The following is a 55,544-nucleotide window of genomic DNA, read 5'->3' as shown; positions in this document are numbered from 1 at the left end:
CTGGCGTACTCCTCGCTGCCCGCCCTGATCGTCGGCGCGGTCCCGGCGTCGGAGACGGGCGCGGCGAACGGGCTGAACACGCTGATGCGCTCCATCGGCACGTCGGTCTCCAGCGCGGTGATCGGCATGGTGCTGGCGAACACCGCGGACACGGTCGGCGGCGTGGAGGTCCCCACCCTGCACGGCTTCCGGGTGTCCTTCCTGATCGCCACCGCCGCGGTGGCCGTGGGCCTGGTCCTGGCGCTGTTCCTGCCGGGCACCCGCCCCTCGGGCAAGCCGCAGCTGCGGGCCGGCAGCGAGGAGGACGCCGGCCTGGAGCGCGCCGAGCAGGTGCTGCGCGGCTTCCGGGGCCGGGTGCTGGGCCCCGACGGCTCCCCCGTGGCGCGCGCCGAGGTGACGCTGATCGACCGCGGCGGCCGGCAGGCCGGCGCGACCCTGTCCGCCGAGGACGGCGGCTACGCGCTGAGCGTCCCGGCCCGCGGTTCCTACGTCGTCGCCGCCCGGGCCGCCGGCCACGGCCCGCACGCCTCGTCCGCGATCCACGCGGGCGACGACCGGCCCGTCGACCTCGACCTGTCCCTGCCGGGCGAGACCGTCTCCGCCTGACCGGCACCCGACCCGTACCCCCTGTCGTGCACGCGGCGGGGGGTACGGCACGATGGGCGCCCGGACCGTCGTACGACCGAGAGGAACCCCATGCCCGCGGCCCCGAAGCCCGAGATCCTGGCCGCGTTCGAGGCGGCGAAGGGGTTCATGCCCGCTCGCGAGGGTCTGGCCCTGTACGCGGCCGCCGTGGAGGCCGGGCGGCTGGGGCTGCCGCTGCTGGAGGTCGGCACGTACTGCGGGCGCTCCACGGTCCTGCTCGCCGACGCGGCCCGGCAGGCCGGGGTCGCCGCGCTCACCGTGGACCACCACCGCGGCAGCGAGGAGCAGCAGCCGGGCTGGGAGTACCACGACCCGGAGACGGTCGACCCCGAGATCGGCCTGATGGACACGCTGCCCACGTTCCGCCGGACGCTGCACCGGGCGGGCCTGGAGGAGCACGTGGTGGCACTGGTGGGCCGGTCCCCGCAGATCGCCGCGTTCTGGCGGACGCCGCTCGGGTTCGTCTTCATCGACGGCGGGCACACCGACGAGCACGCCACCGCCGACTACGAGGGCTGGGCCCCGCACGTCGCCGAGGGCGGACTGCTCCTCATCCACGACGTGTTCCCCGAGCCGGAGGACGAGTTCACCGGCCAGGCGCCCTACCGGGTGTACCTGCGGGCGCTGGCCTCCGGCGCGTTCACCGAGGTCTCGGCGACGGATTCGCTGCGGGTCCTGCGGCGCACCGGCCCCGGCGTCTGACCCACCGGCAGCCCGTCCCGCGGTGCGCGCCGAGGGCCCTGCCCACGCACCCGGGCCGCGGGTCCCGCGCCGCAGCAGGCCCGGGCGGGCGGGAGCGGTCCCGGCGGGTGAGGGCACGGCTGGGCGGGTGAACCGCCCCCGGCAGGCCCCCGCCCGGTCGGCCCACGGGCGGCGTGGCGCGTCGGCGCCGGGCCGCCGCTGGCCCGAGATTCGGGCGCGTGGCCCACACCTTCGAAGAGCTCGTGGAGAAGCAGCGCGCGGCGGACGAGGCGTACGCGCGCGTGCGTCATCTGCAGGACGCGTACGGCCCGCCCACCCAGACCAAGTGGAGCGAACAGCAGACCACCACCTGGGAGACGGCCTGGCGCGCCTGGCGCGACCTCGCCCGGGACGTGCAGGCGGCGGTCACCGCGTACGCCAAGCAGGAGGACACCCCGCGCACGGAGATCGAGGCACGGGTGAAGGAGGCGGTACGGCACGGGGAGGACGGCGGCGACTCCGGGTAGCGGCCACCCGCCGGGCCCCGCTCCGCCCGCCCGGCCCGCGCGCGGCCGCTAGGGTGGCAGCGTGTCGTACGCAGGCCCGGAATTCGAACCGTCCCCGCCCCGCCGCCCCCGCCGCGGCCCGCTGACCGTGGCGCTCGCCGCGCTGGTGCCGGGGGCGCTGCTCGGCTGGCTGGTGTACGAGACGGTCGGCGGCTCCGGCGGCGGTGACGACCCGGGCCGCGCGGACGTGCGCTCCTCCTCCCCCGCGGTGTCGCGGGCGCCCTCCGACGACGCCAAGGAGCCGGGCGCTTCGAAGGAGCCGGGCGCCTCGCCGTCGCCCACGAAGTCCGCCGCGGCGTCCGCCCCCGCCGCCTCCGGGCCGCTCAAGGGCAAGGTCGTCGTCATCGACCCGGGGCACAACCCGGGCAACTTCCGGCACGCCGCCGAGATCAACCGCCAGGTGGACATCGGCACCCACCGCAAGGAGTGCGACACCACCGGCACGTCCACCAACGCCGGTTACACCGAGGCCGAGTTCACCCTCGACGTGGCGCACCGGCTGCGCACGCTGCTCCAGGAGCAGGGCGCCACGGTGACGTTGACGCAGGACGGGGACCGGCCGTTCGGGCCGTGCGTGGACGAGCGGGCCCGGATCGGCAACGAGGCGAAGGCCGACGCGGTGGTCTCGATCCACGCGGACGGCTCGGGCGCCGGGAACCGCGGCTTCCACGTGATCCTGCCCGGCTCGGTCCGCGCGGGAGCGGCGGACACCCGGGCGATCGTGGGCCCTTCCCGCGATCTCGGCGAGCGCGTCGCGGGCCGCTTCGTGGCCGTCACCGGCACCGCCCCCTCCAACTACGTCGGTGACGGCGGGGGTCTCGTCACGCGCAAGGACCTCGGCGGTCTCAATCTGTCAACGGTTCCCAAGGTGTTCATCGAGTGCGGCAACATGCGCGATAGCAAGGACGCGGCGCTGCTCACCAGTGGCGCCTGGCGGCAGAAGGCCGCGCGGGGGATCTCCGAAGGAATCGTGGGTTTCCTGCGCGGGTAGGCGCGGACCGGAAGATCCCGGCGGACGCGCCGACCGGGCGGGCGATAGGGTCCCTCTTACGATGAGGGGTCACCCTTGCGCTGCACACCGGGGCCTGACGGCGGTCCGGTGAGAGCGACGCCTCTATTTGACGACGAGACGACCTACGAAGGACCTGAAGTGAATATCCGCTCCCTCACTCGGGGCGACGGCGTGGTGATCGGAGCAGCGGTGTTGCTGTTGATCGCGTCGTTCCTCGACCTGTTCTCCTTCGACAATGTCCCCGACAGCGTCGACCTTCCGAGCCTGTGGGGCAGCGGCCCGGTCGTGTTCGGCGTCGTGCTGGCCGGGATCATCGGTGCCGCGCTCGTCGTCGTCGCCCGGGGTCTGCCGCAGGCGCCGAAGGTCGCGGGGCTGGACCTCGGCCAGTTCGGCACCGCCTTCACGGTGTTCGCCGCGTGGTGCGCGCTCGGCAACGTCTTCGACGTGCCGGGCGGCTACGACAACATCGAGGGGTTCAGCAGCGCCAACGCCCCGAGTCCGGGCATCGGCATGATCCTCGCGCTCGTCGCGACGCTGCTGCTGGCCGCCGCCGCCGTCGCCACGCCGCTGGTTCCCGCCCTCAAGGGCCCGCTCGTGCCGGCCGCGCGTCCGGCCGCCCCGCAGCCCTACGGCGCGCAGCCGCCCGGTGGTTACGGCTACCCGGGCGCGCAGCAGCCGGGGGGCTACGGCCACCCGCAGCCGGGTCAGCCGCAGCCCGGGCAGCCGTTCGGCGGCCAGCCCCAGCAGGCGCAGGCCCAGCCGCAGCCCCCGGCCGGGGACTTCTCGCCGTTCTGGTTCGCCGTGCCGGTGCCGCGCCCGCTGTTCGCCGAGGACGGCTCCCCGACGCCGATCGCCGAACTCGCCCCCGGTACCTGGTACCTGGCGGTCGAGCAGCGCGGCCAGGCCCTCGTCGCGCAGACGCAGGACGGCCGCCGGGGGGTCCTGCAGGACACCTCGGGCATCCAGCGCGGCTGAGCCGCACGGACCGCACACGGCCCCTCGCCCTTCGGGCGGGGGGCCGTCGCCGTTGCCCGACCGCACCTGAACTGCTGAGCGAATGCCCGGGTTTCATCCATGGTTCGGCGGCAAGACGGGAGTCATGTCCCCTCGATATCGCAACGGTTCGAGCGCCGGCACGGCCATCGCGGTCGTCGCCGACATCATGGCCCTCATCCTGGGCCTGTGGATCCTGATGTATCTCCTGGACGCCAACCAGGGCAACAGTTTCGTCCAGTTCATCCACGACTGCGCCCGTGTCCTGGCGGGCTGGTCCCACGACCTCTTCACGTTCGACGAGGCCTGGGCCCGGGTCGTGGCGGGTTACGGACTGGCGGCGGTGGTCTACCTGTTCGTGGGCCACGCGATCGCCAACCGGGTGCAGCGGCACTGACGCCCCGGGGGCGCGGGGACCTGCGCGACCCGTCGCGCACGACCCGCGCCCTCAGGGCCGGCGGGGTGGTAGGGCTCTCAGGAGCAGCAGTCCGATTCGAGTCCGGCCGGCAGCTCCGTACCGCCGAACACCTGGCACGTCGCCTCGTGCCCGCCCAGCGCGGCCACGGCGAGCAGCAGTGATCCCGCCGTCCAGGTGGTGAGTTCGCGCGGCCAGACGGCGCCGTCGTCGAAGACGTACCCGGTCCAGTACAGGCCGCTGTCCTCGTCGCGCAGGTGCTGGATGGACTGCAGGATCTCCAGGGCCCGGTCGGACTCCCCCATCGCCCACAGCGCGAGCGCCAGTTCGGCGGACTCGCCGCCGGTCACCCACGGGTTGGGCACGACGCAGCGCACACCGAGACCCGGGACGACGAACCGCTCCCAGCCCTCCTCGATGCGGGCCTTGGCCTCCGGGCCGGTCAGCGCGCCGCCCAGCACCGGGTAGTACCAGTCCATCGAGTAGCGGTCCTTGTCCAGGAACCGCTCGGGGTGGTGCCGCAGGGCGTGCCGCAGCCGGCCGACGGCCAACTCCCAGTCCGGTTGGGCCTCCTCGCGCTGCTCGGCGATGGCCAGGGCGCAGCGCAGGGCGTGGTGGATCGAGGAGCAGCCCGTCAGCAGGGCGTCGGCCGTGGGCGTGCCGTCGTCGTCGCGCCGCCAGCCGATCTGCCCGCCCGGCTGCTGCAGGCGCAGCACGAACTCCACCGCCGCGTACACCGACGGCCACATCCGCTCCAGGAACGTGTCGTCCCCGGTGGACAGGTAGTGGTGCCAGACGCCGACGGCTATGTAGGCGACGAAGTTGGTCTCCCGGCCGCGGTCGGTGACGTCGGCGAAGTCGCCGTCGGCGTAGGCCGCGTACCAGGAGCCGTCGTCGTTCTGGTGCCGGGCGAGCCACAGGTAGGCGCGTTCGGCGGCCTCGTGCTCGCCGGCCGTGTCCAGGGCCATGGCGGCCTCGACGTGGTCCCAGGGGTCCAGGTGGTGGCCGCGGAACCACGGGATCGCGCCGTCCTCGCGCTGCACGGCGAGGACGCCGGCGACGGTCGCGGCGGCCTCCCCCGCGGTGAGGACCCCGGGCAGGACCAGGTGTTCCGTCCGGGGAGTGGTCACGTGGCGTCCGTCCCGGTCCCGGCCGTGCGCGGCAGGTGCGGCTTGGTGGCGTAGGCCACGAAGCTCTTGCCGATCAGCGGGTTCAGTGCCTGCTCGGCGACCCGGGTGGCCAGCGGCTTCTTCATGATGTCCCAGACCAGCAGCTTGTGGTACGCCCGTACCGGCAGCGCCTTGTCGTTGTCGACGCCGAACGCGCACTTCAGCCACCAGTAGGGCGAGTGCAGGGCGTGGGCGTGGTGGGTGCCGTAGGGCTTCAGGCCGGCCTCGCGGATCTTCTCCAGCAGCTCGTCCGCGCGGTAGATGCGGATGTGGCCGCCCTCGACCTCGTGGTAGGCGTCGGACAGGGCCCAGCAGACCTTCTCGGGGCCGTAGCGCGGGACGGTGACGGCGATGCGGCCGCCGGGCTTGAGCACGCGCACCATCTCGGCGAGGACGCCCTTGTCGTCCGGGATGTGCTCCATGACCTCGGAGATGATGACGACGTCGAAGGACTCGTCGGGGAAGGGCAGGGCGAGGGCGTCGCCCTCCATGGCCGTGGCGGTGGCGCCCTCGGGGGCCTCACCGGCCTCCTTCATCGCCGCGAACCACTTGGCGACCTCGCGGATCTCCTCGGCGTTCTGGTCGAGCGCCACGACCTGCGCGCCGCGCCGGTAGCACTCGAACGCGTGCCGGCCGGCCCCGCAGCCGAGGTCCAGGACGCGGTCGCCCGGCGCGAGCGGGAACCGGGAGAAGTCGACGGTCAGCACGTGGCCCTGCTTTCGGAGTTGACGCCTGCTACATCTGTCGCCGCCGCGGACACGGCTCCCGCGGCAGCGGTGGTCCCGGCACCGGAGGGGGAACCGGCACCCGAGGGGGAGCCCGCGCCGGCCGGGGTGCCCGCACCGGCCGTGAAGCCCGCGCCGGCCCGGGTTTCCGCGCCGGCCGGGACGGAAGAAGTGGGCCGGTGCGTGCGGGCGCCGGCGCCGCCGGTGCGGTCGATGGCCTCGCGGTAGCGGGCCACCGTGCCCTGCGCGGCCCTGGCCCAGGTGAAGTGGCGCAGCACGCGCGCGCGTCCGGCCGCGCCGAGGCGGGCCCGCAGGTCCGCGTCGCCCAGCAGGCGGCCGAGGCCCGCCGCCAGCGCGCCCGCGTCGCCCGGCGGCACCGCCAGGCACGTCTCGCCGTCGGGGCCGGCCACCTCGGGGATGGCCCCGCCGGTCGTGGCGAGCAGCGGGGTGCCGGTCGCCATGGCCTCGGCGGCCGGCAGGGAGAAGCCCTCGTACAGCGACGGGACGCAGGCGACCTGCGCCGAGCGCACGAGGTCGACCAGTTCCGCGTCGGAGATGCCCTTGACGAACTCGACGGCGCCGTCGAGGCCGTAGCGCTCCATGGCCTGGGCGACGGGGCCCTCGGCCGGGCGCTTGCCGACGACGACCAGGTGCGCCTGCGGGTGCTCGGTGCGCACCTTGGCCAGCGCCTCGACGAGGTGCACCAGGCCCTTCAGCGGCACGTCCGCGCTGGAGGTGGTGACGATCCGGCCGGGGACGACCGGCACGGAGGGGTCGGGTGAGAACAGGTCCGTGTCCGCGCCGATGTGCACGACGTGGATCCGGTCCTGGCGGACGCCGAGGTGGTCGACGATCTCCTGGCGGGAGGTGCCGGAGACGGTCAGCACGGACGGCAGGCGCCGCGCCACGCGCTTCTGCATGCGCGTGAAGGCGTACCAGCGCCGCACCGACAGGCGCCGCTGCCAGCCGTCGGCCGCGTCCAGCTCCAGCTGCCGGTCGACGGTGATGGGGTGGTGGATGGTGGTCACCAGGGGGGCGCCGACGTCGCCCAGCAGGCCGTAGCCGAGGGTCTGGTTGTCGTGGACGACGTCGAACTCGCCGCGGCGGGCGCGCAGATGGCGGCGGGCGCGCAGCGAGAACGTCAGGGGCTCGGGGAAGCCGCCGGTCCACATGGTCCCGACCTCGAGCGCGTCGATCCAGTCGCGGTACTCGCCGCGGCCCGGGGTGCGGAAGGGGTCGGGCTGGCGGTACAGGTCGAGGCTGGGCAGCTCGGTGAGGCTCAGCCCGTCGTGGCCCTCGTCCAGGACGGGATAGGGCTGGGAGCCGATGACCTCGACCCGGTGGCCGAGGCGGGCCAGTTCCCGCGAGAGGTGGCGGACGTAGACGCCCTGGCCGCCGCAGAACGGGTTCCCTTTGTAGGTGAGGAGCGCGATGCGGAGCGGTCGCAAGCCGTCGGCGGCCGATTCCTGCGGGGCCCCGGCCTGACTGGCCTCAGCGGTCACCCTGGGCCCCCTTCTCCCTGCACTGTCCCGCGAGATTACGCCGGGACGCTAATCTAGAACAAGTTTCAGACTTGATCGTTCGGAGGCTCCGAATCTACCGGCAGGTAGGGGCGCTGTGAGCAGTCGATCAGGTGATTCACGCCACGGCCGGCACCGTGCCATGCTGTGTGATCACCCGCCCTCACGGACGGTCACGGAACGGGACCGGCACATCCCGCAGGAGCCGAGGTGAGCGCCCAGGTGAACAAGGTGGCCAAGGCGGACCCCGCAGCCGCGACCCTCGCCGCCCCGCCCCTGACGGAGCGGCAGGAGGCCCGTCGCCGCCGCATCCTGCACGCGAGCGCCCAACTGGCCGTCCGGGGCGGCTTCGACGCCGTGCAGATGCGCGAGGTCGCGGAGTCCTCCCAGGTCGCGCTGGGCACGCTCTACCGGTACTTCCCCTCCAAGATCCATCTGCTGGTCGCCACGATGCAGGACCAGTTGGAGCGCATGCACGGCACGCTGCGCAGGAGGCCGCCGCAGGGCGCGACGGCGGCCGAGCGGGTCGCCGAGACGCTGATGCGCGCCTTCCGGGCGCTGCAGCGCGAGCCGCAGCTGGCCGACGCGATGGTCCGGGCGCTCACCTTCGCCGACCGCAGCGTGAGCCCCGAGGTCGACCAGGTCTCCCGGCAGACGACGGCGATCATCCTGGACGCGATGGGCCAGGAGGACCCGACGCCCGAGCAGCTCTCCGCGGTCCGGGTCATCGAGCACACCTGGCACTCGGCGCTGATCACCTGGCTGTCGGGGCGCGCCTCCATCGCCCAGGTCCGCATCGACATCGAGACGGCGTGCCGCCTGATCGACCTGACGGCCCCGGATCGCTCCTGACCCGCGCCCACGGGTCCCTCACCCGTCGGGGCGCCTTTTTGACGGGCGGGTACAGTAAGCGGGTCGTCATCACACCGTACGGGGGGAAGCCGGTGCAATTCCGGCGCTGACCCGCAACCGTGAACCGCCCCTCAGGCGGTGAGCCGGATCGCCGCGTACGGTTCGTGACCGGCTCGCGTGCCCGGCAGTCCGCCGGTGCACGGCACCGTCGAGGTATACGGAGCCGAGCCGCCGGGGTGTCCCGTGCTGCCCGGCTCCCCCACAGGGAGAGGCACCCGCCGATCATGAACGTCCGCCGCAGCGCCGCGGTCCTCGCCGCCGTCGCCGTGATCGGCGCCGCCACCCCGGCCGCCGCCGACCCGTCCCCCTCGCCGTCCCCGGCGCTCCCCTCCGCCCTCCACGGCGACAAGGACCCGAAGTACGACGGTGTGTGGCGCCAGTCGCTCGCGCTGCTCGCGCAGGACACCGTGGGGGTGAAGCCCGCGGCGAAGTCGGTGCAGTGGCTGGTGCGCCAGCAGTGCGCCGACGGCGCCTTCGCCGCCTACCGCGCCGACCCGGCCGCCGCGTGCGACGGCTCGACCATGGTCGACACCAACGCCACCTCCGCCGCCGTGCAGGCCCTCGCCGCGCTCGGCGGGCACGACGACGTCACCGGCAAGGCCGTCCGCTGGCTGAAGTCCGTCCAGAACGAGGACGGCGGCTGGGGCTACGCCCCCGGCGGCGCCAGCGACACCAACTCCACGTCGGTCGTCATCGGCGCCCTGGCCGCCGCCGGGGAGCAGCCGGGCGGCGTGGAGAAGGGCGGGAAGTCGCCCTACGACGCGCTGCTGAAGCTCGCCCTGCCGTGCGGTGGGGACGACGACGGCGCCTTCGCGTTCCAGCCGGACAAGAAGGGCAAGCTGTTCGCCAACGCCGACGCCACCGCCGCCGGGGTGCTCGGCGCGCTCGGCAAGGGCATGGTGACGGAGGCCGGCGAGAAGGCGTCCGGCACGGACTGCGCGAAGCCGGGCACGCCCGGGCAGGCGGCGGCCAACGGGGCCGGCTACCTCACGGCCGCGCTGGCCGCGGACGGCGACCACCTGATGTCCGCCCTGCCCGGCGCCGAACCCCAGCCCGACTTCGGCAACACCGCCGACGCCGTCGTCGCGCTCGCCGCGCACGGCGACACCGGCCAGGCGGAGAAGTCCGTGCGGTGGCTGAAGAAGAACGCCGCCGCCTGGGCCGCGCAGAACGGCCCCGCCGCCTACGCCCAGCTGATCTTCGCCGCCCACGCCACGGGCACGGACCCGCGCGACTTCGGCGGCGCCGACCTGGTGAAGCAGCTGAACGCCACCGGCCCGGCCCCGCAGGCCGCCGCCGCGAAGGCGGGCGGCCAGGACGGCGAGAACGCCAAGGACGCCAAGGACGCCGAGGAATCGGACTCGGTGTTCGGCGTCTGGTGGTACGTCGGCGTCTGCCTGGTCGCGGGCATCGGCATCGGCTTCCTGTTCAGCAGCGGCCGCCGGAAGAAGCAGCAGCCGTGATCCGCCGCGCCCTGCTGCTGCTCCTGGCCGTGCTCCCGCTGCTCGCGGGCGCCGGCCAGGCGCACGCCGCCGGCTACCGCTACTGGTCGTTCTGGGAGCGCGACGGCGACCGCTGGGTGTACGCGACCCAGGGGCCGTCCACGAGCCGCCCCTCGGACGGCGACGTGCAGGGCTTCCGCTTCGCGGTGAGCGAGGACTCGGCGGACGCGACCCGGCCGCGCGGCGCGGTGCGTTTCGACACCATCTGCGCGCGGACGCCGGCCGAGGAGGGCACCAAGCGCGTCGCCCTCGTCCTCGACTTCGGCACCGCCGCCGACGCCCCCGACGGCGAGCGTCCGCCGCCCGCCCGCACGGCCTGCGCCCGGGTCTCCCCCGACGCGACCACCGCCGAGGCCCTGGCCGCGGTGGCCGGGCCGCTGCGCTACGGCAGCGACGCCCTGCTGTGCGCGATCGCCGGCTACCCGGAGAAGGGCTGCGGCGAGCAGGTCGCACAGCGCCCGGACCCGTCGGCGGACAGCGCTGAAGGCAAGGACGGCCGGGAGACCGGGACGGAGGGCGGAACGTCCGGCGGCGGCCCGTCCCTGGGGCTGGCCGCCGGCATCGCGGTGGTGGCGATCCTGGGGGGAGCAGCCGTCTGGCAGGTACGCCGGCGTGGCTAGCACGACCCCGCCGCAGGGGCGCCCGGCCACCCTGCACCCCGGTGCCTGGTGGCTGTGGGCCCTCGCCCTGGGCACCGCGGCCACCCGCACCACCAACCCCCTGCTGCTCGCCCTGCTCGTCGCCGTCTCCGCCTACGTCGTCGCGGCCCGCCGCCCCGACACGCCCTGGTCCCGCTCCTACGGCGCCTTCGTCCGACTCGCCCTGCTCGTGCTGCTGGTCCGCCTGCTCTTCGCGACGCTCCTCGGCTCCCCCATTCCGGGCACGCACACCCTGTTCACGCTGCCGGAGGCCGGCCTGCCCGACTGGGCGCAGGGCATCCGCCTGGGCGGCAGGGTGACGGCGGAGGCCCTGGTCTTCGCGCTGTACGACGGGCTGAGGCTGGCCACCCTGCTGATCTGCGTCGGCGCCGCGAACGCCCTCGCGAACCCCGCCCGTCTCCTCAAGTCCGTGCCGGGCGCGCTGTACGAGATGGGCGTGGCGGTCGTCGTCGCGCTCACCTTCGCGCCGAGCCTGATCGCGGACGTGCAGCGGCTGCGCGCCGCCCGGCGGCTGCGCGGCCGTCCGGACAAGGGCGTCCGGGGTCTGCTGCAGGTGGGCCTGCCGGTGCTGGAGGGCGCCCTGGAGCGTTCCGTCGCCCTGGCCGCCGCGATGGACGCCCGCGGCTACGGCCGTACCGCGCGGGTCCCCGAGGGGATACGGCGGACCACCGCCGCGCTGACCCTGAGCGGGCTGCTCGGCGTGTGCGCCGGGACGTACGGGCTGCTCACCGCCGAGGGCGGCTCCTACGGCGTGCCCGTCCTGCTCCTCGGCTGCGCCGCCGCCCTGGCTGGGCTGCGGCTCGGCGGCCGCCGCTCCCTGCGCACCCGTTACCGCCCGGACCGCTGGGACGTGCGCGCCTGGCTGGTCGTGGCCTCCGGCGTGGCCGTCGCGGCTCTGCTCACCCTCGCCTCCGTCCGCGATCCGGCGGTGCTGCGGCCCGGCGTGGTCCCCCTCGTGGCGCCGACCATGCCCCTCTGGCCCGCCGCGGCGATCCTGCTCGGCCTGCTGCCCGCGTTCGTCGCCCCCGACCCGAAGGAGCCCGCGTGATCCGCTTCGAGGACGTCTCCGTGACCTACGACGGGGCCGCCGAACCCACCGTCCGCGGCGTCGACTTCGAGGTCCCCGAGGGCGAGCTGGTCCTGCTGGCGGGTCCGTCCGGCGTCGGCAAGTCGACCGTCCTGGGCGCCGTCAGCGGACTGGTCCCGCACTTCACCGGCGGCACGCTGCGCGGCCGGGTCACGGTCGCCGGGCGCGACACCCGCACCCACAAGCCCCGCGAACTGGCCGACGTGGTGGGCACGGTCGGCCAGGACCCGCTGTCCCACTTCGTCACGGACACCGTCGAGGAGGAACTCGCCTACGGCATGGAGTCGCTGGGGCTCGCCCCGGACGTGATGCGCCGCCGCGTCGAGGAGACCCTGGACGTGCTGGGGCTGGCCGGCCTGCGCGACCGCTCGATCGCCACGCTCTCCGGCGGCCAGCAGCAGCGGGTCGCGATCGGCTCGGTGCTCACCCCGCACCCGGACGTCCTCGTCCTGGACGAGCCGACCTCCGCGCTGGACCCGGCCGCGGCCGAGGAGGTCCTGGCCGTCCTCCAGCGGCTGGTGCACGACCTGGGCACGACGGTCCTGATGGCCGAGCACCGCCTGGAACGCGTCGTCCAGTACGCCGACCGGGTCGTGCTGCTGCCGGGCCCGGGCGCCGCGCCCGTGCTGGGCACCCCGGCCGAGGTGATGGCCGTGTCGCCGGTGTACCCGCCGGTGGTGGCCCTGGGCCGCCTCGCGGGCTGGTCCCCGCTGCCCCTGACGGTCCGCGACGCCCGCCGCCGGGCGGCCCCGCTCCGCGACCGGCTCGGCGACGCGCCCCCGGCGGGCAGGGATCCGGCGGACCGGCCCCGCCCAGCCGTCGCCCGCACCACCGAGCCCACCGCTTCCGGCCGCCGCTCCTGGTTCCGTCGCGACCGCCCGGCCCCGGCGGTCAAGGACGCCGCCCATGCCGCCGAGGTCCGGGCGCTGGCCGTCACCCGGGGCCGCGTCCCGGCCCTGCGCCACGTCGGCCTCACCGTCGACCCGGGCGAGACGATCGCCCTCATGGGCCGCAACGGCGCCGGGAAGTCCACCCTCCTGAACGCCCTGGTCGGCCTGGTCGCCCCCACCTCGGGCACGGTCCTCGTCGACGGCGCGACACCCCACCGGACAGCCCCGAGGGACCTCGTCCGCAAGGTGGGGCTGGTCCCGCAGGAGCCGCGCGACCTGCTGTACGCCGACACCGTCGCCGCCGAGTGCGCGGCGGCCGACGGGGACGCGGGCGCGGAGCCCGGCACCTGCCGCGCCCTGGTCGGCGACCTGCTCCCGGGCATCGCCGACGGCACCCACCCCCGGGACCTGTCCGAGGGGCAGCGGCTCGCGCTGGCCCTGGCCGTCGTGCTGACCGCCCGGCCCCCGCTGCTGCTGCTGGACGAGCCGACCCGCGGCCTGGACTACGCCGCGAAGGCCCGGCTGGCCACGGTGCTGCGGACCCTGGCCGCCGAGGGCCACGCCATCGTGCTGGCCACCCATGACGTGGAACTGGCCGCCGAGATCGCCCACCGGGTGGTGCTGCTCGCGGAGGGCGAGGTCATCGCCGACGGCCCGACGGCGGACGTGGTGGTCGCGTCGCCGTCCTACGCCCCGCAGGTGACGAAGATCCTCGCCCCGCAGCACTGGCTCACCGTCTCCCAGGTCCGCGCGGCCCTCACCGGGACCGGCCGATGACCGCCCGCACGAAAGCCGCCGCGCCCGCCCGGCCGACGCCCCGGCGCCCGGCCCGGGCCGTCCGCCTCGGCCCCCGCTCCCTCGCCGCGCTGCTCCTGGTCAGTGCCGTCGGGGTCGCCGCCGTCGGCTGGCCCTTCCTCGCCCCGCCCACCTCGGGGCTCAGCGCGCACGCGCAGGACGCGCCCTGGCTGTTCGCGGGGCTGCTGGTGCTGCTCGTGGCCGTGGTGGGCGCGTCGATCGCGGAGTCGGGTCTAGGCCCGAAGGCGGTCGCGATGCTCGGGGTGCTCGCCGCGACGGGGGCGGCCCTGCGGCCGATCGGCGCCGGCACGGCCGGTATCGAGCCGATGTTCTTCCTGATGGTGCTCAGCGGCCGGGTCCTCGGCCCGGGCTTCGGGTTCGTCCTGGGCTCGGTGACGATGTTCGCGTCCGCGCTGCTCACGGGCGGGGTCGGGCCGTGGCTGCCGTTCCAGATGCTGTCGATGGGCTGGTTCGCGATGGGCGCGGGACTGCTGCCCGGGCCGGACCGGCTGCGCGGCCGGGCCGAACTCGCGCTGCTCGCCGGGTACGGCTTCGTCGCCGCGTTCGCCTACGGCACGATCATGAACATGGCCGGGTGGCCCTTCATGGGGACGCTCGCCTCGAACGTGGCCTTCGACCCCGACGCGCCGGTCGCCACCAACCTGGCCCGCTTCTTCGCGTACTGCCTGGCCACCTCCCTCGGCTGGGACCTCGGCCGGGCCGTCGTCACGGTCGTCCTGACCCTGGCGCTCGGCCGGGCGGTCCTCAAGGCCCTGCGCCGGGCCACGCGCCGGGCGGCCTTCGAGACACCGGTCACCTTCGAAGCGCCCAGGGCAGGGGGCGGGCGTGAGACCCCCCACATGACCGGCGTCACGTACGAGGCGGGGCCGTAGCGCGAAGCCGTGGTGACGCGCAGGGCTCTCCGCCGGATATGCGGCCCGGCTTAGTAGAGGGGCTCTTTGCGCGCACCGGGCGGGCCTGTTTCGGTGGACGACCGCGCCGCGTCCGGCAGTGTGCGCGGCGCCCGGGACCGGTCACGAGCCGGTTCCCTCCGACCGGAGGCGGCGGTCCCCTGATCCCCGGGGCCGCCGCCTTCGCCGTATCCGCGGCACGGCTACTCGGCGGCGGTGGAGGCCCAGTCGACGAACGTGCTGAACGGGACGGGGTGCAGGGTCAGAACCGGCCCGTGCGGGTCCTTGGAGTCCCGCACGGCGACGGTGGCCTCCGGCGTTTCGGCGACTTCCAGGCACTGGCCGCCTTGGTCACTGCTGTAGGACGACTTACGCCACTGCATCTCCATAGCGTTCCTCCATCACGCGCCGGATGAGCCTTGCCGAGTCCCTGAGGGAGAGTGCGGCAGCTTGGAGATGATCGTATCGGAGCGAACAGTTCTTGACGGTGTCCGGATCGGCGGTCGGATGCCCGCTGCCATAGCTCTCCGTGTAGACGATGGTGGGGTCGCCGGCGAAGCGGTAGAGGTCGAATGAGCCCGTCAGTCCAGCGTGCGCCCCGACGGACAGCGGCAGCACCTGGATGTTGATGCGCGGGTCATCCTCGAACGACAACAGATGGGCGAGTTGCTCCCGCATCACCTCCGGTCCACCGATCTCCAGTTGGAGCGCGGCCTCGCTGAGGACCGCCCAGAAGATCGGCGGCTCCGGCTTTTCGAAGACGCGCTGCCGAGCGAGGCGCACCGCCGTCCGGTCCTGGAGGTCGGTCTTGTGCAGCGCGCCGAGCACGGCCTGCGCGTACCCCCGGCTCTGGAGCAGCCCGAGGACCATGTGGGTCTGGAAGGAACAGATCTCGGTGGCCCGTACCTCCAGCTCGGCGACCTGCTGGAACCAGGCCGGGAGCCTGCTGCGCAGCACCAGTTCGACGAGCCGGGAAAACAGGCCGTCCGTGCCCAGTGCCGCATCCGCCCGCTCGCTGAACTCCGGCGTCGGGACTTTGCGGGCCGTCTCGATCTGGCCCACCAAGGAGCCCGTGTAGTTGACGATGTCCCCCAACTGCCGTTGCGTCAGCCCGGCCGCCTCCCGGTGCCGGCGCAACTCGTAGCCGTAGTAGTCGAGCGGGGAGGCCCCCGGGTCGAGGGCGTTGACATGGCTCACGCGCGAAGCCCCTCTCACGCAACTCCGTCCACCACGGGACGCGTTGTATCCGTTCCGTAGCCGAGGGTAGTCACCGCACGTCAGGCTCGTCCTGTGAACGGATACATTCCCGCCCAGTACTCGATGCGCCTCACCGTCGGCGCGCACGCCCCCCGCCACGTCCGCCACATCGTCCGCTCGTTCCTCCAGGAGTGGGGCATGGCCGAGCTGTCGGACGCCGTGGAACTGGGCGTGACCGAGCTGCTGGCCAACGTCGTACGGCACGTCCCGGACCGGCGGTGCGCCCTGCTGCTGCTGCGGCAGCGGACCGGCGTACGGGTGGAGGTCACGGACGGGAGCGCCGAACTGCCGCGCACGCCGCCGTCCTTGGCCGAGGACTCGGAGGGCGGCCGGGGGCTGCTCCTGCTGGAGGCGATGGCCGACAAGTGGGGCGTGTCCCTGTGGGCGGACGGCGGGAAGACGGTGTGGTTCGAGTGCGGGGCCGGGACTCGCTGAGCCTCGCGGTGGGCCTCACCCGCGCACGGGGTGCAGGGTCGGTCGCCGGTCGGGCTCTTCGGTCGCCGCGCCGACCGGCGGCCTCGGTCCGGACAGCAGGTACGTCAGCCCGAACCCGGCCGCCACCACGACCGCTCCGCCCACCGCGTCCAGCACCCAGTGGTTGCCCGTCGCGACGATCGCGCAGAGCGTGCACAGGGGGTGCAGCAGTCCGAGGGCCTTCGTCCACCGGCGGCGGGCCAGGACGGCGATCACCACGCCGCACCACAGGGACCAGCCGAAGTGCAGGGACGGCATCGCCGCGTACTGGTTGGTGAGGTGGGTGAGCGTGCCGTAGTCCGGCTGGGAGAAGTCCTGGACGCCGTGGACGGTGTCGATGAAGCCCAGCGTCGGCATCAGGCGCGGCGGGGCCAGCGGGTAGAGCCAGAAGCCGGCCAGGGCGAGCAGGGTGGCAAGGCCCAGGGCGGAGCGGGCCCAGCGGTACTGCGCGGGGCGGCGCCAGTAGAGGAGGGCCAGGACCGTCAGCGGGACGGCGAAGTGGAAGGAGGTGTAGTAGAAGTCGAAGAACTCCCGCAGCGGGTCGATGCGGGCGACGGTGTGGTTGACCCAGCGCTCGACGTCGATGTGCAGGGCGCGTTCGAGGTCGTGGACCTGCGTGCCGTGCTCCTCGGCCTCGGCCCGCCCCGCCGCGTTGCTGCCGCCGGTCGCGGCGAGCCTGACCTCGGAGTACCCGGCGTAGGTGACGCGGATGAGGAGCAGTTCGAGCAGGAGGTTCGGGCGGGTGAGGGCCCGGCGCAGGAACGGCACGAGCGGTACGTGCCGGAAGCGGGTGGGGACGGCGGGCGCGTACTCGGCCGGTTTCGGCGCGCGGTAGTACGGCGAGGTCCGGGACAGGAACGGCAGGGCGACGGCGGCGGCGAGGGCGGCCAGCAGCACGCCGTTGGTGCGCAGCGGGTCCAGGGACGTCATGTCCGGGAACAGCGCCTTGGTCGGCAGGGTCATGACCAGCACGACGGCGGCCGGCCAGACGTACCGGTCGGAGCTGCGCGTGCCGACCCGGCCGACGGCCGCGAGCAGCACCCACAGCAGCTGGTGCTGCCAGGCCGTGGGCGAGACGGCGATCGCGGCGCAGCCGGTGACGGCGACCGCGAGCAGCAGCTGGCCGTCGCGGAAGTAGCGCACGGCCCGGCGCAGCGCGAGCACGGCGACGGCCGCGCCGAGGGCGAGGAAGAGGGCGATCTCCAGCGGGCCGCTGAGGCCGAGGCGCAGCAGGGCGCCGTGCAGGGACTGGTTGGCGAGGCCGTCGGCCGGGCCGCCGAGGCCGGCGCCCGCCAGGTGGTGGACCCAGTAGCGGTAGGAGTCGGCGGGCATGACCGCCCAGGCCAGGCCGGTGCAGGCGGCGAAGGTGGCCCCGGCGGACAGGGCCGCGCCGCGGCGGCCGGTGCACCACAGCAGGGGCGTGAACAGCAGCAGTGTCGGCTGGAGAGCGGCGGCGAGACCGATGAGCAGGCCGCTGGTGCGCTGGCCGTGCGTGGCGAAGCAGCCCAGCAGGACGAGCAGGACCGGGATGATGCTGGTCTGGCCGAGCCACAGGGCGTTGCGCACGGGCAGGGAGATCATCAGCAGGCTGATGGCGACGGGGGTGGCCAGCAGGGCGGTGCGGCGGCCGACGGGCTGGGGCAGGGCGCGGGCGGCGAGCACGCCCAGGGCCACGACCAGCAGCAGGGTGCCGAAGGTCCAGCCCCAGCCGAGGGCCTGCTCGGCGGAGCGGGTGAGGGGCTTGAGGACGAGGCCGTTGAAGGGCGTGCCGGTGAAGCGGGTCGAGTCGTAGAGCGAGCCGTTCACGTGCAGCACGCCGTTCGGTCCGACCCAGGTCTCCAGGTCGGTGAGGCGCTCGCCGCGCGGGGTGGCGAGGACGACGGCCACCTGCCGGGCGGCCAGCAGGGCGACGAGCAGCCAGAGGCCGAGGCGGGCGGCTCTCAGGCGCGGGTGGTCCCGGCCGACGGCCGTCGCCCTGATGGATTCCGCCGGTCGCCCGTCGCGATTCGCCTGAGACATGCCCTTGCGACCTCCCGCCCCAGTTCATCCCACATGCCCTGGATGTGGGAATTCCTCCGCGCACCCTATGAGGGCTCGCCTCGACACGGGATGGAAGACGCGGGATACCCCCGATTCACCTGACGTCCGTCCTCCTTTTGTCCGGTTGACGATAGTCCGCGCCCGTTTCGGGCGCCTCTCGTGAACGCGAGAAGGATCACAGGGAGATCGGGTGGGAACCGGAACCGGAGGGGCAGAAGCTCCTGCGCAGCCACGATTTACGTGCACTGTGCAACGAAAGGCGTACCGCCCGTAGGCGGGCCAAAGCCGCCTACCGTCGCTTTTCGTCCCGTACGACAGCGCCGCCGCGCGGGACCGCGTCCCTGTCCCCGTCGAAAGGTAGGCGAGCGAGTCTTGTCGACTGCCTCAGTCGTCACCTCCCCGTCCCTGGTGGAGCCCCGCAGCGCGCAGGCCCCCGACCCCACCGTCACCGACCCCGCACTGGTCAGGCGCGCCGTGAAGGCGGCCGCGCTGGGCAACGCCATGGAGTGGTTCGACTTCGGTGTCTACAGCTACATCGCGGTCACGCTGGGCAAGGTCTTCTTCCCCTCGGGCAACCCCACCGCCCAGCTGCTCTCCACGTTCGGCGCCTTCGCCGCGGCCTTCCTGGTGCGCCCCCTGGGCGGCCTGGTCTTCGGCCCGCTCGGCGACCGCGTCGGCCGCCAGAAGGTCCTCGCCCTCACCATGATCATGATGGCGGCGGGCACCTTCGCGATCGGTCTGATCCCGTCGTACGCGACGATCGGTGTCGGCGCGCCGGTCCTGCTGCTCGCGGCCCGGCTCGTGCAGGGCTTCTCCACCGGCGGCGAGTACGCCGGTGCCTCGACGTTCATCGCCGAGTACGCCCCCGACAAGCGGCGCGGCTTCCTCGGCAGCTGGCTGGAGTTCGGCACGCTCGCCGGCTACATCGGCGGCGCGGGCCTGGTCACGCTGATGACCGCCCTGCTCTCCGCCGACGACCTGACCTCCTGGGGCTGGCGCATCCCGTTCCTCATCGCGGGCCCGATGGGCATCATCGGCCTCTACCTGCGCATGCGCCTGGAGGAGACCCCGGCGTTCGCCGCCGAGGTCGACAAGGCCGAGAAGGACCGGCCGAAGGTGCCGCTGCGCGAGATGGTCACCGGCCAGTGGCGGGCGCTCCTGCTCTGCGTCGGCCTGGTGCTGGTCTTCAACGTCACCGACTACATGCTGCTGTCCTACATGCCCAGCTATCTGACCAGCGAGCTGCACTACGACGAGACCCACGGTCTGCTCGTCGTGCTCGGCGTGATGGCCGTGATGATGGTCGCCCAGCCGTTCGTCGGCGCGCTGACCGACCGCGTCGGCCGCCGCCCGGTGATCGCCACCGGCTGCGCGGGCTTCCTGCTGCTGTCCGTGCCCGCCCTGCTGCTGATCCGGGACGGCAGCCTGGTCGCGGTCGCGCTCGGCATGGGCGCCCTGGGCCTGCTGCTGGTGTGCTTCACGGCGGCCATGCCCGCGGCCCTGCCCGCGCTGTTCCCGACCCGGGTGCGCTACGGCTCGCTGTCCATCGGCTGCAACGTCTCGGTGTCCCTGTTCGGCGGCACGACCCCGCTGGTGGTCACGGCCCTGATCGGCGCGACCGGGAACATGATGATGCCCGCGTACTACATGATGGCCGCGGCCGTGATCGGCGGTTTCGCCGTGTGGCGCATGGCGGAGTCGGCCGGCCGCCCGCTGCCCGGCTCGGCCCCCTCGGTGGCGGCACCGGAGCGGTGAGCCCTCCGGGGCGGCCCGCCGCCGGGCCGCTCTTGGTCCGGCTGTGCGGAACCCTCGCGCGGTCGTGATCGTTCGCCTGCTGGTGAACCGTCGGTGAACCTCTCCGGCCGGGTACAGAAGGGCAGCCGTATGAGCGAGTCGCACGTCTGGGACGAGGTCGACGCCTACTTCAGCGAGCGTCTCGCCCCGGAGGACGAGGTCCTGGCCGCCGCGCTGCGCGACAGCGACGCCGCCGGGCTCCCCCGCATCGCCGTCTCCGCGAACCAGGGCAAGCTCCTGCAGCTCCTCGCGCAGATCCAGGGCGCCCGGCACATCCTGGAGATTGGCACGCTCGGCGGCTACAGCACCATCTGGCTGGGCCGCGCCCTGCCCGCCGACGGACGGCTGGTCTCGCTGGAGTACGACCCGCGCCACGCCGAGGTCGCCGCCGGCAACCTCGCCCGCGCCGGACTGGCCGAGCGCGTCGAGGTGCGGGTCGGCCCGGCCCTGGAGTCGCTGCCCGCGCTGGCCGCGGAGAATCCGCCCCCGTTCGACCTGGTCTTCATCGACGCCGACAAGGCCAACAACCCGCGCTATGTGGAGTGGGCGGTCGAGCTGGCCGGGCCGGGCACCCTGATCGTCCTCGACAACGTCGTCCGCGGCGGCCGGGTGACCGACGCGGACAGCACGGCCCCCGACGTGATCGGCACCCGCGCCGCCATCGACCTGATCGGCAGCCACGCCAGACTGTCCGGCACGGCGATCCAGACGGTCGGCACGAAGGGCTACGACGGCTTCGCCCTGGCACGCGTCCTGCCGTGAGGCGGCCGGACAGCGCCCCCGGCGCTCCCGCCCCGGGCGTCACACCTCGTGGTAGAAGCCGACGTTGACGCTGCGCGGGGCGGTGCGGTCCTGGACGACGATCTCACCACTGCCGCCCCGGGGCAGCGGGACCGTGCCGCCGTAGGCGAGGGGCTGGACGTACTCGCCGACCGCCAGCCGGACCTCGGAGGACGGGTCGGGCTGGGAGCCGCGCAGCCAGGTCACCTGCCAGGTGCCGTCGGGCCCGCACAGGAACTCCAGGTGGACGCGGGAGACGAACAGCCAGTCGTCCGGCGTCCCCAGCCGGCACACGGACTTGTCGCGGCCCACCCGCAGCACCGCACCCGGCTCGCTGGGCGCCTCGGCCATGAGCATGCCGGCCGTGGCACCCTCCTCCTCCGCGGAGACGGCGGCCATGGTGAGTTCGAGCACGTGCGCTCCTCCTGGGACGTCCGGAACGGGCCTGTAAGCCCGCCGTATGATAGAACGCCCGGCTGCGCGGTGTCCGGCACAATGGGTTCATGACCGAGCGAAAGCCACCCGGCGTCGGCTTCGAGTCCTGGGTCGACCGGCAGATCCGTGCCGCGGAGGCGCGCGGGGAGTTCGAGCGGCTGCCGGGCGCCGGCCGGCCCCTGCCGCCCGACGTGGAGAACACCTACGACGAACTGTGGTGGGTCAAGCGGAAGATGGCCCGTGAGGGCTTCTCCGTCCTGCCGCCCGCGCTGGCCCTGCGCAAGGAGGCCGAGGACGCCCTGGAGGCCGCGCTGGCGGCCCCCTCCGAGCGGATCGTCCGGAAGATCATCGGCGAGGTCAACGACAAGATCCGCGACATGATGTTCAAGCCGCCGCCCGGTCCCCCGCTCGGCAAGAAGCCGTACGACGTCGAGGACGTCGTACGGCAGTGGCGGGAGCGCCGGGCACAGCACTGACCCGGCCGGCCGGCCGGGTCAGTGGGACGGGTGCGGGAGCGGTCCGCTCAGACGTGCAGCAGCCGTTCCGCGAGCTCCCGGTAGTCCTTCAGGGCCAGGCGGAGCTGCTCGGTGTCGGCGGCCGACACGGACTTGTCCCGGCCGCTCTCGGCGGTCTGCCAGGACCGGCGCAGGGAGCGGCGGCGCTCGGTGACGACCTCGGTGAAGCGGGCCGTGATCTCCTCCAGCAGCTGGTCGGCCTCCTCGACGGAGGCGCGGGGGCCGTCGACGAACCCGGCGACCGCGTGCCGCAGCCGCTCGCCGAGCTTGTCGGAGGCGTCGTGCGGGAAGAGGTGCGCGCCGGTCGCGCCGCCCGCGCGGCCGCCGTCGTGGTCCGAGCCGTGGCCGGGGCCGTGGCCAGGGCCGTGGCCGGGGGTGCCGGTCGTGCCGGCGTGGTCCGCGCCGGTGCCGGGCGTGGCGGTGGCGTCCCCGCTCCGGGTGCCGGTGCCGCGGAGCGCGGTGTCGTGGACGCCGGTGCCGTGGGTGGCGGTGTCGTGGGTGGCGGTGCCGTGCCCGCCGATGGTTTCGTGGACGCCGGTGCCGTGGGTGGCGGCCGGGGGCGTTCCCGTGCCGTGCGGGTCGGTGCCCTGGGCGGCGACGCGGCCGGCCTCGGCGGCGCGGTCCGCGGCGGCGAGACGCGGGTCACCGGTGTGCGCGTCGGTGCCGTGCGACGTACCGCTGCCGGTGTGCGCCGCCGTGGCGTGTCCGGCGGCCGGAGCGGTCCCGCCACGGGCGTCCGGGGTGTCCGGCGTGGGGTCGCCGGGCCGTCGGGTCATGTCGGTCATCGGGCTCAGCTCTCCTTCGCCTGGCGTCGGTTGAGCGCCCACGGCATGCCGCCGCGGGCGGAAGCCTTGCGTCCGCCGTCCAGTGCGGCGCGGTCCCGGCCGTCGTGGCGCGCGGCCTCGTGCCGGCCGTCCGTGCGGCCGCCGTCGTGGCGGTCCGGCCGCACCAGTTCCTCGAACAGGGCGCGGGCGGCCACCATGGCCTCGCGCATGTCCTCGGTGCCCTGGCCGCCGTCCCGGGCGTCCTCCGGGCGCAGGTGCGCCGCGCGGTGGACGCGCCGGTAGCCGTCCACGTGGTGGGCGTGGTGCACGGACAGCGCGGCGAGCTGCTCCTCGTACTGCCCGCCGTCCGGGAAGCCGCGCACGCCGGCGAGTTCGGCGATCAGCCGGTCCGCCTCGGCGACGGCGTCGCGCGGCGAGTCGACGAACCGCTCCTGGGCGGCGGTCCAGCGCGCCTGGTACTGCTCGCGCTGCGCCGGCTCCAGCGGCCGCTCGCGCAGCTCGCCGTGGCGCTCCAGACGCTCCGTCAGCTCGCGTTCGGCGGCCTTGGTGTCACCGTCGTGCCGGGCGACGACCCGCTCGTACTCGGGTCCGAAGCGGCGCTTGAGGTTCGGGCCGCGCCCGGTGCCGCGGGCACGCAGGGTCAGGGCGGCCGCGATGATGACGACGACCGCCGCGATCACGATCAAAGCAATGATCAGGCCAGTGGACATGGATGCCTTCCGGGTTCGGGCCCAACCGGCTCTCCTCGCGGGCCGGTTCGCGCATCGGGTTGCCCGGAAGTCCAGCCGTAAACGGTGTGTGCACGGGGCGGGGGCGCGTACGACCCGGGAGTTATCCGGTTGCGGGGCCCGTGGGACGGCTGCGGAGAATGCGCTCCATGACCTGGACCGTGACCCCGGAACCGTACGACTCGCCCGTCGCCGCCGCGCTGTGGCGCGCGTACTACACGGAGGTCAGCGACCGCTGGTACCTGCTGTACGAGGGGCGGCGCACCGACCCGGACGAGCTGGAGCGCGAGATCGCCGCCCAGCCCGGTGCCGATCTCGCGCCGCCGCGCGGGGAGTTGCTCGTCGCCCGGTACGGCGGTGAGCCGGCCGGCACGGCGGGGGTGCGGCTGCTGGACGGCGCGACCGCCGAGCTGAAGCGGGTGTTCGTGCAGCCCTCGATGCGCGGCAGGGGCGGCGCCCCGCTCCTGGTGGGCGCGGCCGAGGACGCCGCACGCGCGCTCGGCGCCACCCGGATGATCCTGGACACCCGCAGCGACCTCGTCGAGGCCCGGGTCCTGTACGACCGGCTCGGCTACGCGGAGACCGAGCGGCACAACGACGACCCGTACGCCGAGCACTGGTTCACCAAACGGCTCGTCTGACGTACCCGGACCGGCGTTCGGGACCGGCCGCTGCGCGGGCTGCCCGGGTCGGCGGCTCAGACCGGCTGTTCGGACCGCCGCGCCTCGCGGGGACGGTCGCTGCGCGATCCGCACAGTTCGCCGTTCAGCTCCCGGACGAGCGCGACCAGGTCGGTGGGCCGGTCGGGGCCCCACCAGTCGCCGAGCAGTTCGGCGAGGGACTCCTCGCGGGCCTCGGCCAGCCGTTCGGCGAACGCGCGGCCCTGGTCGGTCAGCAGCAGGTCGACCCCCTCGCGCGCGGCCAGCCGCCGCTCCTCCACCTGCCGCACGGCCTCCATGACCACCGGCAGCGGCACGGACATGTGCTCGGCCAGGGCCGCGGGTTCCACCGAGCCGTACCTGCGGATGCGCAGCAGCAGCCAGCTCGACGCGGGCAGCAGGTCGTAGCCCGCCCGCTCGGTGATCCGGCGGTAGATCTCCCGCCGGCCCGCGCGGGTGCCGAGGACCGACAGCGCGCGGCACACCTCGTCGTACGAGGACCGCTCGACGGGGTTGCTGGCCAGGGTCTCGGAGATGTCCGGCGCGGTGACCGAGGCCCGCAGCCGGTCCTCCTTGAGGAACCAGGCCAGCACGAACCCGAGGAGCGCGACGGGCGCGGCGTAGAGGAAGACGTCCGTGATGGCGACGGCGTAGGCGTGCAGGGCGGCCGGGCGCAGGCCGGGGGGCAGGGCGGCGATGCCCCGCGGGTCGGCCTCCAGCGAGCCCGCGGAGACGCCGGACGGCAGTGGGGTGCCGCGGAAGGCGTCGGTGAGCAGGTCGCCGAGCCGGCCCGCGAAGATCGTGCCGAAGACGGCGACGCCGAACGAGGCGCCGATGGAGCGGAAGAAGGTCGCCCCGGAGGTGGCGACGCCCAGGTCCTCGTAGGGGACGGCGTTCTGCACGATGAGCACGAGCACCTGCATGACGAGGCCGAGACCGAGCCCGAAGACGAAGAAGAAGCCGCTCATCTCGGCCGTGGAGCTGTTCTCGTCGAGCTGGTGCAGCAGGAGCAGGCCCAGCGCGGTGATGCCGGTGCCGGCGATCGGGAACACCTTCCAGCGCCCGGTCCGGCTGACGATCTGCCCCGACGTCGTGGAGGCCAGCAGCAGCCCCACCACCATGGGCAGCATGTGCACACCGGACAGGGTGGGGCTGATGCCGTGCACGACCTGGAGGAACGTCGGCAGGTACGTCATCGCGCCGAACATCGCGAAGCCCACGACGAAACTGATCACGGCGGAGAGCGTGAAGGTCCGCACCCGGAACAGCTTCAGCGGCAGCACGGGTTCGGCGGCCCGCTTCTCCACGGCCACGAACGCGCAGGCCAGGACGGCACCGAGGACGGCGAGGCCGATGATCTGCGGGGAGTCCCAGCTCCAGGTCGTCCCGCCGAGCGAGGCCACCAGCACCAGGCAGGTGGCGACGGCGGCGATGAGGAAGGTGCCGAGGTAGTCGATGACGTGCCGCTGCCTGTTGCGCGGGATGTGCAGCACGGCGGCGATCACGGCGAGCGCGACGACGCCCACGGGCAGGTTGATGTAGAACACCCAGCGCCAGCTGGCGTGCTGGGTCAGCACGCCGCCGAGCAGCGGCCCGAGCACGCTGGTCGCGCCGAAGACGGCCCCGAACAGCCCCTGGTAGCGGCCGCGTTCGCGGGGCGGCACCAGGTCGCCGACGATCGCCATCGACAGCACGATCAGGCCGCCTCCGCCCAGTCCCTGCAAGGCCCGGAAGGCGATCAGCTGGCCCATGTCCTGCGCGGCCCCGCACAGCGCGGACCCGATCAGGAAGATGACGATCGCCGTCTGGAACAGCCGCTTGCGGCCGTACTGGTCGCCGAGTTTGCCCCACAGCGGTGTCGCGGCGGTCGCGGCCAGCAGATACGCGGTGACCACCCAGGACAGGTGGTCCAGGCCGCCGAGGTCGCTGACGATGGTGGGCAACGCGGTCGACACGATGGTCTGGTCGAGAGCGGCGAGCAGCATGCCGAGCAGCAACGCGCCGATGGACACGAGCACGTTGCCGGGCACCTGCTCCCGGTCGGCGGTGCCCGCACCTGAGGGCTTGACGGCGTTCACGTCCCCGGCCATACGACCTCCCACGGGCTCTGTGACATTTTCCATCGTGACCGCTGTGGACCGTTATGGCCCGCCGGGCCCCTTTGGAAGCTGAGGTTCCGGGGGCTCGCCCGCCGCGCTGTGGAGAAGATCTGGATAATCTCTGGAGTTCGCGAGGGGAGGGAGGAACGCGTGGAATCGCCGGCAGGCCACCCGTGCCCGGAGTGCGGGGTACCCAGACGGCAGGACAGCACGCCCTCCTGCTCGTGCACGGACCGCGTCGCGGAGGCCCTCCGCGACGCCCGCACGGCCGAGGCGGCAGCGGCGGAGGACTTCGACCCGCTGCGCATCCGCCCGTACGTGGAGCTCGACGGCGCGCGGCCCGGGGGTCACGGGCCCGGGGACCGAGCAAGCGGCGAAACGCTTCACCACGACGACGCGGCCGCTCCGCCCGCAGCCGTTCCGGGCACGGGGCAGGACGGGCACCCCGCCCCGGCCGGGACGCCCGCACCCGGCCCGGAAGCCGGGCAGAATTCCGGCCACGGGGCCCCCGGCACGTCGCCCTCCCCGGCCGCCGCACCAGCGCGCGAGGCCGGCCTCCCCCTCTCCCCGGCAGCCGCGGACCCGCCCGGCGGTGACCTCCCGCTCTCCCCGGCAGCCGCACGCAGGCGACGCCAGGAGGCGTCCCGCCCGACGGCACAGCCACCGGTCGCGGGCCGGCCGAGTGCGCAGCCGCCGACCGCGTCCCAGCCGACGGCACAGCCGCCGGTCGCGGGCCGGCCGACATCACAGCCACCGGTCGCGGGCCGGTCGACTGCACAGCCACCGATCGCGTCCCAGCCGACGGCACAGCCGCCGGTCGCGGGCCGGCCGACATCACAGCCACCGGTCGCGCCCGGGCCCGACGGCACGCCGTCCGCCTCGCACCCCGCGGACACGGCAGGCGAGGACCTCCTCCTCTCCCCCGCAGCAGGCCGCAAGCGCCGCCAGGACGCGTCCCGGCCAGTGGCGCAGCCACCGGTCGCGCCCGCGCCCGACGGCACTCCGTCCGCCCCGCACTCCGCGCACACGGCAGGCGACGACGTGCCCCTGTCCCCCGCAGCAGGCCGCAAGCGCCGCCAGGACGCGTCCCGGCCGGTGGCGCAGGACTCGGCCGTCGGGCCTGCGCACCAGCACGCGGCGGACCCGACCGACGGCGGCGCGTCCCCGCGCTCCGCGCACACGGCGGCGGCAGGACGCGCGCCGGCGCCCTCCCCGGCCGAGACCACCCTGCCCCTGGGCCCGGTCGGCCCGGCCGCCGTTCCGCCGGGGCCGGCGGCCGACCCGGACGCGACCACCGTCCTGCCGAGCACTGCCGCCCCGGCCCCCGCCGGGCCCGACGGCCCGGCGGACACCGACGCCACCACTGTCCTGCCGGCCACCGACGGCACCGCCGTCCTGCCGGCGGCCCAGGCCGCTTCGGTGGTTCCCGCGCCCCTCGTCTCCGGCGGCACCGAGCCCAGCGTGGCCGATCTGCGGCTCTTCGACTCGGCGGGCGCCCCCGGCCCCGGCGCGCCGGAGCCGGAAGGGACCGGTCCGCGCCGGGCCGGTCGGCGGCGCCGGGCCGTGATGGTCGCCGCCGCCGCGGCCGGTGTCGCCGTCGTCGCGGCGGCCGGCTACGCGAGCGGCCTGTTCTCCTACGAGAGCCCCAGCCGGGACACCGCCCTGCCGGACGACCTCCGCGCCAGCGTGCCGGACGTCCCGGCGAGCAGCGTGGACACGACCCCGTCCAAGGGCACCTCCGCGCCCGCCTCCTCCGCCCCGGCCACACCCTCGCCGTCCCGCACGGGCAGCCCCTCCGCCTCCCCGTCACCGTCCGCGTCGAGCGCCTCGCCGAGTCCGTCGCAGTCGCCCAGCCCGTCGGCGCCCCGCACCTCCGCGTCGGCGAGCGCCACCGGGCAGGCGCAGCCGGAGAGCGGCCGCCGGGGCGGCGCCACCGTCCTGCGCCTCGGCGACCGCGGCCCCGAGGTCACCGAACTGCAGCTCCGCCTGCGGCAGTTGTACCTCTACAGCGACAACGCGGACGGTTTCTACAGCAGCCGGCTGGAGGACGCGGTGCGCACCTACCAGTGGTCGCGCGGCATCCGGACCCAGAACCTCGGGATCTACGACGAGGCGACCAGGGCCGGGCTGGAGTCGGAAACCCGGGAGCCCTGAGCGGCCGGACCGCCCTACTGTGACGCCGTGACCACTCAAGTGATCGTGCTCAACGGCGGTTCCAGCTCGGGCAAGTCGGGGATCGTGCGCTGCCTCCAGGCGGTCCTGCCCGACCCCTGGGCGGCGTTCGGTATCGACTCGTTCGTGGAGGCGCTGCCCGCCGGCCTTCAGGGCGCACCGGAGGGCATCACGTTCGGCGCGGACGGCGCGGTGAGCGTGGGCGCCGGGTTCCGGGAACTGGAGGCGGCGTGGCGGGAGGGCATCGCCGCGATGGCCCGCGCCGGGGCGAGGATCGTCGTCGAGGACGTGTTCCTCGGCGGCGCGGCCTCCCAGGAGCCCTGGCGCAGGGCCCTGGCCGGGCTGGACGTGCTGTGGGTCGGCGTCCGCTGCGACGCCCGGGTCGCCGCCGGGCGGGAGATCGCCCGGGGGGACCGGACCGGCGGCATGGCCGAGGCGCAGGCGCGGCGCGTGCACGAGGGCGTGACGTACGACCTGGAGGTGGACACGTCCCGGACCGAGTCCCTGGAGTGCGCCCGCCTCATCGCCGCCCACATCGGCTGACGGCCCGGGGCATCGCCCCCGCACGACGACGCCGGACGGCGACCCACCCGGCCGGTGGGGCGCCCGGCCCGCAGGTCACCCCACGTGGAGCCGGATCGTCCCGTCCGCCGCGCGCTCCACCCGGACCCGGGTGAGGTCCTTGACGAGCACGTCCGGGTCGTGGAAGCCGGCCCGGGGCCCGATGCCGACGACCTTCATGCCCGCGGCGCGCCCCGCGGCGATACCGGCACCGGAGTCCTCGAAGACCACGCAGTCCGCGGGATCGACACCGAGTTCGGCGGCGCCCTTGAGGAAGCCCTCCGGGTCGGGCTTGCTCGCCCCGACGGACTCCGCGGTCACCCGCACCTCCGGCAGCGCGAGTCCGGCCGCGGCCATGCGCGCCGTCGACAGCGGCACGTCGGCGGAGGTCACCAGCGCGTGCGGCAGACCCGCCAGCGAGGCCAGGAACTCCGGCGCCCCGGGGATCGCCACGACGCCCTCGGTGTCGGCCGTCTCCTCCTGGAGCATCCGGGCGTTGTCGGCGTGGTTCTGCTCCATCGGCCGGCCGGGCAGCAGCAGCGCCATGGAGGCGTAGCCCTGCCGCCCGTGGACGACCTTCATGACCTCGTCGCCGTCCAGCCCGTGGCGCTCGGCCCAGCGCCGCCAGACGCGCTCCACGGAGGCGTCGGAGTTGACGAGGGTGCCGTCCATGTCCAGCAGGAGGGCGCGGGCGGTGAGCACGGCGGTGGCCGTCATCGGCAGCTCCAAGGCTCGGGGCGCGTTCCAGCGCGGGCGAGGGGCGGGCGGGACAGCAGGTCCGGCGCGCCCCCGGGAGGGACAAGGCGGCCCCGCCCGCCGGTCAGGGAAAACGGGCGGAGGCCACTTTGTTTCTCCACGGTACAAAACAAACCGGCCATCGCGCCACACGCCCCCGCGGGACGTTCACCCACTGTTCGCCTCACCCGGTCACGGCCTCCCACAGGCTCCACACGCCGAGCGCCAGCATCACCAGGGCGGCGATCTGCGTGATCAGCCGCAGCGGCACCTTCTTCATCAGGGCCTTTCCGCCCACGATGCCCAGGGCGGCCACGGCCCACAGTGCGAGCACCGCGCCCAGGCCGACGGAGAGCGGGTCGTCGTAGCGGGCGGCCAGGTTGGCCGTCATGATCTGGGTCAGGTCACCGAACTCGGCGACGAGGATGAGCATGAACCCGGCGCCCGAGACCTTCCAGAACGACTGGTTCTCCGGCTTGCGGACCTCCTCCTCGTCCTCGCCCTTCCTCAGCAGCAGCACGGCGGCACCACCGAGGAAGAGCACGCCCGTGAGGGCCTGCACGATCTGCTGCGGCAACAGCGTCAGCACACTGCCGGCCGCCACGGCGAGCGCGACGTGCAGGGCGAAGGCGGCGGCCACCCCGGCGAAGACGTAGGAGGCGCGGTAGCGGGTGCCGAGGACGAGGCCGGCCAGGGCGGTCTTGTCCGGCAGTTCGGCGAGGAAGACGACGCCGAAGACGACGGCCGTCACGGTCAGGCTGATCAAGGGTTCCTCAATCGGTCGGGGCTGCCCCACCGAGAGTGCTGGATCCTCACACGCGACACCTCGGCACGGCAGCGCACTCGGCGCCCGCGCCGGGAGGCACGGGCGTGCACTGCTTGCCGAAGGTCTCGCTGGCCGGTCCCTTGCGGGACCTGCCTCCGGGCGCCGGCTCAGGCGGGCTGAGCAGTGTGTCGACGGTCCGGCGAAGAGCTACTCCCCTTCTGCGCCGTCCATGGTACGCGACGGTCCGGGCGCGAGAAGTTTCCCCGTGAACCTTGTCATGTCATGGACCCGTCACTACCTTCTCACCGGGCGCACACCTGTGCGCAACACGGCTGCGCGAGCATTCCCTCGCTCGTCCGCCAACACCCCCTTCCCCTCAGGGAGTTCGCATGCCCAGGTTCTACGCGCGTCGACGGTTCGGATTCGCCGCCGCCGCCACCGCGCTCATATCGGCCGCCACCCTGTTCACCGCCCCCACGGCCTCCGCCGCCCTCCCCACCCCCGTGAGCGGCGCGACCGCCCGCTCCTACCTCGCCACGCTCACCGTGGCGACCGAGAACCGCACCGGGTACAACCGCGACCTCTTCCCGCACTGGATCACCCAGTCCGGCACCTGCAACACCCGCGAGGTCGTCCTCAAGCGTGACGGCACCAACGTGCAGCAGGACTCCTCCTGTGCCGCCACCAGCGGCAGCTGGTACTCCCCGTACGACGGCGCCACCTGGACGGCCGCCTCCGACGTCGACATCGACCACCTGGTGCCGCTGGCCGAGGCCTGGGACTCGGGCGCCGGCTCCTGGACGACCTCCCGCCGCCAGGCCTTCGCCAACGACCTGACCCGCCCGCAGCTCATCGCGGTCACCGACGACGTCAACCAGGCCAAGGGCGACCAGGACCCCGCCACCTGGATGCCCTCCCGGGCGACCTACCGCTGCACCTACGTCCGCGCCTGGGTCCAGGTGAAGTACTACTACGGCCTCTCGGTCGACACGGCCGAGAAGTCGGCCCTGCAGAACTACCTGGCGAGCTGCTGACACGCCGGATTTCGTGTCGGAACCTCCCCGCCCCTCTCCGTCGTTCCGTACCGTACGGGGCGACGGAGAGGGGAACGCCATGGCCGACCTGCGCCTCGGACCACTGCTGAGGTACACCGACGGGTCGTCCGCGACCGTCTGGATGGAGACGGACGGCCCGTGCGCGGCCGAGGTCCGCTGCGCCGACGGCGCGGGCGGGAGCGCGCACAGCTTCCTGATCGCGGGCCACCACTACGCCCTGGTCCCGGTCACCGGCCTCACCGCCGGCACGACCACGTCGTACGAGGTGCTCCTCGACGGCGCCCGGGTGTGGCCGCTGCCTGACTCGCCCTTCCCGCCCTCGGTGATCCACGCGCCGGGCCCCGACGGCGCCCTCCAGGTCGCCTTCGGCTCCTGCCGCTGGGCCGCCCCGCCCGCCGGCGGGGACGACCCGGCCGGCCCCGACGCCCTGGACGCGCTCGCCACCCGCATGGCCGCCGACCCCGACGGCGAGCGGCCCCACGTCCTGCTCCTGCTCGGCGACCAGGTGTACGCCGACGAGACCTCCGACGCCACGCAGCGCTGGCTCGCCGAACGCCGCGACCCGAAGGAGCCCCCGGGCAGCGGGGTCGCGGACTACGAGGAGTACACGCACCTCTACTACGAGTCCTGGCTCGACCCGAGGATCCGCTGGCTGCTGTCCACCGTGCCGAGTTTCATGATCTTCGACGACCACGACGTGATCGACGACTGGAACACCTCCGCCGCCTGGCTCGCGGACATGCGCGCCACCGGCTGGTGGCAGGAGCGGCTGCTGAGCGGCCTGATGTCGTACTGGGTCCACCAGCACCTGGGCAACCTCTCCCCCGCGGAACTGGCGGCCGACCCCGTCTACGAGGCGGTGCGCACGGCCCCGGACGGCACCGGGGCGCTGCGCGACTTCGCCACCCGGGCCGACGCCGACGCCGCCGCGGTCCGCTGGAGCTACCGGCGCGACTTCGGCCGCGTCCGCCTGGTGATGGTCGACAGCCGGGCCGCCCGCGTCCTGGAGGAGAAGGACCGCGCGATGCTCGACCCGGGCGAGGAGGCGTGGCTGCGCGAGCAGATCACGGACCGGGGCGAGGGGTACGACCACCTCCTGCTCGGCACCTCCCTGCCCTGGCTGCTGCCGCACCTGGTGCACGACGCCGAGGGGTGGAACGCGGCGCTGTGCCGGGGCGAGCGGGGCGAGCGCTGGGCACGCCTCGGGGAGAAGCTGCGGCGGGCCGCGGACCTGGAGCACTGGTCGGCGTTCCCGGAGTCCTTCGTGTCCCTGGCGGACCTGATCGCCGAGGCGGGCTCGGGGCCCGGAGCGCCGGCGACCGTGTGCGTGCTGTCGGGGGACGTCCACCACGCCTACATCGCCGAGCCGTCCTGGAGCGGCCGCGGTCCGCGGGCCCGGGTGGTGCAGCTGGTGTGCTCACCCGTGCACAACTCGGTCCCGCGGTCGATGCGGCTGGCCTTCCGCATCGGCTGGAGCCGCGCGGCCCGGGGCGTCGGCCGCCTCCTGGCCCGGCACGGCCGGCTCGCGCGGCTGCCGATCGACTGGCGCAAGACGGACGGCCCGTGGTTCGGCAACCAGCTCATGACCCTGACCCTGCGCGGCCGTTCGGCCCGGCTGCGGCTGGAGCACGCGAAGGCCCGGCAGGGCGGGGGACCGCGGCTGACGACCCTGCTGGACTCCGAGCTGAGCCGGTGATCCGTGCCCGAGTGGGCCGTTCCGGGTGTGGATTCGGTCACCTTCCGGAGCGCGGTCACCGGGGCCGGAGGGGCTTCACGTGCTGCTGGGACACCGGGCGCGCCCGTCACCGAGACCACAGCCATGGCCAAATGTTGAACTTGCAAGCATCAGTTAGGTCCCCCTAACGTGATGGCTCGTCGGTTCGTCCCCGACCGGCCTGCCCCGGGCCGGCCAACCGAAGGAGCCCCCCGCATGACCGCACGCCTGGACAGCGCCCAGCCGTACGCACTCGGACTGTTCCGGATCGTCGTGGGCCTGTTGTTCGCCTGCCACGGGGCCGTCGCGCTCTTCGGCGTCCTCGGCGGCGCGGACGGCAAGGGCGGCACCGTCGCGACCGGTGCCTGGCCCAACTGGTACGCCGCCGTCATCGAACTGGTCGGCGGCACCCTGGTGCTGCTCGGCCTCGGCACCCGCGTCGCGGCGTTCGTCTCGTCCGGCGCGATGGCGTACGCCTACTTCAAGGTCCACCAGCCGCAGGCCCTGTGGCCGGTGGAGAACAGCGGCGAGGGCGCGGCCCTGTACTGCTGGGCCATGTTCCTGCTGATCTTCACGGGCTCCGGCGCGTTCGGCGTCGACCGCCTGCTGTCCCGCCGCTCCTCCGCGCCGGGGCGGCCGTCCAGGGAGCAGACGCCCGTGGCCGCCTGAGCGGCTCCCACCCCGGCTTGTCGGCCGCGGCGCCTCCCCCGCCCACGGGGAGGCGCCGCGGCCTCTGCGCGGCGCCGGGGCGCCTCGTCATCCGGGGCCAAGCCGGGCGAGACGGCACGAGGTGAACAGTCGGTACCGAACGTACGAGCCCCCCGTGAACCGCCCGTCACCCCCGCGCGTACGCTGTGTGGCTGTCATGGCCACTCCTGCCGCTCCCCCCGCGTCGCCGCGGCACGGTCTGGCCCACGGGGGACCACGGGGAGTTGCGGTGCTGGAGCAGGTCGGGTCGCTGGTCGGCAGTCCATGGATCTACGCGGTGGTGGCCCTGTCGGTGCTGCTCGACGTGTTCCTGCCGGTGCTGCCCAGCGGTGTCCTGGTGATCACGGCCGCCACGGCGGCGGCCGCCGGCACGGCGACCGACGTGCCCGACATCCTCGCCCTGACCCTGTGCGCGGCCACGGCCTCCGTCCTCGGCGACCTGGTCGCCTACCGACTGGCCTGGCGCGGCGGCCCCCGGCTGGACCGGGCCATCTCCCGCTCCCGGCGGCTGACCGTCGCGCAGGAACGACTCGGCGCGGCCCTCGCGCGCGGCGGCGGCGCCCTCGTCGTCCTCGCCCGGTTCGCCCCCGCGGGGCGCTCCGTCGTCTCCCTCGGCGCGGGCGCCGCCCGCCGCCGGGCCCGCGACTTCCTCCCCTGGTCGGCGCTGGCCGGACTGACCTGGGCGGCGTACAGCGTCGCCCTCGGCTACTTCGGGGCGCAGCTGCTGGGCGCGACCTGGGTGGCGACGGCGGTGTCCGTGGGCGCGCTGTTCGGGGCCGGGGCCGGGGCGGCGTACCTGATGCGGCGCGAGCCGCGGCCCTCGTAGAGCCGCGGCCCTCGTAGAGCCGCGGCCCTCGCAGAACCGGCCGACGCGCCACCACGACCACGGACACGATCGGGAAGCGGCTGAGACAGTGACCACTCCGGCATCGCCCCAGGCGTCACGCACACGACGGATCGCGCAGGCCGCGCGACGCCACCCGCAGGCGGTGCTGTGGGGCACCGCGGGCGCGATCACGCTCGCCTTCCTCGTCACGCTTCAGCTCCTCGCGCAGCACCTCGGGATACCCGGGCCGATCACCACGCAGGCCCGCGAGGTCGTCCACGCCCCGAAGTCGGGGTTCCTGCTCTACGCCAGCCTGGCCCTGACGCTGGTGGTGCTGACCTGGCGGCAGCGCGGCATCGCCCTGGGCGCGGCCGTCGGCATCGACGTGGTCTTCCTGGCGGTGCGCTGGGCGACCGGCGCCGGCCTCGGCGAGGGCCACCCCTTCGGCAACGGCGCGCTGTGGGTGATGCTGGGCCTGGCCGTCGTCGCCGTCACGCGCCGCACCGGCCCGGAGCGCCTGCTGCTGCTCAAGGGCGTGGGCCTCGGGCTGCTGCTGGTGACCGGCCGCAAGACCGGGGACACCTGGCTGCTGATCACCTCGCAGACCCGGCCCGTCACACTCGACCCGTACGTCGCCATGGCCGACCACGCGCTGGGCAACCCCTCGTGGCTGGCGGGCCGGCTGCTGGAGGCGAGCGGCCCGGTCGGCGAGCACGCCCTCGACTACGTCTACGCCCAGCTCGCGGTGGCCGCGGTCGTGGTGGCGCTCCACCAGCTGCGCCACGTGGCCGCCGAGCGGCGCTTCCCGCGCCACCACCTGGTGCGGACGTTCCTGGTGATCGGCCTGGTCGGCCCGGCCGTCTACATGATCTACCCGGTGGTCGGGCCGGTCTTCGCCTACGGCCCCGACGGCGGGCCCTGGGCGGTGGCGAACCTGTGGCCCGACACGCTGCCGCCGGTCACCACGCCGTTCAAGCTGCCGTTCGACGAGATCACCCCGCGCAACTGCATGCCGAGCCTGCACACCGCGTGGGCCGTCACGATCTTCATCCACTCCCGGCAGGGACCGCGCTGGCTGCGGTCGGCCGGCACCTTCTGGCTGGTCGCCACGCTGGCGGCGACCCTCGGGTTCGGCTGGCACTACGGCGTGGACCTGGTCGCGGGCGTGGTGTTCGCCTACACGGTCGAGGCGGCCCTGCGCTCGTTCGACCGCGGCTGGGACCGGGCCGGGGTGCTCCTCGTCGTCCACGGCACGACGGTGTTCGCGATGCTGCTCGCGTCCTACCGCTTCCTGCCGCTGGAGATGGCCCGCCACCCGTGGCTGGCCGGCCCGCTGCTGCTGCTGGCGATGGCGTCGGTGGTGCACGGCTACTACCGGACCCAGCGGCTGTGGAACGCGGAGCCCCTCACGGCCCCGCGCCCCCAGCCGCAGCCGGAACCGGTCTAGGCCCGGGACGGCGGGCACCGGCCGGCGCCGGAACGAGCCCGGGACGACGGGCACCGGCCCGTCTCCCGAACGGCACCCGTCCGGGCCCGGGGCGGCGGCTCTAGCCCGCCCGGCGGGCCGCGGCTCCCCGGACCTCCAGGCCGTCGAGCAGCTCGGCCGTGGCCTGCGCGACGGCCTCGACCGCGCGGTCGAACACCTCCTGGTTGTGGGCGGCGGGAGCACGGAAGCCCGAGACCTTCCGCACGTACTGCAACGCTGCTGCGCGCATGTCCGCCTCCGTGGCCTCTTCGGGCAGGGCGGGCGGACGAAGCGTCTTGATACTCCGGCACATGCCCCCCAGTCTCGCCCTTCCGGCCCCCGGGGGACAGCGCCGGCTGCCATGATCCTCCCGAGGCGGCCACCACGTACGGGGCCGACCGACGAGAGGAACCCTCATGGCGAACGAACTCACCGTGGCCGTCCTGGGCCCCGGCGGCGTGGGCGGACTGCTCGCCGCCCTGCTCTCCCGCGCCGGCCACCGCGTGGTCTGCCTGTCCGGCGCGCGGACGGCCGAGGCCCTGCGCGCCGACGGGGTCCGGGTCCGCAGCGCCCGCTTCGGCGACTTCACGGCCCGGGTCGAGGCGGACACCGCCCTGCGCGAACCGGTCGACGCGTGCCTGGTCACCGTCAAGCACACCGCCCTCGACGCGGCCCTGGCCCGGGTCCCCGCACCCGTCCTGGCCGACGGGCTGCTCGTGCCGTTCCTCAACGGCGTCGAGCACCCGGCGGCCCTGCGTGCCCGCTACCGGCCCGACCGGGTCGCTCCGGCCGTCATCCGCGTCGAGTCCACCCGTCTCGCACCCGGCGTCGTCGACCACACCAGCCCCTTCACGGAGATCGACCTGACCGGGGCGCGGGTGCCCCGCCCGCGCCTGGACGCCCTCGCCGCGGCCCTCGGCGCCGCCGGCCCCGCCGTGCGGGTCCTGGAGGACGAGACGGCCGCCCTGTGGGCGAAGATGTCGTTCCTGGCGCCCCTCGCGCTGCTGACCACCCGCTACGGCCTTCCCCTGGGCGAGATCCGCGACCGTCACCGGGACGAGCTGACGGCCCTGGTCGCGGAGACGGCCGCGATCAGCCGCGCCTGCGGCGGCCCCGCGGACCCGGCGCAGGCCCTCGCCCGCTACGACGCCTTCCCCGCCGCGACCAGGTCGTCGATGCAGCGCGACGCCGAGGCGGGCCGGCCGCTGGAACTGGACGCGGTCGGCGGTGCGTTGCTGCGTGCGGCGGAGCGGCACGGGGTGGCGGCGCCGGTGGCCGCGCGGGTGGTGCGCGAGCTGAGCCTCGTCCACCCGTTCGCATGAACCACGGGAACGAACTCGCCCGCTCAATTCGAACAGGCGTATCATTGTGGCGTGGCTACGACCTATGACTTTCCGAGTGACCTCCTCGCCGGTCAGGAGGAACTCCATCAGGTCCGGGCCGAGTTGTCGGCCCTGCTCAAGCGGCTGCCCTGGTCCGTGGAGCCGCTGGACGGCTTCAGCGACGACAACGGCTGGCGCAAGGTGGAACGCCCCGCCTCCCCCGGCTGGACCGCCGACGAACAGGCCGAGGTGGAGAAGCTGCGCCGCCGCGAGCACGAGCTGGCGGTGTTCGTCAGCACCCACCGCTACTGGTCCGAGCTGACCGGGCCGGACCGGGTGGCGGCCCGGTCCGACCTGAAGCACGCGCACGGGGCTCCGCCGGCGGAGACCGACGGAGCCCCGTGACGCGCCGGGGTCGGCGCCCGCCGTCCGCCGGCAGCCGCTTCATCTCGGCGATCTCCGCCTTCCGGGAGGTGGCGACGGCCTCGGCCGTGTCCTTGGCGGGCCGTAGCGGCCCTCGGCGCGCTCGGTCCCGGCCATGTGCTGCGGCGGCACCCCGGTGGACTGGCGTGCGGCCGGCGGGCATGCGTGCGAGCCCCCGACCCCATCGGGTGAACTCCTTCAACCTTCTACAACCGCTCGCGCGCCGCGGGACGTCGTACCCCCGCACGACACGATTGATCCCGAGGGGTACCCATGAGCCAGCAGCACCCGCAGCAACCCGCCCAGCCCTACCCGCCGCAGCAGCCCGGGTCCGGCGCCCCGGAACCGCAGCCGCCGAAGAAGCGCGGCATCGGCAGGATCGCGGGGCTCGGCTGCGTGGGCGTCATCGCCCTCTTCGCCGTCGCCGCCGTCGCCACGGGCGGGGGCGGGGACGACAGCGGCGACGGCTCGAACAAGGACAAGGCCGTCACCGCCGACAGCAAGCGCGAGAAGGACCGCCCGGCCGCCGAGAAGAGCCAGGCCGAGCAGTTCCGCGCCTGCGTCGCCGAGGACGGCACGAAGACGGAGAAGGCCGCCGTCGAGCACGTCACCAAGGTGACCGGCGCGGACAAGCGCAACGACATCCTCGACGCGGCCGAGGTCTACACCGACTTCCAGGGTGGTCTGACCGGCCCGCACCAGGGCGAGGGCAAGCTCATCGCCTCCGCGTTCACGTCCTGCTACGAGTCCGACAACGGCCTGGTGACCGTGTACGACGAGAACGGCGAGATCCTGGCCAACGCCAACTACTGACGCGGCGTGCGCAACGGAACAGGCCCCCGGGGGAACCCCGGGGGCCTGCCGATCCGCGGTGGGCGCGGACGGTTTCGAACCGCCGACATCCTGCTTGTAAGGCAGGCGCTCTACCCCTGAGCTACGCACCCGGATCCCGGGACGCGCCCGGGACGAGTGGACAGCCTACCCTGCCCGGGGCGCGGTGCCGCAAACCCGTATCCGGGCCGTGCCGGGGGGTTAACCCCACCGCCGATCCGGGAGCGGCCCGGATCCTCCCGGCGGCCCCCGTTCCCTACGGTCGTGACAGCGCCCGAGAGCGCCCGCCGTTCCGTCCAGGGGGAGACCGCCATGGCCCGCACCGCCCGCACGACCCGCACGACCCGCACCGCCCGCACGACCCGCACCACCGGCGTCCGCGCGGCCGCCCTCACGGGTGCCGTCGCGGTCCTCGTCGCCGGGCTCAGCGCCTGCGGGGCCTCCGCCGGGGACGACGAGGACCCCGACCACAAGTCCTTCGACCTGCGGGGCCGCACGCTCACCGTCGACTCGGACGACTCCGCGCTGGAGATCGTCGCCGCCGAGCGGCACCCCGCCGGCCGGATCCAGGTCACCCGCTGGTTCCAGGGGTCGGTCGTGGTCGGCGGGGACCCCGAGGTCACCTGGTCCATGCGCGACGACCGGCTCGTCCTCAGGCTCAAGTGCTCCGGCGTCGTCGCCGACTGCTCCGCCAGGCACCGCATCGAGGTGCCCCGCGGCATCACCGTGAAGGTCGAGGACGGCGACGGCGGCGTCCGCGCCCGGGGCTTCCGCGACCGGCTCGACATCCGCACCGGCGACGGCTCCGTCCGCGTCACCGACACCACCGGCCCCACCGAGCTGCGCACCGGGGACGGCTCGATCCGCGTCTCGGGGGTGAGCGGCCCGCTGCGGATGCGCACCGGCGACGGCTCCATCCGGGCCGAGGTCTCCTCCCGGGACGTGCGCACCCGCACCGGCGACGGCTCCGTCCGCCTCGAACTCGGGGTCGTGCCCGACCGGGTGGAGAGCCGCAGCGGCGACGGCTCCGTCACCGTCTCGGTGCCCCGGGCGGCCTACCGGGTGACCACCCGGACCGGCGACGGGGGCGTCGACGTGTCGGTCCCGCGCGACGAGAACAGCCGGCACCTGGTGTCCGCCGAGACCGGTGACGGCAGAATCACCGTGCGAACGGCGAACTGACCGGCCCGTGTGTTCGTCCTTCACCGGTGGGAGAATGACACCGGGCAGGGTGGACCACAGCACGGGAGAGGGATGTGACGGCGACACCAGCACAGCCGTACTCGCCGTCGGTGCCGCGCGCACATCGTCCGCGCCGCCGCCCGCGCCGCGTCCCGGGGCCGCTGCGCGACACGCTCGCGCTGGCGGCGCTGCCGGTGCTGGTCGCCCTCGCACTGCCCGCGGCCGTCGCCGGCGGCGGCACCCGGCGCTGGTTCGGCGGCCGCGCCGAGAACCAGCGCGCCGAGGCGCAGGCTGCCAAGGACGCCGCCGCCGCGGCCTTCTACGAGCTCGACACCGCCCAGCGCGATCTGCGCATCTCCATCGAGACGATCACGGCGGTCGACGACTCCCCCGCCGCCCGGCGCGCCGTGGAGGGCTTCGACGCCCTGGGGCGGCGCATCGACGAGGCCAGCCACCAGTACATCTCCGCCGTCGACGCCCACGACCTCGACCGCGACGACCTGGAGGCCTCCGCCGCCTCCCGCGCCCGGACCGAACTGGCCGCCGCGAAGGACGAGCTGGACCGCGTCAAGCGCGACCTGGACCGGTTCACCGAAGGGCTCGGCCCGCTGCTCGGCAAGGCCGAGACCCAGCTGGCCCGTCTCGCCCCCGCGGTCGAACGGGCCCGGCAGGCCCTGCGCGCCGCCTCCGACGCGCTGGACGCCGTCCGTGCCTCGGGCCTGAAGGCGGACGATCTCGCCGCACGTCTGGCGGCCCTCTCGCCGGAGCTGACCAAGCTCAACCAGGGCGCCGGGCAGCACGGCGTGCCGCAGACCCTCCAGCGGGCCGAGCGGGTCACGCGCGAGGCGGAGGCGGTCCGGGTGGAGGCCGGGCGGCTACCGGAGCGCGCCGCCGAGATCGACCACCGCCTGGTCTCCCTGCGCACCCGCGCCCAGGCCCTCACCACCCGCTCCGAGCAGGTCGAGCCGACCCTGAGCGAACTGCGCCGCCGCTTCACCGCGGCCTGCTGGCAGGACCTTCAGCAGGTCCCCGACGTCGCCGCGGGCAACGTCCGCCGGGCCGAGACGAAGCTGGAGGAGGCCCGCGCGGCCCGCGACGAGCAGCGCTGGGCCGATGCCACGGCCCTGCTGTCGACCGTGCGGGCCCTGCTGAACACCACCGACGAGGCGGTCTCGGCCGCCGGTGACCGCCTGTGCCGTCTGAACGCCGTGCAGAAGGACCCCCAGCAGGAGGTCGACCGCACGCGCTTCGCGATCCGCGACGCCCAGCGGCTGGCCATGGCCGGCCGCAACACCCCGGACCCGCGCCACGCCCGTCCCCTGGACGACGCCGTCGCACGCCTGGAGCGCGCCGTCGCCGGCCTGGAGGGCCGGCACCCCGACTACTGGCACTTCCTCATGGAGACGGAGGCGGTGCGGCAGTCGGTGGCCGGCGTGGTCTCCCGGATCCGGGAAGAGCGCGGGGCCGGGCACTGAGCCCGGCCCCCGCCCGGGATCAGGTGCGGTAGGCGTAGTAGTACGCGGTCGGGTACGAGGCCACGAGGCTCGCCACCGACCTGCGCAGCGTGTTGTTGGAGTGGTAGGTCACGTACGGCACGCCGCGGCTCTTGTACGTGACGATCATGGTGTGGTCCTTGGAGCCGTCCCGGTCGAAGTCCACCTGGAGGACGTCGCCGACCTCGAGCTGGTAGACGTTGGACAGCGGCGTGGTCCGCTTGGAGTTCTGCGCGAACCAGGACCACTCGTTGACGCCGATGAACGAGTGCGACTGGATGTCGGCGTTGCCGAACCACCGCGTGTAGTCGTACACGTAGCCGGGGACGTGCTTCCAGCCGCCCGCCTTCAGGGCCTGGCTGACGAAGTTGGTGCAGTCGCCGCCGGCACCCTGGCCGTTGAAGTCCGGGTAGTCCTTGTTGTAGGCGTTCCAGTGCTTCTCGGCGTAGGCCGCCATGGCCTTGTAGTCGTACGTCGTGGCGGTCTTGGGCACCTGGACCGGGTAGCGGGTGGTCGCCGCCCGGGGCGCGCTCGGCGTGGTGGTGCCGGACATGGCCACCTTGACGGAGGCCGGCTTGGACAGCGTGTTCACCGCGAGGCCGCCCTCGTCGCTGTCGCGGATGGCGGTCAGCCGCCAGTTGCCCTGCCGGTCGGCCTTGAAGGTCAGCTCGTGCTTGGCCTGGAAGCCGGTGGTGCGGGGGGCGTCGCCCCGGGCCCCGGCGTAGGTCAGGGTCGTGGTCTCGGTGACCGCCGCCTTGGCCGTACGGCCGGTCACCCGCGTGGCGTTCAGGGTGACGGTGGTGCCGGCCTTGCTGTACTTCTCGCCGGCCTTGGCCAGCCTCTCCTTGCGCTGCTCCAGCCGCGACAGCGTGGCGTCCTCGGTGCGGGCCGTGCCCGAGGACAGGGCGACGTCACCGGAGAAGCGGTCGGTCAGCGGCGCGTCCTGACCGCCCCGGCCGGCGTCGAGCAGGGCGTTGGTACGGTCGGTGAAGACGGCGTCCGCCAGCCGCTGGAACGTGGCCTTGGTCCGCGCGTCGACCGTCGGGTCGTCGGTGACCGCCGCGCCGGCGCTCCAGTTGGGCAGCAGGGCGACCCCGGCGACCACCGAGGTCGCCGCGGCCCCGACTATCGTGACGCGGCGTCGGGTGCCGGTCAGTCTTCTCGATCTCACTGATGTTCCTCTCTGGCCCGGCCAGGGTGTGCCGGGGCTGTGGGGTCCGTCACTTCACGACCTTCGACCAGTCGGGCGACTGCGCCGGGTCGAGGGAGCGCAGCCGCTGAAGGGTCTCGGGCTTCTGCGCGTCCAGCCAGTCGGCCAGCTCCCGGAAGGACACGCACCTGACGTCCTTCTTGGTGCACACCGTCTTGACGACCTGGTCGACGGCTCTCATGTATATGCCGCCGTTCCAGTTCTCGAAGTGGTTTCCGATGAACAGCGGGGCACGGCTGCCGTAGTACACCCGATTGAAGCCGGACATATAGGAGTTGACCGTCTGCTGCTCCCACTCGGGGTACTTCGCCGGGTCGCCCTCGGTCTCACCGTCGGACTGGTTGTACAGGAAGTTGAAGTCCATGGACAGGCCCTGGTAGTCGCCGCCCTCGTAGGGCAGCATCTGCAGCGGGAAGTCCCAGATGCCGTCCTTCTTGCGGGGCCATATCTGGAAGTCGCCCGCGGAGCTGGCGTCGTAGCGCCAGCCGTACTTGTCCGCCGCCTTCAGCAGGTTGGCCTGGCCCTCCAGGCAGGGCGCGCGGCCCCCGGCGATCTCCTTCCGGGGGTCGAAGGGCAGCGGGGCGAGGTCCGTGAAGCCGGTGTTGGTCTTCCACTTCTCGACGAACGAGTAGAACTGGTCGATCTCGCTCTTCCACTCCTCGACGCTCCAGTCGCCGCCGCCCTTCTCGCCGCAGAAGTGGCCGTTGAAGTGGGTGCCGATCTCGTGGCCGTCCTTCCACGCCTTGCCGAGCTCCACCAGCGTGGTGCGGATGTGCTCGTCCGTGGGGAAGCTGATCGCCGCCGATCCCTTGTCGTGCTGCGGAGGGGAGTAGAGGTCCTTCTTGCTCTTGGGGACCAGGTAGATGCCCGTGAGGAAGAAGGTCATGTGGGCGTCGTACTGCCGGGACAGCTCCCGGTAGTGCGCGAACAGCCCGTCGTCGCCCTGGAGGGCGCCGTCCCACGAGAAGACGACGAACTGGGGCGGCTTCTCGCCCGGCTTGAGGGGGACCGGCTTCAGCTGCTTCTTCGGCGGGCCGGTGTAGGAGGTGGAGCCGTCCCCGAGGACCTTGGTCTTGCCGTCCCACTGCGGCTGGTGGTCGTTCTTCTCGGAGGTGTTCTTGCGGGCCGCCCCGGAGGAGGCGGTCGGAGCGGTCTTCTCCTGTCGCGTCAGCACCAGGTAGCCCGCGACCAGGGACGCGACGACGACGAGCGCAGCCAGGGTCAGTACGCGCGGGGATATGGCGCCCAGGGCGCGGCGGGACGCGCTGGGTGCGCGGGGTGCGCGGCGGCGACCGGAGGGTGACTTCATACGCGGCTCATTCTGCGAGGAGTGGGAAGGTCTGGGTGGCGCCGGGCGCCGGGGTCAGCCGACGCCCCGGGCTCTGGACCAGATCGTGTACGGAACGCTGTCGGCGGGGGTTCCCGCGATCCCCTTCAGCGGCAGCGGTTCCAGACTCTTGGTGAGGTCGATGCGGTAGGTGACGACGGCCGTCGACACGGACCGGACCGTGCCGACATACCAGGACGCGGTGTCGTTCTGTACGGTTCCGGCCTTGCCGGACACCCCTGCGGGCGCGCCCGCCCCGGGGTGCGCGGTGCGGAAGGCGTCCGTCAGGGCGGACTGGACCGCCTCGGCCGTGGACGCCTTCACCGCGCGGCGGGACGCCGGCTCGGTCAGCGCGACCTTGGAGCCGTTGCGGGTGATCCGGTCCACCGAGTACGGCTCGACGTGGGTGCCCCCGGCCGCGAAGGTGGCGTACCCGCTCGCCATGCGGATCGCGCTGGGCGTGGCGCTGCCCAGGGACATCGCCGGCACGTTCGGGCCGAAGCTGGAGGAGAGCAGGCCCGCGGACTCGGCGGTCTTGCGCACCTTGTCCAGGCCGGCGTCCATGCCGAGCTGCATGAACGGCGTGTTCACCGACAGGGCGAGCGCCCGCGCCAGGCTGATCTGCCCGTAGGACTTCTTGCCGTCGTTGCGGGCGGCGACCTTCTTGCCGCTGCGGTCCCAGTAGGGCCCCTCGGGTGTCGTCACGGGGACCCCGTCGTCCCCGTTGTAGAGGGTCTGCGGGGTGACCGGGGTGCGGGCGCCGTCCCGGGTCTTCTGCACGCCGTGCTCCAGGGCGGCGGCGTAGACGAACGGCTGGAAGGCCGAACCGGCCGGGACGGTGGTCGCGTTGGACTCGTTGTAGCCCTGCTTGCGGTGGTCGGGGCCGCCGTGGAGGGCGAGTATGCGCCCATCGGTGGCCACCGAGGCGGCGCCGAAGTGCACGGTCTTCGCCTTGGCCGGGTCGTCCTTGCGGGCCTGCTTGCGGGCCTCGGTCACGGCCTCGGTGAGCGCGGTCTCCTGCTTGCGGTCGAAGGTCGTGTAGATCTGGAAGCCGCCGAGGTCGAACTCCTTGTCGGAGATGCGCGCGGCCTTCTTGGCGTACTGGGTGGCCAGTTCGACGAGGTAGTCGCTCTGCTTGCCGGTGTCGTAGCCCGGCGCGTGCTTCAGCGGCTCGGGGAACTTCCTGTACTTGGCCCGCTCCGACTCCGACAGCGTTCCGACGTCGACCATGCGGTCGAGTATCCAGGACCAGCGCTCCACGGCCCGGGCGTGGTTGGCCCCGCCCAGGGCGGGGTCGTAGAGCCCGGCGCCCTTGAGGAGCGAGGCGAGGAAGGCGGCCTCGCTGACGTCGAGTTCGCGGACGTCCTTGCCGTAGTAGGCCTGGGCGGCGCGCTGTATGCCGTAGGTGCCGCGGCCGAACCAGCTGGTGTTGAGGTAGCCCTCGAGGATCTCGTCCTTGTCCATCTCGTTGTCGAGCTTGAGGGCGAGCATGGCCTCGGTGAACTTGCGGCTCACCGAGCGGTCCTGGTTGAGGTACACGTTCTTGACGTACTGCTGGGTGATGGTGGAGCCGCCCTGGGTCTCCCCCTGGCCCACGGTGCGCCACACGGCCCGGGTGAGGCCGCTGAAGGAGATGCCGGGGTCGCTGTAGAAGCTGGCGTTCTCGGCCGCCAGGACCGCGTCGCGGACGTCCACGGGGATGTCCTTCAGGGGCATCTCCTGGCGCTGCACCCAGCCGGTGCGGGCCATGGGCGTGCCGTCGGACCAGTAGTAGACGTTGTCCTGCTGGGTGGCGTACGAGTTGAGGTTGTCCGGGACGTCGGTGGCGGCGTAGGCGACGCCGAGGAACACGACGGACAGCCCGGTGAGCGTCAGCGCGGCCCCGAGCCACTGCCGCCAGGAGGGCGCCCAGCGGCGCCAGCCCGTGCGGCCGGGACGGGGGTAGACGGGCCGCAGCCGGCGGGCGTAGGGGGCGAGGCGCGCCGCGTAGGGGGCCAGCGGGGCGAGGTACGCGGCGGGCTCGAAGGTCCGGGCGGTCTTGCGCCGGCGGCGGGACCGGCCGGATCCGCGGCCGGCGGCGGGGTCGGCGGCCGCGTCGGAAGCGTCGGCCGCCTCCGAAGCCGCGGCGGCCGCGTTGGTGGCCGCGTTGGTGGCCGCGACCACGTCCTCCGCACGCAGCTGCATGGTTTGATCGGATTTGTCCGCATGCGGGAAGGCGGGAGCCTTCAATTGCATGGTCTCGTCCGGTTCCCGCCCAGCCTCGGTCACGGCTGTGTCTCCCCTCCCCCGCTTACGGTGGTGCTCGCGCGAGAGCCCGCTCGCCGCTGTCGACCGCGGCGCGCTCCACAACCCCCCGGCCCGTGTGGCTTCTCGCGACGATGGAAAGCTACCAGTGGCCTTTACAGCTTCTCCATAGCGGTTGGGGCAAGAACAGTCACATGTGATCCCAGCGAGTGGTATTTCCGTCGCCTCGCACTAATCTGTCCCCATGCCTCGCTACGAGTACCGCTGCCGGACCTGCGGCGACACCTTCGAACTGAGCCGCCCCATGGCCGAGTCCGCCGCCCCCGCGGCCTGCCCCGCGGGTCACGACGACACGGTGAAGCTGCTGTCGACCGTCGCGGTGGCCGGTTCGGCCTCCGCCCCGGCCCCGGCGCCCCGGGCGGGCGGCGGGGGCTGCTGCGGCGGCGGCTGCTGCGGCTGACCCCGCCCCCCGGGCTCCTCCCGCCTCCGGGGTCTTCCTCAGCTCTTCTTCAGGTCCGGTTTCCTACGGTGGCGGCATGACAGCCAACGCCGCGGACGCCGGACCGCAGTGGGTCAACGACCTCATGGACACGATGGGCGCACCGGGTGCCGGCCTCGCCATCGCCCTGGAGAACCTGTTCCCGCCCCTGCCCAGCGAGGTGATCCTGCCGCTGGCCGGCTTCGCCGCGAGCAGCGGGCGGATGAGCCTGCTCGCCGTGCTGCTGTGGACGACCGCCGGCTCGGTGATCGGTGCCCTGGCGCTGTACGGGGTCGGCGCGCTGCTCGGCCGCGACCGCACGGTGGCGATCGCGGGCCGGCTGCCGCTGGTGAAGGTCTCGGACATCGAGAAGACCGAGGCGTGGTTCCTCAGGCACGGCACCAAGGCCGTGTTCTTCGGCCGGATGATCCCGATCTTCCGCAGCCTGATCTCCGTGCCCGCGGGCGTGGAGCGGATGCGCCTGCCGGTGTTCCTGGGGCTGACCACCCTGGGCAGCGCGATCTGGAACACGGTGTTCGTGCTCGCGGGCTACTTCCTCGGCGCGAACTGGCACACCGTGTCCGACATCGTCTCCACCTACTCCAAGGTGGTCCTGGCCGTGGCGGCCCTGGCGCTGGTGGCGTTCATCGCGGTACGGCTGCGGCGGCGCTCCAGGGAGACGCCCCCCGAAGGACCCCGGGGGACTGCGCGGCAGGCCGCCGCGCAGCCACGCCAGCACCCGCAGGACCAGGACACCCGCGTGCTCAGGCGTCCCGTACTGCCCCGAGAAACTCCCTCAGGATCCGCTCCCCGGCCAGAACGCCCCTCTCGGGGAGCGCCCTGACCGAAGGAGCCGTGAAGTCGGTGTCGGCCAGCTCCCCGTGCCCCGGCCGCCAGCCCCGGTCCGCCGCGAGGAGCAGGTCGGTGTCGAGCAGGGAGTCCCCCGCGGCGAGCGTGAGATCGGCCCCGGTGCGGCGGGCGACCTCCCGCATGGCCGCGCTCTTCGTCAGCGGCTGCGGAACGGCGTAGATCTTGCGGCCCTGCAGCGAGACGGTCCAGCCGCGGTTCTCCGCCCACACGGCGAGTTCCTTCACCCAGTCCTCGTCGAGCAGCTCCCGCTCGACGACGAGGTAGGCGAACAGGTCGTCGGCGACGCGGTGCTTGCGCACCCACACCGGGTCCGCCGCCCTGAGCAGGTGCTCCTGCACCTCGGCGAGCGGCGCGCACCGGTCGGCCAGCCGGGCGGTCACCTGCGCGTGCCAGTCGGGGTCGGACACCCCGTCCACCAGCAGGTGCCCGCCGTTGGCGCAGATCGCGTACGTGGGCTGCGGACCGGGCAGGTTGATGCGCTGGTACTGCTTGCGCGTCCGGGTCGTCGTCGGCACGAACACGGCCGCGTCGCCCAGGTCGGTCAGGAGCCCGGCCGCGGTCTCCGTCATGTACGACAGCGGCCTGCTCTCGTGCACCTCCACGCACAGCAGCCGGGGCGCCCGGGCGTCCGGCATGGTCAGGGCCAGGGCCGCCGAGGAGTAGATCAGCGTCCGGTCGAGGTCGCTCGCGACGATCACGCGTGTCACAGGGCCACCGCCTTGCCGTCGGCGCCGGTGGCGCCCCGGGTGAACCGGGGGTGGATCAGGCCGACGCAGGTGTAGGGCAGCGCGTCGACCTCCTCCACCGGCACCCCGCGCTGCTCGGCGAGCAGGCGGACGTGGTCGAGGTCGCTGCCCGCCCCGGCCCGGGCCAGGACCTTCCAGGGCACGCGGCGCAGCATCACCCGGGTGGTCTCGCCGACGCCGGGCTTGACCAGGTTCACGTCGTGGATGCCGTACTCCTCACTGATGCGTTCGACGGCGGCCCAGCCCTCCCAGGTGGGGGTCCGGTCGGCGGCGAGCAGCTCCTTGGCCTGGGCGCAGGCGGCGTCCGCGACCTCGGGGAAGCGGGCCGCGACGGCGTCCAGGAACGCCACGGAGACGTCCGTGGCGGCGAGTTCGCGGTAGAACTTGGCACCGTGGAAGTCGTGCGGGCCGACCAGGTCCGCGCGCAGCACGGTCCGCGAGACCAGCCCGGAGACGGTGGAGTTGAGGCAGGCGGAGGGGATGAGGAAGTCCTCGCGGGTGCCGTAGGTGCGCACGCAGGAGCCCGGGTCGGCCAGGACGGCGATCTCGGGGTTGAAGCCGGTGACGCCGTCGGACTTCTCGAACTCCGTCAGGGCCTGGGCGAGTTCGCGGGTGATGGCGCCCTTGCCGGTCCAGCCGTCGACGAAGACGACGTCCCGCGGGTCGTGGTGGGCGGCGAGCCAGCGCAGGGCGTTGGCGTCGATGCCGCGGCCGCGCACGATCGACACGGCGTAGTGCGGCAGGTCCAGGCCGTGCCGGTGCTGGGCCCAGCGGCGCATGAGGATGCCGACGGGCGTGCCGGCCCGGGCCAGGGAGACCAGGACGGGACGCGGGGACCGCTCGGCGAGGACCGTCTCGGTGACGACGCCGACCGCCCGGGCGATGCGGGCCGCGGAGGTGCTCAGCGCGGCGTGGAACAGCTCCTGGTACTGCTCGCTCGGCTGGTACTCCACCGGCAGCGACTCGGCGTAGTGGGCGCCGCCGCTCTGGATCGCCTCCTCGCGCTCCTCGGTCGGCGCCTCCAGCGTCACGTCCGAGAGGTCCTGGAGCAGCCAGCCGACCTCCTCGGGCGCGTACGAGGAGAAGGCGGGGCCACGGAGGGGCGCGGGCAGCATGGTGGGCCTTTCGGGCGCGTGCGGGGTGCCGGGGACGTACGAGGGGACGACGGCGAGCAGGACGTGCGGGGCGGTGCCGGCGAGGCGGTCCAGCAGTCCCCCGGGGGCGCGCAGCAGCGGGGTGTCCGCGGCGGAGTCGACGACGGCGACGACGGCGTCGAAGCCGGCGCCGGCGACGTTGTAGGCGTAGCGCTCGCCGGGGCCGTCGGCCGGGTCGTCGTGGGCGGGGAAGGCCAGGCGGGTGCGTATCGCGTAGCCGGGGTCGTCCACCGCCAGGACGGGCGAGCGCGTGGTGGTGGAGTAGCGGACCTCGGCGTCCGTCGTCCGCTCCAGGGCCTCGGCGAGCCGCAGCGGGGCGTACATCAGCTCCTCGAAGCCGAGGATGTGCACGCGGCGGGCGGCGGCAGGCAGGGCCTCGGCGATCCTGGCCGCCATCGCGGGCAGGGCGGCCTCCAGCCGGGCGCGGTGAGCGGGCGTGAAGCCGTGCCGCCCGCCGTCCGGCAGGCCGGCGGGCCAGCGCAGGTCGATGCGGGTGGCCTGGGGGGCGGTGCCGCCGCCGTCCGCGGGCGGGCCGGCGGGGGCTGTTCGCGCGGTTCCCGGTGCCCCGGAAAGGGGCGTGCCGGCCTCGCCGCCGCCCGGGGTCGCGGGGCTCCGCCCGGCCGGCCGCGACGGCGCCGCGCCCGCCGACGCGCCTGCCGCCTCGTACCGCACCACCAGCTCCTGTCCCTTCTCCAGCACCCCCTCGGGCAGCCGCACCGTCCCCGAGGCCGCGGTCACGAGATCCACCCGCGCACCGATCTCGCGGGCGAACTCCTCCAGCCGCCCCGCATCGGCGGCGGACCGCATGTCCACCAGCGCCACCACGACGTACCTCGGCCGCGGATACCGCGTGTGCAGATCGCGCACGGTGTTCAGCACCGTGTTGCCGGTGGAGAACTCGTCGTCCACCAGGACCAGGGGCCCGTCCCCGGCGAGCAGCGCGGGGTCCTCGGGCAGCAGCAGGTGGGAGGTCGCGTGGGAGTGGGACTCCTCGAAGCCGCCGGCCGGGGCCAGGCCGGGCACCGGTCGGCGGGTGGAGTGCAGGTAGGGGGCGAGGCCCAGGCCGTCGGCGACGGAGTGGCCGAGACCGGTCGCGGTCTCCGCGTAGCCGAGGACGACGGCCCGCCGGGCCTCGTCCTCGCCCAGCAGGTCCCGCACCCGGCGGCCGAGCGCCACCCCGTGCCCGTACACCACGGACGGCGCCTGGGGGACGTGCTTGCCCAGCACGTTCGACACCAGCAGGTGGGCCCGCTTGGGGTTGCGGCGCAGGGCCATGCCCAGCAGGCCGGTCAGCCGCTCGTCGCCGGCCAGCTCGACGCCGAGCCGTTCGGCGACCCAGCGGCCCGTCCAGACGTCCCCGGCCGGTGCGCCGGAGCGCGCCTCGTCCCGCATCGCGTGGTGCTCCCCCTCGTTCACTGACTTCTCCATGGATTCCCCGCGTCGCGTCCGCCGATGCACCTCACCGGGCCCGTCCCGCCGCTGCGGGGCCCCGCGCACGCCGCCGTCACTCCGGCAGGCCCGCCGCCAGCAGCTCCACGAAGCCGATGTCCTCGTTGGCCACGCCGAAGACCTCGGCGCGCAGCAGGGTCCGCTCGGCCCAGGCCCGGTGCGGCTTCACCTCGTTCATCTTGTTCGTGTACGCCGATCTCAGCACACCGCCGCCGCCGCGCTCGGGGCGCAGGATGTCCTGGGCGTCCGAGAACTCCTCGTGGCTGACGACCGACAGGGCGTGCACCGGCAGCACGTGGGAGGGGTGGATGCAGGTCTTGCCCAGCAGTCCGTTGGCCTGGTCCAGGGAGATCTCCCGCAGGAGGCCGTCCATGGCGTGCTCGATCAGCTTCGCGCGCAGCTCGGCGGCCTGCACCTCCAGGAAGGGGCTCTGCCGCAGCAGCGGCTTGAACATGCGCTCCTGGACCCGGAAGTACTCCCACACCGGCCCGGTCACGGTGAAGCCGGTCCCGTCGGCCCGGCCCAGCATGTTCACCACGTCGGCGATCACCGAGGCGACGATCTGCACGTCGTAGGCGGTCATGTCCGGGCCTCTGCGCAGCCCGTAGGAGGAGCAGAAGTCCGTGACGCCCAGGCGCAGGGCGAGGACGCGGTCGCGGTACTTGTCGACCGCCCGGAAGACGCCCTCCAGGGTCTCCACGCGCGACTCCCGGTAGAGCAGCTCGGGCGACTCCAGCACGGGCATGGCGAAAAGCCGACGGCCGCTTTCGGCCTCGGCGGCCGCGAGGGCCTCCAGGAACGGGATGCCGCGCTCCGCGGTGAACTTCGGCAGGACGAAACCGGACAGCAGCCGCACGGCGGGGCCCAGGCGCCGGACGAGGTCGGGTATCTGCTCCGCGGCGCGGACCCGGACGAACAGCAGCGGCAGGTCCGCGTCCGGGAGGCCGGCGAGGGACGTGAGCTGGCGGACCAGGTTCTCCTCGCCGGGGCCGACCTCGGCGTCGTCGATGGAGTCCTCCAGGCACAGCACCATGGAGACCACGCCCCGGCCGGCCTGCTTGCGGACGTCGTCGGCGAGGCGGGGCCGGGTGGCGGGGCTGTACAGCGTGGCGCCCAGGGCGGCCGACAGCAGCCGGGCCGGGGAGTCCGGCGTGAAGGTGCACGGCTCCCGGTGGAAGAGGCGCTGCCGCACCTCAGGGGCGATCTGTCCGAAGTGACGCATGGATCTCCCCCGTGGTGGTTGCGCGACCTGCGAATCGACGAAAGCTGGCCGGTAATAGTACGTAGAAGTCCATGTCCCAGGTTCCCGTCAGGCATGAATTTCAGGTAACGCGGGCAAGCACAGCCGGACCCGGCCAACTCGACGGTAGTCCGCGACCGCCGGGGGCGCCGCTCGTGGCGCCGCGCCCCCGCGTTGTCGTGAGCAGGACCGAGAAGGCAGGATGACCGCATGACGCACGCGATGCTGAAGGGGTCGAACGTCCCGCTGGAAGCCACCACGGTACGCGCCGTGCTGCGCTGGACACCGGGGCAGGGGGTCCCGGACGTCGACGCCTCCGCGCTGCTCCTCGGCCCCGGCGGCCGTGTGCGCTCCGACGAGGACTTCGTCTTCTACAACCAGCCGCGCCACCCCTCCGGCAGGGTGTGGCGGCTCGGCAAGAAGCGGGTCGCCGAGGGGCTGACCGACACGGTCCAGGCGGAGCTGGACGGTGTCGAGTCCGAGGTCGGCCGCATCCTGATCGTCGCCTCGGCGGACGGCGTCACCTTCGACCGCGTACAGGCGCTGCGCATCCTGCTGTACGACGCGGCGGGCCCGGGCGGGGAAGCACTGGCGTACTTCGACGTGAAGCCGGAGACGGGCGAGGAGACGGCGCTGATCTGCGGCGAGCTGTACCGCCGCGGGGAGGGCTGGAAGTTCCGGGCGCTGGGCGAGGGCTACTCGAACGGGCTGAAGGGCCTGGCGACGGACTTCGGCATCTCGGTGGACGAGTCGGAGGCGGCCGAGGAACCCACCACCTCCGTCCCGACGCCCCCGACCACGGCCGGCCCCGCCCCCACCACAGCCGGGCAGCCCGCGTCCGCCCCCGAGACGTCCCGTCCGCTGCCGCCGGAGCAGCCGGCCGGCGTGCCCGCGCAGTCCGGGTACGGCTACCCGGCGCAGCAGCCTCCGGTGACCCAGCCGGCCTACGGCTACCCGCAGCCCACCAGCCCGCCCGTCTACGGCTATCCGCAGGCCGGGGCCGCGGGCGGGCAGCCCGGGTACGGCTACCCGCCCCCGCCCACCGGCGGGCCCGACCCTGACTTCACGCTGCCCCCGCAGGGACCGCAGTTCATCGGCCGCTGAGGCGCGGCCGGCCGGCGGGGCGTGCGGGGTCAGCGGTCGACCTTGGTCTTGTAGCCCCGCCCCCACTGCAGCCCCCAGCCGTAGAGCCGGTCCAGTTCGGCCTGGAAGCCGTAGACGAACTTCGCCTCGCGCCGCACGACGATCTCGTCCTTGACCTTCTCGATCATGACGACGGCGCAGGAGCGGGCCTGCGGCTGACGCTCGTCGAGGTGGATCTCGATGCGGGGACCGCTGCTCGGGTAGAGGGTGACGCTGGCGTGGGTGCGGTCGAACGCGGGTGTCTGGTCGTAGATGTAGACGAACACCAGCAGCCGCTTGATGTGCTCGCGGTGGTCCAGGTTGATGTACATCGTCTCGCCGGAGCCCGAGCCGAAGCGGTCGTCGCCGCTGAGCTTCACGTACGGCGGGGCGTTGACGTCCCCGAAGTAGCCGCCGAGGGGCTGCACGACGCCCTTGCTGCCGTCCTGGAGCTCGTAGAGGCAGCCGAGGTCCAGGTCGACGTTGACCATGGACTGGCTGTGGCCGACGACCTCCGGCGGTTTCAGCGCCCGGAAGGGGTGGCGCAGCAGGCTCTCGCGCTGGGAGCCGCCGATGTCGGAGGTGCGCATCCGCCAGCTGAGGTTGACGCGCAGGTGGCCGGTGGCCGCGTCCTGCTTGGTGAGTGATATCTGCGAGCGCCGCTTGGTCAGCTCGATCGCGTTGGTTGCCGCGTTGCCCGAGTCGAACTGCGCCTCGCCGCGCCGGAGTCCGTCGAACAGGCCCATTCCGCCCCCCAGGTGCACTTGGAAACCGCGGGTCACCGCCGTGCCCGCGGCCTTTCACGGCCGACGGGGCGGCCGCCGAGGAGTCGCCTCGGTGGCCGCCCCGTCGAGAGCGTTCCTCACCCGGAGGGGTGTCACACCCCGGACGAGACCTCGGTCTTGTCGCTGGATCCGGTGTTGCCCTCGGCCGCCGCGAGCGCCTTGTTGCGGCGGACGGAGGACCAGAAGGAGGCACCGATGAGGACGACGCCGATGAGGCCGGTGATGATCTCGTTGATCTCGTACTGGATGGTGACCAGCAGGATCATGGCGAGCGCGCCGATGGCGTAGTGCGCGCCGTGCTCCAGGTAGACGTAGTCGTCCAGGGTGCCCTGGCGGACCAGGTAGACCGTCAGCGAACGGACGTACATGGCGCCGATGCCCAGGCCGAGCGCCATCAGGACGATGTCGTTGGTGATGGCGAAGGCGCCGATCACGCCGTCGAAGGAGAAGGACGCGTCCAGGACCTCCAGGTAGAGGAACATGAAGAACGCGGCCTTGCCGGCCAGCTTGACCGCCGACTTGGGCTTGCCCTCGCGGGCGGCCTGCTCCTCGGCCTCGTGCTCGCGCTCCTCCTCCTCTTCGAGCTTGTCCTCGAAGAAGCTGGAGAGACCCCCGACGATCATGTAGGTGATCAGGCCGGCGATACCGGACAGCAGGACGGTCTCCGCCTTGTCGGCGTGGGTGCCGCCGTGCTGGTGGGCGTGGGCGCCGAAGGTGATCGAGGAGACGAGCAGGACGATCAGCGCGATGCACACCGACAGCATGTCGATCTTGCCGAGCTTGGACAGCGGGCGCTCCAGCCAGCCGAGCCACTTGATGTCCCGGTCCTCGAAGATGAAGTCGAGGAAGATCATCAGCAGGAACATGCCACCGAAGGCGGCGATCGACGGATGCGCGTCGGTCACCAGCTCCTGGTAGCGGTCCTTGTCGGTGAGGGCGAGGTCGACCGCTTCGATCGGGCCCAGCTGGGCGCTGATCGCGACGATCACGACGGGGAAGACCAGCCGCATGCCGAAGACGGCGATCAGGATGCCGATCGTGAGGAAGATCTTCTGCCAGAAGGCATTCATCTTCTTCAGGATTCCGGCGTTGACCACCGCGTTGTCGAAGGACAGCGAGATCTCGAGGATGGACAGGATCGCGACGATGCCGAAAGCGGTCCACCCTCCGTAGAAGACCGCTGCGACCAGGCCGAGCGCGGTGACCGCGAACGACCACCCGAAGGTTTTCAGAACCACTGGCTACCCAATCGTGTGTGTACGGGGCTCCCCCGCGCCGTACCCGGCTTTACGAACTTTTGAAGCCGCAGTCTAGTGGGCCCCTCCGGTCCCTCCACGAGGCCCCGGACCGTCCCCGTCTCAGGAGACGTCGACCCCGAAGTCCAGCGCGATGCCGCGCAGACCCGACGCGTACCCCTGGCCGACCGCCCTGAACTTCCACTCGCCCTGGTACCGGTACACCTCGCCGAAGATCATGGCGGTCTCGGTGGAGGCGTCCTCGCTCAGGTCGTACCGGGCCAGTTCCTGGCCGTCGGCCTGGTTCACCACGCGGATGAAGGCGTTGCTGACCTGGCCGAAGGCCTGGCCGCGCTCGTCGGCCATGTGGATGGAGACCGGGA

The 55,544-nt window shown here is 73.7% G+C and carries 54 protein-coding genes, 1 tRNA gene and 1 riboswitch (2 of these 56 running past the window's edge); of the genes, 32 read left to right on the top strand and 23 right to left on the bottom strand.

Features of this window, described 5'->3' with window-relative positions; translation table 11 throughout:
* The 6 genes from ACFYWG_RS14310 to ACFYWG_RS14285 form a co-directional block, all read left to right on the top strand.
* Positions 1-606: the 3' end of an MFS transporter gene (locus ACFYWG_RS14310; RefSeq protein ID WP_383502200.1), read on the top strand. Its footprint begins 1,134 nt before the window's first position; 606 of the gene's 1,740 nt are visible here — the last part of the coding sequence; its start codon lies off the left edge, out of view; it ends in the stop codon at positions 604-606.
* A gap of 90 nt (positions 607-696) precedes the next feature.
* Positions 697-1,347, top strand: a complete 651-nt coding sequence (locus tag ACFYWG_RS14305; protein WP_389201430.1) for a class I SAM-dependent methyltransferase — start codon at positions 697-699, stop codon at positions 1,345-1,347.
* A gap of 218 nt (positions 1,348-1,565) precedes the next feature.
* Entirely contained in the window at positions 1,566-1,853 is a 288-nt protein-coding gene (locus tag ACFYWG_RS14300) for a hypothetical protein (RefSeq protein ID WP_376323383.1), read from the top strand.
* Between the two features lie 61 nt (positions 1,854-1,914).
* Entirely contained in the window at positions 1,915-2,883 is a 969-nt protein-coding gene (locus tag ACFYWG_RS14295; RefSeq protein WP_389201427.1) for an N-acetylmuramoyl-L-alanine amidase, read from the top strand.
* A 159-nt stretch (positions 2,884-3,042) separates the two neighbouring features.
* Positions 3,043-3,879 (top strand): hypothetical protein, encoded by an 837-nt coding sequence (locus ACFYWG_RS14290; protein WP_376323380.1) that lies wholly within the window; start codon positions 3,043-3,045, stop codon positions 3,877-3,879.
* Positions 3,880-4,003: 124 nt separating this feature from the next.
* Positions 4,004-4,294 carry a hypothetical protein gene (locus ACFYWG_RS14285; RefSeq protein WP_376323378.1) on the top strand — a complete coding sequence of 97 codons (291 nt, stop codon included), beginning with the start codon at positions 4,004-4,006 and terminating at the stop codon, positions 4,292-4,294.
* Positions 4,295-4,371: 77 nt separating this feature from the next.
* Here ACFYWG_RS14285 and ACFYWG_RS14280 read toward each other — a convergent pair whose 3' ends face one another.
* The 3 genes from ACFYWG_RS14280 to ACFYWG_RS14270 are packed head-to-tail and all read right to left on the bottom strand — an operon-like array spanning position 4,372 to position 7,708.
* A complete protein-coding gene (locus tag ACFYWG_RS14280) occupies positions 4,372-5,442 on the bottom strand; it encodes a prenyltransferase (protein ID WP_376323376.1) in 1,071 nt (356 codons plus the stop codon).
* Positions 5,439-6,188 carry a methyltransferase domain-containing protein gene (locus ACFYWG_RS14275; protein WP_376323374.1) on the bottom strand — a complete coding sequence of 250 codons (750 nt, stop codon included), beginning with the start codon at positions 6,186-6,188 and terminating at the stop codon, positions 5,439-5,441. Before ACFYWG_RS14275 ends, ACFYWG_RS14280 begins: the two co-directional genes overlap by 4 nt.
* Positions 6,182-7,708, bottom strand: coding sequence for a glycosyltransferase family 4 protein (locus tag ACFYWG_RS14270; RefSeq protein ID WP_389201424.1), 1,527 nt, complete (start codon positions 7,706-7,708; stop codon positions 6,182-6,184). The genes ACFYWG_RS14275 and ACFYWG_RS14270 overlap by 7 nt, the downstream gene beginning before the upstream one ends.
* A gap of 228 nt (positions 7,709-7,936) precedes the next feature.
* On the opposite strand from ACFYWG_RS14270, the gene ACFYWG_RS14265 reads away from it, so the two are divergent.
* From ACFYWG_RS14265 to ACFYWG_RS14240, 6 genes are all read left to right on the top strand, one after another.
* Positions 7,937-8,578, top strand: a complete 642-nt coding sequence (locus ACFYWG_RS14265) for a TetR family transcriptional regulator (protein WP_376323370.1) — start codon at positions 7,937-7,939, stop codon at positions 8,576-8,578.
* Between the two features lie 39 nt (positions 8,579-8,617).
* Positions 8,618-8,752, top strand: a riboswitch (cobalamin riboswitch).
* A gap of 110 nt (positions 8,753-8,862) precedes the next feature.
* A complete protein-coding gene (locus ACFYWG_RS14260) occupies positions 8,863-10,101 on the top strand; it encodes a prenyltransferase/squalene oxidase repeat-containing protein (RefSeq protein WP_389201421.1) in 1,239 nt (412 codons plus the stop codon).
* A complete protein-coding gene (locus ACFYWG_RS14255; protein WP_389201419.1) occupies positions 10,098-10,760 on the top strand; it encodes an SCO2322 family protein in 663 nt (220 codons plus the stop codon). Before ACFYWG_RS14260 ends, ACFYWG_RS14255 begins: the two co-directional genes overlap by 4 nt.
* Positions 10,753-11,847, top strand: a complete 1,095-nt coding sequence (locus ACFYWG_RS14250; protein WP_389201417.1) for a CbiQ family ECF transporter T component — start codon at positions 10,753-10,755, stop codon at positions 11,845-11,847. The genes ACFYWG_RS14255 and ACFYWG_RS14250 overlap by 8 nt, the downstream gene beginning before the upstream one ends.
* On the top strand, positions 11,844-13,553 hold the full coding sequence (locus ACFYWG_RS14245; protein WP_389201415.1) for an ABC transporter ATP-binding protein: 1,710 nt from the start codon (positions 11,844-11,846) through the stop codon (positions 13,551-13,553). The genes ACFYWG_RS14250 and ACFYWG_RS14245 overlap by 4 nt, the downstream gene beginning before the upstream one ends.
* Positions 13,550-14,464 (top strand): ECF transporter S component, encoded by a 915-nt coding sequence (locus ACFYWG_RS14240; protein WP_389201413.1) that lies wholly within the window; start codon positions 13,550-13,552, stop codon positions 14,462-14,464. The genes ACFYWG_RS14245 and ACFYWG_RS14240 overlap by 4 nt, the downstream gene beginning before the upstream one ends.
* Positions 14,465-14,685: 221 nt before the next feature.
* Here the strand turns inward: ACFYWG_RS14240 and ACFYWG_RS14235 are convergent, their stop codons facing one another.
* Both ACFYWG_RS14235 and ACFYWG_RS14230 read right to left on the bottom strand, forming a co-directional pair.
* Positions 14,686-14,865: a DUF397 domain-containing protein gene (locus tag ACFYWG_RS14235; RefSeq protein ID WP_389201412.1), complete on the bottom strand. Its 180-nt coding sequence runs from the start codon at positions 14,863-14,865 to the stop codon at positions 14,686-14,688.
* Positions 14,852-15,679: a helix-turn-helix domain-containing protein gene (locus ACFYWG_RS14230; protein ID WP_389201411.1), complete on the bottom strand. Its 828-nt coding sequence runs from the start codon at positions 15,677-15,679 to the stop codon at positions 14,852-14,854. Before ACFYWG_RS14230 ends, ACFYWG_RS14235 begins: the two co-directional genes overlap by 14 nt.
* Positions 15,680-15,772: 93 nt before the next feature.
* Here ACFYWG_RS14230 and ACFYWG_RS14225 point away from each other — a divergent pair, with 93 nt between their 5' ends.
* Positions 15,773-16,174 (top strand): ATP-binding protein, encoded by a 402-nt coding sequence (locus ACFYWG_RS14225; RefSeq protein WP_389201409.1) that lies wholly within the window; start codon positions 15,773-15,775, stop codon positions 16,172-16,174.
* Positions 16,175-16,189: 15 nt separating this feature from the next.
* Here the strand turns inward: ACFYWG_RS14225 and ACFYWG_RS14220 are convergent, their stop codons facing one another.
* Positions 16,190-18,232, bottom strand: a complete 2,043-nt coding sequence (locus tag ACFYWG_RS14220) for a phosphatase PAP2 family protein (RefSeq protein ID WP_389201406.1) — start codon at positions 18,230-18,232, stop codon at positions 16,190-16,192.
* 393 nt (positions 18,233-18,625) lie between these two features.
* Here ACFYWG_RS14220 and proP point away from each other — a divergent pair, with 393 nt between their 5' ends.
* Both proP and ACFYWG_RS14210 read left to right on the top strand, forming a co-directional pair.
* Positions 18,626-20,008 carry a glycine betaine/L-proline transporter ProP gene (gene proP, locus ACFYWG_RS14215; protein ID WP_389201404.1) on the top strand — a complete coding sequence of 461 codons (1,383 nt, stop codon included), beginning with the start codon at positions 18,626-18,628 and terminating at the stop codon, positions 20,006-20,008.
* Between the two features lie 129 nt (positions 20,009-20,137).
* Positions 20,138-20,809, top strand: a complete 672-nt coding sequence (locus tag ACFYWG_RS14210) for an O-methyltransferase (RefSeq protein WP_376323353.1) — start codon at positions 20,138-20,140, stop codon at positions 20,807-20,809.
* Between the two features lie 39 nt (positions 20,810-20,848).
* Here the strand turns inward: ACFYWG_RS14210 and ACFYWG_RS14205 are convergent, their stop codons facing one another.
* A complete protein-coding gene (locus tag ACFYWG_RS14205; protein ID WP_383502155.1) occupies positions 20,849-21,241 on the bottom strand; it encodes a hypothetical protein in 393 nt (130 codons plus the stop codon).
* 89 nt (positions 21,242-21,330) lie between these two features.
* On the opposite strand from ACFYWG_RS14205, the gene ACFYWG_RS14200 reads away from it, so the two are divergent.
* Positions 21,331-21,738 (top strand): DUF1992 domain-containing protein, encoded by a 408-nt coding sequence (locus ACFYWG_RS14200; RefSeq protein WP_385413140.1) that lies wholly within the window; start codon positions 21,331-21,333, stop codon positions 21,736-21,738.
* Between the two features lie 47 nt (positions 21,739-21,785).
* On the opposite strand, the gene ACFYWG_RS14195 is transcribed toward ACFYWG_RS14200, so the two are convergent.
* Complete coding sequence (locus ACFYWG_RS14195; protein ID WP_389201401.1) at positions 21,786-22,562, bottom strand: hypothetical protein; 777 nt, start codon at positions 22,560-22,562, stop codon at positions 21,786-21,788.
* A 5-nt stretch (positions 22,563-22,567) separates the two neighbouring features.
* The gene (locus ACFYWG_RS14190; protein WP_383502146.1) at positions 22,568-23,272 is read right to left on the bottom strand and encodes a hypothetical protein; all 705 of its coding nucleotides are present in this window, start codon (positions 23,270-23,272) and stop codon (positions 22,568-22,570) included.
* Positions 23,273-23,439: 167 nt separating this feature from the next.
* Between ACFYWG_RS14190 and ACFYWG_RS14185 the strand changes: the two genes are divergently transcribed.
* Positions 23,440-23,931: a GNAT family N-acetyltransferase gene (locus ACFYWG_RS14185; protein ID WP_389201398.1), complete on the top strand. Its 492-nt coding sequence runs from the start codon at positions 23,440-23,442 to the stop codon at positions 23,929-23,931.
* Positions 23,932-23,987: 56 nt separating this feature from the next.
* Here the strand turns inward: ACFYWG_RS14185 and ACFYWG_RS14180 are convergent, their stop codons facing one another.
* Entirely contained in the window at positions 23,988-26,039 is a 2,052-nt protein-coding gene (locus tag ACFYWG_RS14180) for an MFS transporter (RefSeq protein ID WP_389201396.1), read from the bottom strand.
* Positions 26,040-27,011: 972 nt separating this feature from the next.
* Here ACFYWG_RS14180 and ACFYWG_RS14175 point away from each other — a divergent pair.
* Both ACFYWG_RS14175 and cpt read left to right on the top strand, forming a co-directional pair.
* On the top strand, positions 27,012-28,202 hold the full coding sequence (locus ACFYWG_RS14175) for a peptidoglycan-binding protein (protein ID WP_389201394.1): 1,191 nt from the start codon (positions 27,012-27,014) through the stop codon (positions 28,200-28,202).
* 27 nt (positions 28,203-28,229) lie between these two features.
* Entirely contained in the window at positions 28,230-28,763 is a 534-nt protein-coding gene (gene cpt, locus ACFYWG_RS14170) for a chloramphenicol phosphotransferase CPT (RefSeq protein ID WP_383511683.1), read from the top strand.
* A gap of 75 nt (positions 28,764-28,838) precedes the next feature.
* Here cpt and ACFYWG_RS14165 read toward each other — a convergent pair whose 3' ends face one another.
* Both ACFYWG_RS14165 and ACFYWG_RS14160 read right to left on the bottom strand, forming a co-directional pair.
* Entirely contained in the window at positions 28,839-29,498 is a 660-nt protein-coding gene (locus ACFYWG_RS14165) for an HAD-IA family hydrolase (RefSeq protein WP_383511681.1), read from the bottom strand.
* 202 nt (positions 29,499-29,700) lie between these two features.
* Positions 29,701-30,282: a TMEM165/GDT1 family protein gene (locus tag ACFYWG_RS14160; protein WP_383511679.1), complete on the bottom strand. Its 582-nt coding sequence runs from the start codon at positions 30,280-30,282 to the stop codon at positions 29,701-29,703.
* A 389-nt stretch (positions 30,283-30,671) separates the two neighbouring features.
* On the opposite strand from ACFYWG_RS14160, the gene ACFYWG_RS14155 reads away from it, so the two are divergent.
* From ACFYWG_RS14155 to ACFYWG_RS14135, 5 genes are all read left to right on the top strand, one after another.
* Complete coding sequence (locus ACFYWG_RS14155) at positions 30,672-31,316, top strand: HNH endonuclease family protein (protein ID WP_389201390.1); 645 nt, start codon at positions 30,672-30,674, stop codon at positions 31,314-31,316.
* Positions 31,317-31,395: 79 nt separating this feature from the next.
* The gene (locus ACFYWG_RS14150; RefSeq protein WP_385413158.1) at positions 31,396-33,033 is read left to right on the top strand and encodes an alkaline phosphatase D family protein; all 1,638 of its coding nucleotides are present in this window, start codon (positions 31,396-31,398) and stop codon (positions 33,031-33,033) included.
* A gap of 234 nt (positions 33,034-33,267) precedes the next feature.
* Positions 33,268-33,720 (top strand): DoxX family protein, encoded by a 453-nt coding sequence (locus tag ACFYWG_RS14145; protein ID WP_383511673.1) that lies wholly within the window; start codon positions 33,268-33,270, stop codon positions 33,718-33,720.
* A 268-nt stretch (positions 33,721-33,988) separates the two neighbouring features.
* Positions 33,989-34,585: a DedA family protein gene (locus ACFYWG_RS14140; RefSeq protein WP_376323330.1), complete on the top strand. Its 597-nt coding sequence runs from the start codon at positions 33,989-33,991 to the stop codon at positions 34,583-34,585.
* Positions 34,586-34,748: 163 nt separating this feature from the next.
* On the top strand, positions 34,749-36,032 hold the full coding sequence (locus ACFYWG_RS14135) for a phosphatase PAP2 family protein (RefSeq protein ID WP_389201821.1): 1,284 nt from the start codon (positions 34,749-34,751) through the stop codon (positions 36,030-36,032).
* Positions 36,033-36,132: 100 nt separating this feature from the next.
* Here ACFYWG_RS14135 and ACFYWG_RS14130 read toward each other — a convergent pair whose 3' ends face one another.
* The gene (locus tag ACFYWG_RS14130) at positions 36,133-36,363 is read right to left on the bottom strand and encodes a DUF2277 domain-containing protein (RefSeq protein ID WP_376323328.1); all 231 of its coding nucleotides are present in this window, start codon (positions 36,361-36,363) and stop codon (positions 36,133-36,135) included.
* 103 nt (positions 36,364-36,466) lie between these two features.
* Here ACFYWG_RS14130 and ACFYWG_RS14125 point away from each other — a divergent pair, with 103 nt between their 5' ends.
* The 3 genes from ACFYWG_RS14125 (at position 36,467) to ACFYWG_RS14115 (ending at position 38,608) form a co-directional block, all read left to right on the top strand.
* A complete protein-coding gene (locus ACFYWG_RS14125) occupies positions 36,467-37,372 on the top strand; it encodes a ketopantoate reductase family protein (protein ID WP_389201387.1) in 906 nt (301 codons plus the stop codon).
* Between the two features lie 51 nt (positions 37,373-37,423).
* On the top strand, positions 37,424-37,777 hold the full coding sequence (locus tag ACFYWG_RS14120; protein ID WP_385413163.1) for a hypothetical protein: 354 nt from the start codon (positions 37,424-37,426) through the stop codon (positions 37,775-37,777).
* Positions 37,778-38,068: 291 nt separating this feature from the next.
* On the top strand, positions 38,069-38,608 hold the full coding sequence (locus ACFYWG_RS14115; RefSeq protein WP_383503449.1) for a hypothetical protein: 540 nt from the start codon (positions 38,069-38,071) through the stop codon (positions 38,606-38,608).
* Between the two features lie 59 nt (positions 38,609-38,667).
* On the opposite strand, the gene ACFYWG_RS14110 is transcribed toward ACFYWG_RS14115, so the two are convergent.
* Positions 38,668-38,739: transfer RNA gene (locus ACFYWG_RS14110), tRNA-Val, on the bottom strand.
* Between the two features lie 199 nt (positions 38,740-38,938).
* On the opposite strand from ACFYWG_RS14110, the gene ACFYWG_RS14105 reads away from it, so the two are divergent.
* Both ACFYWG_RS14105 and ACFYWG_RS14100 read left to right on the top strand, forming a co-directional pair.
* Positions 38,939-39,808, top strand: a complete 870-nt coding sequence (locus tag ACFYWG_RS14105; RefSeq protein WP_385413481.1) for a DUF4097 family beta strand repeat-containing protein — start codon at positions 38,939-38,941, stop codon at positions 39,806-39,808.
* 74 nt (positions 39,809-39,882) lie between these two features.
* Positions 39,883-41,283 (top strand): hypothetical protein, encoded by a 1,401-nt coding sequence (locus ACFYWG_RS14100; protein WP_389201384.1) that lies wholly within the window; start codon positions 39,883-39,885, stop codon positions 41,281-41,283.
* A gap of 19 nt (positions 41,284-41,302) precedes the next feature.
* Here the strand turns inward: ACFYWG_RS14100 and ACFYWG_RS14095 are convergent, their stop codons facing one another.
* From ACFYWG_RS14095 to ACFYWG_RS14085, 3 genes are read right to left on the bottom strand one after another with little or no spacing between them, the layout of a single operon-like run.
* On the bottom strand, positions 41,303-42,472 hold the full coding sequence (locus tag ACFYWG_RS14095; protein ID WP_383503445.1) for an amidase domain-containing protein: 1,170 nt from the start codon (positions 42,470-42,472) through the stop codon (positions 41,303-41,305).
* 49 nt (positions 42,473-42,521) lie between these two features.
* Positions 42,522-43,820, bottom strand: coding sequence for a hypothetical protein (locus ACFYWG_RS14090; RefSeq protein WP_383503443.1), 1,299 nt, complete (start codon positions 43,818-43,820; stop codon positions 42,522-42,524).
* Positions 43,821-43,874: 54 nt separating this feature from the next.
* Entirely contained in the window at positions 43,875-46,022 is a 2,148-nt protein-coding gene (locus ACFYWG_RS14085) for a transglycosylase domain-containing protein (RefSeq protein ID WP_389201381.1), read from the bottom strand.
* A 304-nt stretch (positions 46,023-46,326) separates the two neighbouring features.
* Here ACFYWG_RS14085 and ACFYWG_RS14080 point away from each other — a divergent pair, with 304 nt between their 5' ends.
* A complete protein-coding gene (locus ACFYWG_RS14080; RefSeq protein WP_389201379.1) occupies positions 46,327-46,542 on the top strand; it encodes a zinc ribbon domain-containing protein in 216 nt (71 codons plus the stop codon).
* Between the two features lie 76 nt (positions 46,543-46,618).
* Positions 46,619-47,404 (top strand): DedA family protein, encoded by a 786-nt coding sequence (locus tag ACFYWG_RS14075; protein ID WP_389201377.1) that lies wholly within the window; start codon positions 46,619-46,621, stop codon positions 47,402-47,404.
* Here ACFYWG_RS14075 and ACFYWG_RS14070 read toward each other — a convergent pair.
* The 3 genes from ACFYWG_RS14070 to ACFYWG_RS14060 all read right to left on the bottom strand — a co-directional run bounded on the left by ACFYWG_RS14070 (position 47,325) and on the right by ACFYWG_RS14060 (position 52,001).
* The gene (locus tag ACFYWG_RS14070) at positions 47,325-48,137 is read right to left on the bottom strand and encodes an HAD family hydrolase (RefSeq protein WP_376323313.1); all 813 of its coding nucleotides are present in this window, start codon (positions 48,135-48,137) and stop codon (positions 47,325-47,327) included. The genes ACFYWG_RS14075 and ACFYWG_RS14070 overlap by 80 nt on opposite strands.
* Positions 48,134-50,722 (bottom strand): phosphoribosyltransferase domain-containing protein, encoded by a 2,589-nt coding sequence (locus ACFYWG_RS14065; protein WP_389201818.1) that lies wholly within the window; start codon positions 50,720-50,722, stop codon positions 48,134-48,136. Before ACFYWG_RS14065 ends, ACFYWG_RS14070 begins: the two co-directional genes overlap by 4 nt.
* Positions 50,723-50,834: 112 nt before the next feature.
* Positions 50,835-52,001 carry an HpcH/HpaI aldolase/citrate lyase family protein gene (locus ACFYWG_RS14060; RefSeq protein WP_383503435.1) on the bottom strand — a complete coding sequence of 389 codons (1,167 nt, stop codon included), beginning with the start codon at positions 51,999-52,001 and terminating at the stop codon, positions 50,835-50,837.
* A 228-nt stretch (positions 52,002-52,229) separates the two neighbouring features.
* Between ACFYWG_RS14060 and ACFYWG_RS14055 the strand changes: the two genes are divergently transcribed.
* Positions 52,230-53,123 (top strand): TerD family protein, encoded by an 894-nt coding sequence (locus ACFYWG_RS14055; protein WP_385413175.1) that lies wholly within the window; start codon positions 52,230-52,232, stop codon positions 53,121-53,123.
* Between the two features lie 29 nt (positions 53,124-53,152).
* On the opposite strand, the gene ACFYWG_RS14050 is transcribed toward ACFYWG_RS14055, so the two are convergent.
* The 3 genes from ACFYWG_RS14050 to ACFYWG_RS14040 form a co-directional block, all read right to left on the bottom strand.
* The gene (locus tag ACFYWG_RS14050) at positions 53,153-53,887 is read right to left on the bottom strand and encodes a Tellurium resistance (RefSeq protein ID WP_385413178.1); all 735 of its coding nucleotides are present in this window, start codon (positions 53,885-53,887) and stop codon (positions 53,153-53,155) included.
* A 131-nt stretch (positions 53,888-54,018) separates the two neighbouring features.
* The gene (locus tag ACFYWG_RS14045) at positions 54,019-55,164 is read right to left on the bottom strand and encodes a DUF475 domain-containing protein (protein ID WP_383503429.1); all 1,146 of its coding nucleotides are present in this window, start codon (positions 55,162-55,164) and stop codon (positions 54,019-54,021) included.
* A 120-nt stretch (positions 55,165-55,284) separates the two neighbouring features.
* A protein-coding gene (locus ACFYWG_RS14040; RefSeq protein ID WP_376323303.1) for a TerD family protein crosses the window boundary here: on the bottom strand, positions 55,285-55,544 show its 3' portion. The gene runs 316 nt beyond the window's last position; the window shows 260 of its 576 coding nt (coding positions 317-576); its start codon lies beyond the right edge, outside the window — the gene reads right to left on this strand; it ends in the stop codon at positions 55,285-55,287.

Origin of the sequence: Streptomyces sp. NPDC003456, assembly GCF_042878735.1 — a bacterium.
Taxonomy (GTDB): Bacteria; Actinomycetota; Actinomycetes; order Streptomycetales; family Streptomycetaceae; genus Streptomyces.
Note: the sequence above shows the minus strand (reverse complement) of the source record. Positions and strands in the feature narration are given on the sequence as shown.

What these genes read in the sequence shown, in the direction of transcription:
- ACFYWG_RS14305 (WP_389201430.1), top strand. Translation starts at nt 697, where the DNA reads ATGCCCGCGGCCCCGAAGCCCGAGATCCTGGCCGCGTTCGAGGCGGCG.
- ACFYWG_RS14285 (WP_376323378.1), top strand. Translation starts at nt 4,004, where the DNA reads ATGTCCCCTCGATATCGCAACGGTTCGAGCGCCGGCACGGCCATCGCG.
- ACFYWG_RS14260 (WP_389201421.1), top strand. Translation starts at nt 8,863, where the DNA reads ATGAACGTCCGCCGCAGCGCCGCGGTCCTCGCCGCCGTCGCCGTGATC.
- ACFYWG_RS14240 (WP_389201413.1), top strand. Translation starts at nt 13,550, where the DNA reads ATGACCGCCCGCACGAAAGCCGCCGCGCCCGCCCGGCCGACGCCCCGG.
- ACFYWG_RS14235 (WP_389201412.1), bottom strand. Translation starts at nt 14,865, where the DNA reads ATGCAGTGGCGTAAGTCGTCCTACAGCAGTGACCAAGGCGGCCAGTGC.
- ACFYWG_RS14220 (WP_389201406.1), bottom strand. Translation starts at nt 18,232, where the DNA reads ATGTCTCAGGCGAATCGCGACGGGCGACCGGCGGAATCCATCAGGGCG.
- ACFYWG_RS14210 (WP_376323353.1), top strand. Translation starts at nt 20,138, where the DNA reads ATGAGCGAGTCGCACGTCTGGGACGAGGTCGACGCCTACTTCAGCGAG.
- ACFYWG_RS14200 (WP_385413140.1), top strand. Translation starts at nt 21,331, where the DNA reads ATGACCGAGCGAAAGCCACCCGGCGTCGGCTTCGAGTCCTGGGTCGAC.
- ACFYWG_RS14195 (WP_389201401.1), bottom strand. Translation starts at nt 22,562, where the DNA reads ATGACCGACATGACCCGACGGCCCGGCGACCCCACGCCGGACACCCCG.
- ACFYWG_RS14190 (WP_383502146.1), bottom strand. Translation starts at nt 23,272, where the DNA reads ATGTCCACTGGCCTGATCATTGCTTTGATCGTGATCGCGGCGGTCGTC.
- ACFYWG_RS14185 (WP_389201398.1), top strand. Translation starts at nt 23,440, where the DNA reads ATGACCTGGACCGTGACCCCGGAACCGTACGACTCGCCCGTCGCCGCC.
- ACFYWG_RS14180 (WP_389201396.1), bottom strand. Translation starts at nt 26,039, where the DNA reads ATGGCCGGGGACGTGAACGCCGTCAAGCCCTCAGGTGCGGGCACCGCC.
- ACFYWG_RS14165 (WP_383511681.1), bottom strand. Translation starts at nt 29,498, where the DNA reads ATGACGGCCACCGCCGTGCTCACCGCCCGCGCCCTCCTGCTGGACATG.
- ACFYWG_RS14155 (WP_389201390.1), top strand. Translation starts at nt 30,672, where the DNA reads ATGCCCAGGTTCTACGCGCGTCGACGGTTCGGATTCGCCGCCGCCGCC.
- ACFYWG_RS14150 (WP_385413158.1), top strand. Translation starts at nt 31,396, where the DNA reads ATGGCCGACCTGCGCCTCGGACCACTGCTGAGGTACACCGACGGGTCG.
- ACFYWG_RS14145 (WP_383511673.1), top strand. Translation starts at nt 33,268, where the DNA reads ATGACCGCACGCCTGGACAGCGCCCAGCCGTACGCACTCGGACTGTTC.
- ACFYWG_RS14130 (WP_376323328.1), bottom strand. Translation starts at nt 36,363, where the DNA reads ATGTGCCGGAGTATCAAGACGCTTCGTCCGCCCGCCCTGCCCGAAGAG.
- ACFYWG_RS14125 (WP_389201387.1), top strand. Translation starts at nt 36,467, where the DNA reads ATGGCGAACGAACTCACCGTGGCCGTCCTGGGCCCCGGCGGCGTGGGC.
- ACFYWG_RS14115 (WP_383503449.1), top strand. Translation starts at nt 38,069, where the DNA reads ATGAGCCAGCAGCACCCGCAGCAACCCGCCCAGCCCTACCCGCCGCAG.
- ACFYWG_RS14105 (WP_385413481.1), top strand. Translation starts at nt 38,939, where the DNA reads ATGGCCCGCACCGCCCGCACGACCCGCACGACCCGCACCGCCCGCACG.
- ACFYWG_RS14090 (WP_383503443.1), bottom strand. Translation starts at nt 43,820, where the DNA reads ATGAAGTCACCCTCCGGTCGCCGCCGCGCACCCCGCGCACCCAGCGCG.
- ACFYWG_RS14085 (WP_389201381.1), bottom strand. Translation starts at nt 46,022, where the DNA reads ATGCAGCTGCGTGCGGAGGACGTGGTCGCGGCCACCAACGCGGCCACC.
- ACFYWG_RS14080 (WP_389201379.1), top strand. Translation starts at nt 46,327, where the DNA reads ATGCCTCGCTACGAGTACCGCTGCCGGACCTGCGGCGACACCTTCGAA.
- ACFYWG_RS14075 (WP_389201377.1), top strand. Translation starts at nt 46,619, where the DNA reads ATGACAGCCAACGCCGCGGACGCCGGACCGCAGTGGGTCAACGACCTC.
- ACFYWG_RS14065 (WP_389201818.1), bottom strand. Translation starts at nt 50,722, where the DNA reads ATGCGGGACGAGGCGCGCTCCGGCGCACCGGCCGGGGACGTCTGGACG.
- ACFYWG_RS14060 (WP_383503435.1), bottom strand. Translation starts at nt 52,001, where the DNA reads ATGCGTCACTTCGGACAGATCGCCCCTGAGGTGCGGCAGCGCCTCTTC.
- ACFYWG_RS14055 (WP_385413175.1), top strand. Translation starts at nt 52,230, where the DNA reads ATGACGCACGCGATGCTGAAGGGGTCGAACGTCCCGCTGGAAGCCACC.
- ACFYWG_RS14050 (WP_385413178.1), bottom strand. Translation starts at nt 53,887, where the DNA reads ATGGGCCTGTTCGACGGACTCCGGCGCGGCGAGGCGCAGTTCGACTCG.